The organism is Paraburkholderia sp. BR10141, assembly GCF_056155635.1.
In genome coordinates this window covers 388,109-444,729 of sequence record NZ_JBMIQH010000001.1, presented here as the reverse complement: position 1 = coordinate 444,729, position 56,621 = coordinate 388,109, and the positions used below count along the sequence as shown (strand labels likewise).

Below are 56,621 nucleotides of genomic sequence, written 5' to 3'. Positions count from 1 at the left end.
TTTCGATGCCTTCCACCTTGCGGTACTCCTGGCGGTACACGAGCGTCATCGCAGGATCGATGCCCACCAGCGGCACACCCGATCTGGCAAGCGCGGTCAGTTGCGCCGCATTGCGCTGCGCTGCCCGGCGAAACTGCGGCAGAAACCCCTGCACGTGCAACGGCTTGCCGTTCGGCAGATAAGGCGCGACGAAGACCTTGAACCCGAGCCGCGCGGCGAGTTCCAGAAACGCGGCGGCGACCGGCGTTTCAAAGTAGCGCGTGAACGCGTCCTGCACCACGATCACGCTGCGCTGGCGCTCGGCAACGGCGAGCTTCGAGAGGCGTTCGGCGGTTGCGACCTCCGCTCCCGAGCGGCGCAGCGCGCCACGCCATGACACCGGGCTCAACAACGGGCTATCGACAAGGCCAAGACAGCGCGCAAGCAACGACTTGACGGGACCCGCGCCTATCACCGCGTTGTAGACGGGTCTCGCTCCAGGCACCGCCGCTACGCGCGGCACCGTGAATTCGAGCGCGCCGATCAAATAGTCGCGCAGCGGCCGCAAATAGCGCGTGTGATACAGCTCCAGAAAGCGGGCGCGAAACTCGGGCACGCTCACTTTCACGGGGCACTGCCCCACGCATGACTTGCACGAGAGGCAACCCGCCATGGCGTCATACACCTCATGCGAGAAGTCTTGTTCGCCCTGGCGTTTGCGCAGGCTATTGATCATGCGCACCGGCAACGCCGCCGCGGTTGGCACAGCCGTGAGATCCGCTCCGGCATCCTGTTGCCGACGCAGCCATTCACGCATCAGCGAAGCCCGGCCCTTCGGCGAATGCACGCGCTCGCGTGTGGCTTTCCACGACGGACACATGGCGTCGTTCGGGTCGAAGTTGTAGCAGGCGCCGTTGCCGTTGCAGTGAACGGCGTCGGCATTGGCCTGCCAGACGCGCTCGTCTATGCGCCGGTCCAGTTCGCCGCGCAGCGTCGTCGCGTCGATCTTCAACAGCGCCGCACTCGCCCCCGCCGGCGTGGCGATCTTGCCGGGATTGAGCTGATTGTGCGTATCGAATGCCGCCTTGAGACGCTGCAGAGCAGGATACAAAGGCCCGAAATACTCCGGCACGTACTCCGAGCGCACGCCCTTGCCATGCTCGCCCCACAGCAGGCCGCCATACTTCATCGTCAAGGCGGTCACCGCATCCGAAATGGGGCGCACGAGTGCGGCCTCGTCGGGATTGCGCATGTCGAGTGCAGGGCGCACATGGAGCACGCCGGCATCGACGTGGCCGAACATGCCGTAACGCAAACCAAAACCATCTAGCAGTGCCCGAAACTCCGCAATATAGTCGGCGAGATTTTCGGGCGGCACGGCCGTGTCTTCCACGAAGGGCTGCGGGCGGCTCGCGCCGCGGGCGTTGCCCAGCAGGCCCACCGCACGCTTGCGCATCGTATAGACGCGCTGGATCGCCGCCTCGCCCTCGGCGATCGTATGTCCCAGGCGCTTGACGCTCGCGTCGGCGCCCAGGTGCTCGGCGAACGCGGCCACGCGCGCGCGCAATTCGTCCGCATCGTCGCCGCTGAATTCGACCATGTTGATACCGCTCGCCCCGCCTTCGACGCCTTCGTCGTCGGGGAAGAATTCGGCCACGCTTTGCCAGACGCTATCTTCGCGCGCCAGCCGCAGCACCGTGGAGTCCACGGTTTCGATCGAGAGAGGACGATGGGCCATCAACGCGCGTGCGTCGCGCAGGGCGTCCATGAAACTCTCGTAGCGGATATTGACGAGCGCGGCGTGCGTCGGAACCGGCAGCACGTTCAGCGTCGCCTCGACGATAAAGCCGAGCGTGCCTTCCGAGCCGCACAGCACGCTATTGATGTCGAAGCGCTCTTCGCCGTCACGCAAATGGGCGAGGTCGTAACCCGTCAGGCAGCGGTTCAGCTTGGGAAAGCGCTCGCGTATCAGGTCAGCTTCGCGCTCGCTGATGTCTCGCGCGATGCGGAACACTTCGCCGACCTTGTCTTTGCGCGCACAGAGCGCCACGAGCGTGGCCTCATCGACCGGCGCGCTCGACAGGCGCTCACCGCCGACCAGGACCGTTTCCAGCGCGAGCACGTGGTCGCGCGTTTTCCCATAGGTGCAGCTGCCCTGCCCGCTCGCGTCCGTGCTGATCATGCCGCCGATGGTCGCGCGGTTCGACGTCGACAGTTCCGGCGCGAAAAAGAGTCCGTGCCGTTTCAGTTCGGCATTGAGCTGATCCTTGACGATACCCGCTTCCACTCTGGCCGTGCGCGCAACCGGATCGATGTCGAGGATCCGGTTCATATGGCGCGACATATCGACCACGATGCCTTCGGTCAGCGACTGCCCGTTCGTGCCCGTGCCGCCGCCGCGCGCCGCGACCGCCACGCCGCGAAACGCCTCGCGTCCGAGCAGGCTCGCGAGGCGTGCGACGTCATCCGCGTGGCGCGGAAACACCGCCGCTTGCGGATAGCGCTGATAGATCGAATTGTCCGTGGCCAGCACCGTGCGCGTCGCGTGAGTCGCATCCACCTCGCCTTCGAAACCCGACATCTCCAATTCATGCAAAAATTGACGGATCAGCGGATGGTTGAATTCGCCGATGGGAAGCGGGGCAATTGTCATATCGTTCTCGAAGTCTCGCCTTGGGGCGCACTATTCCCTTTCTGGCAGGGATTGTCGCGCCCCGCCCGGCACCGGGCAAACGTATATTCGTTGGGTTGATCATGAGGTTTATGAATGAATTTCCGCAAGCTCACGCCGTCCATGTCGCTGCTGCTCGCGTTCGAGGCATCCGCGCGACATGAGAGCTTCACGCGTGCCGCCGAGGAGCTGTCGCTCACGCAGAGCGCCGTGAGCCGCCAGGTTCAGGCGCTCGAAGCGATGCTCGATCTCGCGCTCTTCACGCGCGAGGGCAAGCGCATCATCCCGACGGACATCGGCCGCGCCTATATGGCCGAGATCTCGCACGCGCTCACGCTGATCCGCAGCGCGACGCTGCAGGCGCTCACCTCGAACGCGCCAAAAACGCAGTTGCGCGTGGCGACCCTGCCGACATTCGGCGCCAAGTGGCTGCTGCCGCGCCTGCACCGCTTCTATCAGGCGCACCCCGATCTGCAGATCGACCTCGACTCGCGCATCGAGGCCGCCGATTTTTCGACCCAGGACCTCGACGCTGCCATCGTGGTGGGCGACGGCCGCTGGCCTGGGGTGACGGCACACCGGCTCTACGCGGAAGAGCTGGTGCTGGTCGGCAACCTTGCCGCGTTGCCCCTCGCGCGAAAACCGAGGCGCAGGGCCGCCGCGCCAACCATCGAAACCCTCGAAGGACTCACGCTGCTGCGCGTGCGCAGCTTTCCCGACGCATGGCGCGAATGGTGCGCGCATTTCGGTTTGCCTCACGACGCGCTGCGGCCGGGCCCGAGTTTCGAACTGACCTCGCATCTGATCCAGGCAGTCGTGGCCGGTATCGGCGTAGGCCTCGTACCGCGCATGCTGGTGGAAGACGAATTGAAGGAAAGCCGGCTTTTCAGCCCATTCGAAGCGGTGCCGAGCTCACGCTCGTATTACCTCGTCTACCCGGAGCGTGCTCAGCGCCACCCCGTGCTGGTGGCGTTTCGCGACTGGCTGCTGGAGGAGCTTTCCGGGCTGCCGTGACGTCAAGGTTGCATCGGGGCCGCTGCATACGCGCGCCGATGCTGCTGGGCGGACGCTCGGCCGGGCGCACCGCCGACGTTTTCGACGCGCAAGTGTATGAGTTCAGCGACCGGCCTTCACCGCCGGTACGCCCGCGACCAGCGCCGCGCCGCTCGCTACCAGCAACGCCGCGAGCAGATACAGCGCGTTATCCATGCTGCCCGTATGCGTCTTGATGAGCCCGATTGCCCACGGGCTCACGATGCCGCTCGTAATGCCGATACTGCTGATGAGCGCGATGCCCGCGGCGGCGGCCTTGCCCGTGAGATACGCCGAAGGTACCGCCCAGAAGATCGGCAATGCGGCGAAGATCAGCACCGCTGCGATCGAAAGAATCGCCATCATCGCGGCGAAGCTCGCGAGGTGCAGCGTGAGCAGCGCCAAGGCAATGCCGCCGCCTACTGTGCACGCCGCGAAGTGCCAGCGCCGTTCGCCATGCCGGTCCGAGCGGCGCGCGATCCCCATGAGGCCCACCGCGCCCACCGCATTCGGAATGACGGTGTAGAGGCTGATCGCCAGCACGTCATGCACCCCGAAGTCGCGAATCATGAGCGGCATCCAGAAGTTCAGCGTGAGCGACGCACAGGTCAGCGAGAAATAGATGAACGCGAACAGATAGACGCGCGGGTTGCGCAGCGCCGCCCCGAACGAACGCGTGGAATGCGCGTGATCGCCGTCGCCGTCGCGTTGCGCGAGGAGGTGGGCCTTTTCTGCATCGGTCAGCCAGCGCGCCTTCTCAGGCCCGTCCACGAGCCAGAACGCAGCCATGAGGCCGAGCAGCACGGCCGGCAGCCCTTCGATCAGGAACATCCAGCGCCAGCCGGCAAATCCCGCCACGCCGGCCATGTCGCGCATGATCCAGCCCGAGATGAGGCCGCCCAGCACGCCCGCCACCGCCACGCCCGCGAAGAAGATCGAAAACACGGCCGCGCGGCGCCGCGCCGGATACCAGTACGTGAGATAGAGCACGATGCCGGGAAAGAAGCCCGCCTCGAATACCCCCAGCAAAAAGCGCAGCGCATAGAACTGCGCGGGGCTCGACACGAACATCATGCTGGTGGAGGCAATGCCCCACAGCAGCATGATGCGCATGAACGTGCGACGCGCGCCGAAGCGCGCAAGCAGCATGTTGCTCGGCACTTCGCACAGCACGTAGCCCACGTAGAACACGGCGGCGCCGAGGCCGTACATCGCGTCGCTGAAGCCGAGATCGTGCTTCATCTGCAACTGCGCGAAGCCGATGTTGATGCGGTCGAGGAACGAGACGACGTAGCAAACGAACAGGAACGGAATGACGCGCGCGGAGACCTTGCGATAGAGCGCGTCTTCTTGCTGCGAGGAATGCTGCGCGGACGTAGCGTACGCGCGCGCGGCTTCGGACCGGCGGTCCGGGGCAATCGATTGGGGCATCTGCCTGTCTCCAAACATGACTCCGGTTCACCTGGGCGGGCCCGGGCAGACCGTTGATGCGCGGCGTCTTGCGCGCCTTGCGCGGCTCGCCCGGACACGTGGTTCGCGAATTTCCAGGCAGTGACGCCGATCATAGGTGGGGCAGGTTTAATTTGTCAATGGCGAATCGGTTCGTTTTACGCTAATGCTGGTTTGTCTTTACATGACACGGTTGATGGCGCATCGGCTCACGCTTTCGTCACACAAAAGCCGGTTCGAAACGCAATATGCGCGCGCCAATAAAAAAGCGGCACACCGCGAGGTGTGCCGCTTCGTTACCGCGAGGGCTTGCGTGTCTTAGTGCTTCAGGAAATCGATCACCATGCGGTTGAAGGCTTCCGCATGCTCCCATTGCGCCCAGTGGCCGCACCGATTGAACACGTGCAGTTGCGCGTTCTGCATGCCCGCGAGCAAACGCAAGCCGATGTCCATCGGCACGAAACGGTCGTCGCGGCCCCAGATCACGAGCGTGGGCGCGGCGATTTCGCCAAGGCGCGGGCCGTAGTCGCTGAACTGCTTCGGGAAGGCCGCGAGGCTCTTTACGAAGTTTTCCAGGTGGTCGCGGCGCGCGAGCATGTTGTCGAGGCGCGTTTGCATCAGCTCGTCGGTGAGCGCGCTCGCGTCGTACACGAACACGTTCATCATGCGCTTGAGGTTCTCGATCGTCGGATCGCGATAGAGACCTTGCAGCAGCTTGATGCCTTCGGTGGGCATCGGCATGAAGCTGCTCGGGCCGCCGGTGCCGCCGCCCATCAGCACGAGCTTGCCCACGCGTTGCGGGTTCGCCAGTGCGAACGCAACGGCGCTATGGCCGCCCATCGAATTGCCGAGAATATGCACGCGCTCGATGTCGAGCACGTCGAGCAGGCCCTTGAGCACGCGGCCGTTCAGATCCGAGCGCGAGCTCGTGCAGACGATCGGGTCGCTCTTGCTCCAGCCCGGGCAGTCCATCAGGATCACGCGGTAGCCGGCCGCGACGAGCGGCTCGACGTTGCGGTTGAAGTTGGCCCAGCCGCTCGCGCCCGGGCCCGAGCCGTGCAGCATCACGACGGTTTCGGCGCCAGCGCCTGCGTCGTTGTAGTGAATCTGGAACTCGACCTCACCGTCCTTCACGCGCGCGAACCTGCTCGTCGAGGCTTCGGTGATTGCTTGTGGCGTATCCGTCATGATGACCATCCTTTAAAACGTATTAACCCATGCGGAAGAAGGCGCATGCCTTCTCCCCTTCACATTCATGCGCCCTGTGCGCCCAACGCGCTGCGCTGCCTGAAAGCACCCACCACGCTGAGCGCGGCAAGCGCCGCGATCACGACGAGCGGAATGCTCGAGCCCACCAGCATCGACGGGCTCTGGCCGAGTGCAAACAGCTGACCCGCCACGAGCGGCCCGAGAATCGACCCCAGACGCCCCACGGCCACTGCCGCGCCCACACCCGTGCCGCGCACTTCAGTGGGGTACGCATGGCCCGCGAGTGCGTACAGCACCGACTGGCCGCCCACGATAAAAAAGCCGCACAGCAGGCCGCCTACGGCCGTCGAGCTTGCGCCGCCCGCGCTTGCGAGCACCGTGAGCGCCACCACGATGCCGATGTACATGCCGATCACCGTGCCGCGGCGGCCGAAGCGATCCATGATCGTTGCGATCGCAACGGCGCCGATGCCACCGCCGATGTTGAACAGCATCAGCACGAGATTCGACTGCACGCGCGTGAGGCCGCGTGCGAGCACCATCGAGGGCAGCCAGTTCATCAGGAAGTACAGCACGATCAAGGTGCCGAGGTAGCTGATCCACAGCGCGATGGTGGTACGCGCGCGGCCTTCTTGCCAGAGCGCTTGGGACACTCTCGGCGCGCCTTCCTGCACGACCTTCGAAGCCTGCGCGGCGACGAACTGCTGCGACTCGCGCAGGAACACGCCAAGCAGCGGCACCATCACGATCGGGCCGAGACCGCCAACGTAGAACACATGGCGCCAGCTTGCGTCGCCCGTGCCGAGCATGCCGATGACGGCGGCAATCGCCGCGCCGAACGGCATGCCGCAGTACATCGCGCCCACGGCGGTGCTGCGCTGCCGCTCGCCCGCTGCCTCCGCGCACAGCGCAATCAGGTTCGGCATGGCCGCACCGAGACCGAGACCCGTGAGCAGACGCGCGACGAGCAGGCTCTCGAAATTCCACACCATGGTCGTGGCGAGCGAGAAAAGCCCGAACAGCGCCACCGACCACATGAGCACGCGCTTGCGGCCAAAGCGGTCGGCAAGGCGCCCGCCCAGCGCCGCGCCCGGCAGCAGGCCGATCGCGCCCGCGCTGAACGCCCAGCCCATTTGCGCGACGGCGAGATGAAACTCTTTCGCCATGCGCGGCCCGGCTACGCCCGCCGATTGCAGGTCCAACCCTTCGAGCAGCGCAATCGCCAGACACAGGGCGATGGTTGCCTTGCTGCTCGTTCCGCTTCCTCCAGCACTACTGTTTCGCGACGTCATAAAAAGTCTCCATAGGTATATGCGAGCCACTCTTTCCGGCGGCTATAAGTGGCAACGCCGCGCACCACCCGAAGGCGATGCGCGGCGTGCTTGATCAGGACTGCAATGCTTGCTGGCGCTTCTTCAGATCGAGCGCCACGTCGACGATCATGTCTTCCTGGCCGCCCACCATCCGGCGCTTGCCCAGTTCGACGAGAATATCCACCGTCTTCAGGTCGTACTTCTTCGCGGCCACTTCCGAGTGGCGCAGGAAGCTCGAATACACGCCTGCATAGCCGAGCGCGAGCGTTTCGCGGTCCACGCGAACCGGGCGGTCCTGCAGCGGGCGCACGATGTCGTCGGCGGCATCCATCAGCGTGTAGAGGTCGGTGCCGTGGTTCCAGCCCATGCGTTCAGCAGCGCCAATGAACACTTCGAGCGGCGCGTTGCCTGCACCCGCGCCCATACCGGCGAGCGACGCATCGACACGGTCGCAGCCTTCCTCCACCGCCACGATCGAGTTCGCCACGCCCAGCGAGAGATTGTGGTGCGCGTGCATGCCCGTCTGCGTTTCGGCTTTGAGCACGGCCTTCACTGCGCGGAAACGGTCTCGCACGTCGTTCATCGTGAGTGCGCCGCCCGAATCCACCACGTAGATGCAGGTCGCGCCGTAGCTTTCCATCTTCTTCGCTTCGACGGCGAGGTTTTCCGGCGTGGTCATATGGCTCATCATCAGGAAGCCAACCGTGTCCATTCCCAGTTCGCGCGCGTATTCGATGTGCTGCTTCGAAATGTCGGCTTCCGTGCAGTGCGTGGCCACGCGCACGATGCGCGCGCCCGCGTTGTACGCGGCCTTCAGGTCGTGAATCGTGCCGATGCCGGGCAGCAGCAGCGTGGCGATCTGCGCGTGCGTGACGACGTCGGCCACCGCCTCGATCCATTCCAGGTCGCTGTGCGCGCCGAAGCCGTAGTTGAAGCTGGAGCCTTGCAGGCCGTCGCCGTGCGCGACTTCGATGCTGTCCACTTTCGCCTTGTCCAGCGCGCGGGCGATGTCCTGCACGTTCTGGATCGAGTACTGATGGCGGATGGCGTGGCTGCCGTCGCGCAGCGTCACGTCGGAGATATAGAGTTTCTTGCTCACGGTCTTATCCCTCCACGCTCAGAAGCGTCTGCGCCATGCGTTCGGCTGTGGCGAGCGCGGCGGAAGTCATAATGTCGAGATTGCCTGCGTAAGCGGGCAGATAGTGCGCGGCGCCTTCCACTTCGAGGAACACCGAGGTCTTCAGACCGCTGAACCTGCCGAGGCCCGGAATATTCAGGGGCGCGTTCGCGGGAATCTCGTCGAACTGCACCTTCTGCTTCAGGCGATAGCCCGGCACGTACGCGTGCACTTTCGCGACCATCTCTTCGATGGACTGCTCGACCTTCTCGCGGTCGGCCATCTCGGAGAGCGTATAAACGGTGTCGCGCATCATGACGGGCGGCTCGGCCGGATTCAGCACGATGATGGCCTTGCCCTTCGCCGCGCCCCCAACCACTTCGATCGCCTTCGACGTCGTCTCGGTGAATTCGTCGATGTTGGCCCGCGTGCCGGGGCCCGCCGACTTGCTGCTGATCGAGGCGACGATTTCCGCGTAGTGGACCTTCGCGACGCGCGACACGGCCGCAACCATCGGAATCGTGGCCTGGCCGCCGCACGTCACCATGTTGACGTTCGTCGCTTCGATGTGTGCGTCGAGGTTCACGACCGGCACGCAGTACGGGCCGATGGCGGCGGGCGTAAGGTCGATCATGCGGATCGACGGCTTGAACGTGCGCAGCAGCGCGTCGTTCTTCACATGCGCGCCGGCGGAAGTCGCATCGAACACGAAGTCGATGTCGTTGAACACCGGCAGGCGCGTAAGGCCTTCGACACCTTCATGCGTGGTCGCGACGCCAAGCCGCGCGGCGCGCGCGAGACCATCGGAGTTCGGGTCGATGCCGACCATCGCCGCCATCTCCAGATGCTTGCTGTTGCGCATGATCTTGATCATCAGATCCGTGCCTATGTTGCCGGAGCCGATGATCGCAACCTTGAGTTTTTCGGAAGCCATATGAATTCCTGTATCAGGCGGAAAAAGTCGCGCGAACGCTGCCGAGGCCTTCGATCTGCGCGGTGTACGTGCCGGGTTCCTTCACGGCGACCATGGGTCCGAGTGCACCCGTAAGCACCACGTCGCCCGCACGCAGCGGCGTGCCGAGCTGCACCATGCGGTCGGCGAGCCACACGGCGGCGTTGAGCGGGTTGCCGAGACAGGCGGCGCCGTTGCCGCGCGAGAGCACTTCGCCGTCGCGCGAGAGTTCCATCGCGCACCCTGTCAAGTCGATCTGCGAGAGCGGCACCGGGCGGCTGCCCACCACGAAGCGCGCGCTCGAGGCGTTGTCGGCCACCGTATCGACGAAGCGGATGTCCCAGTTCTGGATGCGGCTGTCCACCACCTCGATGGCTGCGAGCGCATAGGCGCTGGCGCGCAGGATATCGACGAAGGTGTGCTTTTCGAACGTGAGGTCGTGCTCCAGCACGAGCGCGATTTCCGCTTCCACCTTCGGCTGGATCAGTTGCGAGAGCGGAATCGCTTGCGCGTCGCCGTAAGCCATCGACGCGAACAGCGCGCCGAAGTCAGGCTGATCGACACCCAGCTGCTTTTGCACCGCAAGCGACGTGAGACCGATCTTGCGGCCCACGATGCGCTCGCCGGTCGCCACGCGCAGATCGACGTTGGCTTGCTGGACGGCGTAGGCGGTGGCGATATCGTCCAGGGCGATCTCGCCGCGCACCGGCTCGATCACCTTGCGCGAGGCTTCGGCTTCGTAGAGGCGCGCGGCCAGGGCCGCGACGAGTTTCGGTTCTGACATGTTGATTTTCCGGAGTCCGTACTGTCCTATCAAGCCGCGTCGGGCATGGCATGCATGGTGGCGAAACCCGCAATCCACTCGGGAATTTCGCGGTAGTAGTCGAGCGAAGCGCGATACGGGCCGTAAGCGGCCAGCACGCCGAATGCCGCGACCCACGTGCGAATCTCGTGCGCCGACTTGCCGCCGTCACGCGTGATAGCCGCGTTCGTCATGCCGTCCACGGAAGTCAACTCGCCCGATGCAAGGCGCGCGAGGAACGCGCGGTCCCATTCGGGATTGAGCGGATGCAGATGGCTGTCGCCCGCCGTGAACGATTTCGCCGCGGCCACGGTGCGCGCCTGACGTGCCGCGCGCGAATCCGCCGAGGGATTGCGGCCCGCGATCAAACGTTCGGCCACTTCCGGTGTCGCGCCGAACAGCTCCGGCACCGGCGGCTCGTGCGAAATGCCGCCCGAGCCCACGACGAGCACGCGCGTGTCGCTTCGCGAGAAGAAGCGGCCAATCGCGTCGCCGAGCAGTCGTGCGCGGCGCAGCGTCGCCATGGGCGGCGCCACGGAGTTGATGAACACCGGAATCACCGGATAACGGTCGAGAGCGCCCGTGAGCACTTCCAGCGCCTGCGCGCAGCCGTGATCGACCTGCATGCGGTACGAGAGCGCCACGTCGATATCGGCGGCGAGCACGCTTTCGGCGAGCTTGTGCGCAAGTGCTTCGGGCACCGGCAGCGTTCCGGCCATGCTCCTGAAGTCGCCGATCGCATCCGCGCGCGCGCCGATGCAGAACGGCGGCATCACGTCGTAGAAGAAACCGTTGAAGTGATCCGGTGCGAACGCAACGATCACGTCCGGGTTGAAGGCTTCCACGCGTTCGCGCGCGGCGCGGCCGACCCGTTCGACTTCCGCCACCACGTCAGGCAGCGGATCGAAATAGCCATGCAACGGCGTATGCGACAGACATTCGAGGTGAATCGGCATGCTCATGCTCCTGCTGTGCGCGCAACGGCCACGCCGCGCACGGGACGGTTTTGCGGGGCAGCGGCGCTCGCCCCATGCAAGGCGGCTTCGGCCATGCCGAGCTTGCCCGCGAGTTCGACGATCGCGTCCGAGACCTGTTGCGGCGTGCAGACGGCCGCGACGAAGCGGTCCGGGCGCAACAGCACGACAGATTCGGGCAGACGGCTGAACCACTCTTTAAGGCGGCCCTGCACGTCACCGAGCGCGAGCACGCCCTCGGGCACGTCTTCGGCGTATTCGAGTTGCACGTCGGGCTTCGCGAAGATAAAGCGGGCGCCCAGGCGCTCCCACAATGCGCGGGCTTGCGGCGTGAGGCCGAAGGTCGGGTCCGCGCCCCAGGCCAGCACGGCGAAGCCGTTGCCGATCGCGTCGTCGAGGCGCACCACGCGGCCATCGGCGAGACGCACGCGCGGCTGGATGAACATGCGGCCCACGGGCGACGCCGCGAGCGGATCGCGGCCATACGCGAGGCGGCCGATCAGCGAGTCGCGCTTCTGACTCATCAGTCCGAGCAGGCGGCCCGGCGCCGAGTTGCCCGAGCGCTCCAGCAGGCTGGCGAACCAGCCGCCCGTCTTTTGCGGCGGCGGCAGCAGCACGATGCCCGCTTCGTAGCGCGGCATCGGCTTGAAGCGCATTTCCACGAAGTAACGCTTCACCGAAGGGAACACATTCATGTAGCGCACGAACGTGTCGCGAAAGCGCGCGCCAAAGCGCGTGGTGGGGGCGAAGATATCGCCCGCCACTTCGGAGAGGTGGATCATCGAACGCGCGTGGGCGCGGCGCTCCACGGTATAGCTGTCGAGCAGGCGGCCATCAGCCTGGCCCTTCGCGACCATCGCGAGCTTCCAGCCCAGGTTGTTCGCGTCGCGAATGCCGCTGTTGTAACCTTGGCCCTGCCACACCGGCATGATGTGCGCCGCGTCGCCCGCGAGCAGCACGCGGTCCACGCGGAACGTTTCGGCGAGACGCGCGTTGTGCGTGTACACACGCTTGCGGATGTAGTCGACCTTGTCGGGGTCCGCCACCACCTTGCGGATCAGCGCGGCCATGTTCTCGGGCTTCGAGAGTTCTTCTTCCGTCTCGCCCGGCATCACCATGAATTCGAAGCGGCGAATGCCGTGCGGCAGCGCAGCCGACACATACGGGCGCTGATGATCGCAATGCATATAGATATGCGGCGAGCCGATGGGGTCGTTGCGCACGTCCACCACGATCCATTGATTCGGCTTCGTCCGGCCTTCGAAGGGCACGTTCAGCGCACGGCGCACGAAGCTGTTGCCGCCGTCTGCGCCCACCAGGTACGCTGCGCGGATCGTGCGGCGCTCGCCGTTCGCGTCGCTCACGTCGATCGTCACGCCCTGCGTGTCCTGCTCGAATGCGTTGACCGTGTGGCCGAACAACACATCCACGTGCTCGAAGCGCGCGAGCCCTTCATACAGCACGCGATCGGCGAGCGGCTGAATGAACGCGTTGCGGCGCGGCCAGCCGAATTCGTCGGTGCGCGGCTCGATCGAGGCGAAGCAATGGCCGTCTTTCGTGACGAAGCGCATCCAGTGGTCGGGCGTGGTATGCGGCAGCAGCGCATCGGCAAGGCCAATGGACTGGAACACGCGCAATGCTTCGTCATCCAGACCAATGGCGCGCGGGTAGTCGATGATCTGGTCGAGCTTCTCGACGAGCGTGACACGCACGCCTTGCAGGCCGAGAATATTGGCGATCATGAGGCCGACCGGACCCGCGCCGATGATGGCGACGTCGGTGGCAATCTGGCGAGGGCGGACGGTATCCGCCTCGTGGGCGAGGGGGGTGTTCATGTGTCTCCTTCTCGCGCGGCTTATGGAGCCGCTGCGGATGCTGACAGGTGGTGCCTGAAAACGGATCACCCGGGTAAACGTTTTGTCACAGTGCGGTGAATGGAAGCGAGTCTAGGTTCCGCCCGATGCGCGCTCAACATTTTTAGAGAAATGTGCATAGAATGCACACACTTGATTTTTAAGGCGTTTTTGATGACGAAGTATGCAAACGTGCGGGGACTGGCGCGCGGCCTTCAGGTCCTCCAGGCGCTCAACGCCATGGAGAACGGGCGCGCCACGAGCCAGCAGTTGAGCGAGGCAACGGGCCTGCATCGCACGACGGTGAGGCGCCTGCTGGAAACCCTGGTAGAGGAAAAGTTCGTGCGCCGCAGCGCTTCCGACGACAGCTTTCGTCTGACGATGAACGTGCGCGGCCTGAGCGAAGGCTTCACCGACGACGAGCTCATCGCGACCATCGCGCCGCCGATCATGGCGCAAATGCTCCAGCGCACCGTGTGGCCATCGGATCTCACGACGCCCGACGGCGACTCCATGGTGATCCGCGAGACCACGCACCGCTTCAGCCCGCTTTCGTTTCACCGCGCGATGGTGGGCCGCCGCCTGCCGATCCTGCTCACGGCGGCTGGCCGCGTGTACTTTGCGATGTGTCCCGAGGCCGAGCGCGAAGACATCCTGGAACTGTTACGCGCGGGGGCGGGCGGCGAGCAGCAGCAAAAACTCGCCGGCGACGCGGCCTATATCCGCAATCTCGTGCGCCAAACGCGCGCCGACGGCTTCGGCTCGAACCACGGCGACTGGGCCGACCAGCGCAAGATCGGTGCGCTCGCAACGGCCATCGAGGCGCATGGGCGCGTGCTCGCGAGCCTGAACGTGATCTACCTGGAGCAGGCCATCAATCCGGCAGAGGCCGTGCGCCGCTTCGTGCCCGAGTTGCAGCGCGCCGCGCAGGAAATGGTGACGGCGCTCGAGGCGCAGGAGGACCACACGAAGCGTTAAGCTTCGTTCTCGCGCACGAGTTCGAACAGCGCTTCAAGCTCCGCAGCATGCGGTTCCTTGCGCGACACCATCAGCAAGTCAATGGTGGGCGGCTCGCCTTCCAGCGGGCGCGTGCAGATCGCGCTGCTCGTGAGCGACGAGACATACGCGGGCAGGAGCGCATAGCCTAGCCCCATCCCCACGAGATTCAGATTGAGCAGAATATTGGTCGCGACCTGAGCCACCTTGCGCTCGATTCCGTGCGCCTCGCAATACGCCTCGACCACACTGTGCACCTGCCCCGAGAACTGCGGATGCGTGCTGATGAACGGCTCGCCGCTCAGCTGCGCCGGTGCGATGCGCGCTTGCTTCGCGAGCGGATGGCCGCTCGGCAGCACCACCACGAGCGGCTCGGTGAGCACGACTTCGCTGCGCAATTCAGGCGACAAAACGGGCCGCCGCATGAACGCCACGTCGATATCGCCGCGCAGCAGCGCGTCTTCCTGCTCGGCCGTCGGCAGGCTGCGCAACTCGACATTGACCTCGGGAAAGCGCAATCGCAAACGCGGCAAAATCACCGGGAAAACCCGGATCTCCGCGGCGGGCACGAAACCGATCGTCACCGTCACGCGCCCCTGCCCCACCTGGCGTGCACGCGCCACTGCCCGGTCGGCCTGCGCCACCACGAGACGCGCCTCGGCGAGAAACACCTTGCCCGCGTCCGTCAATTCCACCTTGCGGCGCGTGCGCTCGAAGAGCGGCGTGCCCACTTCGTCTTCCAGATTGCGGATCTGCTGGCTCAGCGATGGCTGCGCCGTATGCAGGCGCTGCGCCGCGCGCGTGAAGCTCAGCTCGTCGGCAACGGCAATGAAGTAGCGCAGGTGTCTCAGTTCCATGCTCGATTTATCGTTTTGAAGTCTTAGTGGCAACAAACAAAATATTTCACATCGGCAAAGCGAGCAACGATCATCCGTCTGCGTTCTCCGCCAAAAGGGGAATGCTGCCACGGAGGAGACTCGCATGTCCGCAATCATCGACATCGATGCACTCGTCGACGCGCAAAATGGTCGCGTCACGTCGTCGATCTATACCGACCCCGACATTTACGCGCTCGAACTCGAGCGCATTTTCGGCCGCTGTTGGCTCTTTCTCGCCCACGTCAGTCAAATACCGAAAGCCGGCGACTTTTTCAATACCTACATGGGCGAAGACCCCATCGTCGTGGTGCGCCAGAAGGACGGCTCGATCAAGGCCTTCCTCAATCAGTGCCGCCATCGCTCGATGCGCGTGAGCCACGCCGATTGCGGCAACACGCGCGCGTTCACGTGTCCGTATCACGGCTGGTCGTACGGCGTGGACGGCGCGCTCATCGACGTGCCGCTCGAATCGCGCGCCTATCCGCAGGGCCTGTGCAAGGAGCAATGGGGCTTGCAGGAAGTCACGCGCGTGGCCGTGTACAAGGGCCTCGTGTTCGGCAACTGGGACGCGAAGGCGCCCGACCTCGAAACCTATATGGGCGACATCGCCTGGTATCTCGACGGCGTGCTCGACCGACGCGAAGGCGGGACCGAAATCGTGGGCGGCGTGCACAAGTGGGTGATCGACTGCAACTGGAAATTCCCGGCCGAGCAGTTTGCGAGCGATCAGTATCACGCGCTCTTCACACACGCGTCCGCCATTGAAGTGCTCGGCGCGAAGGAAGGCGCGGCCGACAAGGCGCTGGGCGCGGGTCAAACGGCGCGCCCCGTGTGGGAGACCGCGAAAGACGCGCTGCAGTATGGCCAGGCGGGCCATGGCAGCGGCTTCTTCTTCACCGAGCAGCCCGACGCGAACGTGTGGGTGGACGGCGAAGTCTCGCAGTACTTCCGCGACACCTATGCCGAAGCCGAAGCGCGCCTGGGCAAGGTGCGCGCAATGCGTCTGGCGGGCCACAACAACATGTTCCCGACGCTTTCGTGGCTCAACGGCACGGCCACGCTGCGCGTCTGGCACCCGCGTGGGCCGAACCAGGTGGAAGTGTGGGCGTTCTGTATTGCCGACAAGGCAGCGTCCGATGAAGTCAAGGCCGCCTTCGAGCGCAGCGCGACGCGCGCGTTCGGGCCCGCAGGCTTTCTCGAACAGGACGACTCGGAGAACTGGGCCGAAGTGCAGAAGGTGCTGCGCGGCAGCCGCGCGCGCAAAACGAAGCTATGCCTCGAAATGGGCCTCGGCAACGAGCGCGTACGTGAAGACGGCATACCTGGCATGACGAACTACATTTTTTCGGAGACGGCGGCGCGCGGCATGTACCGGCGCTGGGCAGACCTGCTGATTTCCGAAACGTGGGACGAAGTGAACGAGCGCACCGCGCGCTACGAAGCGGAGGTGCTCAAATGAGCGAAGTCGCCGAACCGGTTTTCACGCCCACGCGCGTGGGTCTCGAACTGCATCACGAAATCGAGCAATTCCTCTTTGACGAAGCGGCGCTGCTCGACGGCTGGCGCTTTCGCGCATGGCTCGACCTCATGGCGAAGGACATTCGCTACACCATGCGCACGACCGTCAACGCGCAAACGCGCGACCGCCGGCGCGGCGTGCAGCCGCCCACCACGTGGATCTTCAACGACACGCATTTCCAGCTCGAGCGCCGCGTGGCGCGTCTCGAAACCGGCATGGCGTGGGCGGAAGAACCGCCTTCGCGCACCCGCCATCTCGTGACGAACCTGCGAGCGTTCACCACCGAAACGCCCGGCGAATACGAGGCACACGTGAACTACGCGCTCTACCGCTCGCAGAAGGAACGCGACGAGACGTTCTACGTGGGCCGCCGCATCGACCGCGTGCGCCGCGTGGAGGGCGCGCCAGGCTGGCAGGTGTCCAACCGTGAAATCACGCTGGACCAGGCGGTGCTCACTTCCCATAACCTGAGTGTGCTTTTCTGATCATGGCCCGTATTTTTGTCTGCCAGGACGACGCGTTGTCCGATGGCGAAGCGATCAAGGTGGACGGCCCGTCCGCCGCGATCGCCGTATTCAAGGTGAACGGCGAGCTTTTCGCGCTGAACGACCGTTGCTCGCACGGCAATGCTTCGATGTCCGAAGGGTATATCGAGGACGATGGCACCGTCGAATGTCCGCTGCATGCCGCACGCTTTTGTCTGAAGACCGGCACGGCCCTGTGCCAGCCTGCGACCGAAGCGCTCGAGACGTTCCCTGTCACGTGCGTTGACGGCGCGGTTTTCGTCGACGTTCCGGAGGCCGCGTAATGGGTTGGCTCGATAACGAAGTCGCGCTGATCACGGGCGGCGGCTCGGGACTCGGCCTTGCACTCGTCGAACGCTTTCTCGAAGAAGGCGCGCGCGTGGCGGTGCTCGAACGTTCGGCAGAGAAAGTCGCGGCGCTGCAAGCGCGCTTCAGTGCGCAAAACGTCGTCGCCGTGCAGGGCGACGTGACCTCGTACGCCGACAACGAGCGCGCCGTGAGCGCCGCCGTCGAAGCGTTCGGCAAGCTCGACATCTTCATCGGCAACGCAGCGATCTGGGATCATGCTTCGAGCCTCGTCGATCTCTCGCCGGCGCAGCTCGACAGCGGTTATGAAGAGCTTTTTTCGATCAATGTGAAGGGCTATCTGCTCGGCGCGAAAGCGGCGGCTCGCGCGCTCATCGCGAGCGAAGGCAGCATGATCTTCACGCTCTCGAACTCTTCGTTCTATCCGGGCGGCGGCGGTCCCTTGTACACGGCGAGCAAGCATGCGGCCGTGGGCATCATCCGCCAGCTGGCCTACGAACTCGCGCCCAAGGTGCGTGTGAACGGCGTCGGCCCTTGCGGTATGGCGAGCGATTTGCGCGGCCCCGCTTCGCTCGGCCAGCAGGACTTGCGCATCATGGATTCGCGTTCGCCCGAAGCGATTGCGGGGATCCTGCCGCTGCAGTTCTTCCCGCAGCCTGCGGATTTCACCGGGCCCTACGTGATGCTCGCTTCGCGCGCGAACAATCGCGTGCTGAGCGGCGTGATGATCAATGCGGACGCCGGCCTCGGCATTCGCGGCATCCGTCACGCAGCGGGCGGCCTGCATCTGTAACGGGAAACAGATCATGAACGTCTCGACTATCGTCATCGTCGGTGCGGGCCAGGCGGGCGCGCTCGCCGCCGCCGAATTGCGCCAGCAAGGCTATGCGGGCCGCGTCGTACTGATCGGCGAGGAAGCGCACGCGCCTTATGAACGGCCGCCGCTTTCGAAGGACGTGCTGCTGCAACCGCAAACCGCGCGCTGTGCGATTCACAGCGAAGGCTACTACGTGGAGCAGAACATCGAGTTGAAGCTCGGCGTGGCCGTGACCGCGCTCGACGCACAGGCGCGCATCGTCACGCTCGCGAACGGCGAATCGATCGCCTTCGACGAACTGCTGCTCGCCACGGGCGCGCGCGTGCGGCGCTTGCCGATGCTCGACGCGCTGGGCGAGAACGTCTACACGCTGCGCACGCTGGAGGACGCGCAACGCCTTATAGCCGTGCTTCAAGCGCGCAAGCGCGTGCTGCTGGTGGGCGCGGGCGTGATCGGTCTCGAACTCGCTTCGAGCGCGGTCGATCTCGGCGCGGAAGTCACCGTGATCGAACAGGCGCCGCGTGCGATGGCGCGTTGCGCTCCGCCGCTGCTCACCGAGCATCTGTGCGACGTGCATCGCGCGCGGGGGGTGACACTGCATCTGGGCTCGCCGCTCGCGTCAGCCACTCGCGAGAACGGCGAACTCGTGCTGACGCTCGAAAGCGGCACGCGCATTACCGGCGACGCGGTGATCTACGGCATCGGCGTCGAACCCGAAACCATGCTCGCTCGCAAAGCAGGCCTGCAAATCGACAACGGCATCGTGATCGACGCGCGGTGTCGCAGCTCGCACGCGCACATCTACGCAGCCGGCGACGCCGCCAGCCAGTGGGACGAGGCAAGCGGCCACCACCAGCGCCGCGAAACGTGGGAGAACGCGAACCGTCAGGCGCAAACGGCGGCGCGCGCGATGCTCGGCCTCGAACCCGAAGCCTGGGAAGCGGCCTGGTTCTGGACCGATCAATGCGGCCTCAACATCCAGTTCGCGGGCGACATGACTGCGCCTGAATGGCTCACGCGTGGTTCGCTGCAAGCGCCGCCCTGCGTTCTGTTCGGCCTCGACGGCGAAGGCGCGCTGGTTGGCGCGATCACCGTGAATCAGGGTCGCGACATGCGCAGCGCCAAAGCGCTGATCGGCAAGCGCGCGCGCATCGCCCGCGAAACGCTCGCCGATCCCACGCATAACCTGCGCAATTTGACGCGCGAATTCGCCTAGGCGCACACCCAAAAACACGGCGTTTCACCCGATTCGAGAAAAGCGCTTGCAAGCGCGCGCGAGTGTCTCTATAATTCGCGCCTCGACAGGCTCGTAGCTCAGTTGGTTAGAGCACCACCTTGACATGGTGGGGGTCGTTGGTTCGAATCCAATCGAGCCTACCAACGAACATGCAGTAAAGAAGCTGTACCTTGCAGCATCTTGTGAATGACGCATTCCCTCGCGGGTCTGCGTCATTTTCTTTTGGTGCGCGCTAATCACACACGCAGCTATCCATAGCGCACTAACGCTCGCATAGCTTCGCAGAAATCGTCAGTTCTTCTCGCGGCGCAAGCCTGCTTGAATGGACGTTCCACGTCCAGCCGAGGAGACTTTCGATGTCCGACGTTCACACGCAGCGCCCCGCCGTTTCCGTTCCGTCTGCGCATCTGCATTCCTCCACGCAGCAACACGCCGGTACCACGCTAGACCTCCATCAGGTCGCGGGCCGCATCGGCGCGCGCATCGACGGTGTGCGTCTTCATGCCGATCTCGACAGCGCCACGTTCGACGCGATCAATGCCGCCCTGCTGCGCCACAAGGTGCTGTTCTTCCGTGGCCAGCAGCATCTCGACGATACCGCGCAGGAAGCCTTCGCGCGGCGCTTCGGCGAAACGGTCGCGCACCCCACGGTGCCCTCGGTGGAAGGCGGCAGCCTGCTGGAACTCGATTCGCTGCACGGCGCGCGCGCCAACTCGTGGCACACCGACGTCACCTTCGTCGACGCCTACCCGAAAGTCTCGATCCTGCGCGCCGTGGTGATTCCGCCATTTGGCGGCGACACGGTGTGGGCCAATACGGCCACCGCTTACGCGCAACTGCCCGAGCCGCTGCGCGCGCTGGCCGATACGCTCTGGGCGCTCCACACCAACGCCTACGACTACGCGTCCACGCACACGAACGCGGACAGCGCGCAGCTCAAGCGTTACCGCGAAGTCTTCACGTCGAAGGTGTACGAAACCGAACATCCCGTGGTGCGCGTGCATCCGGAAACGGGCGAACGCACGCTCGTGCTCGGCCACTTCGTGCAGCGGCTCAAAGGTCTCTCGTCGTCCGATTCGGCGCATCTGCTGCAGGTGTTCCACGAGCACGTCACGCGGCTCGAAAACACGGTGCGCTGGAACTGGCAGGAAGGCGACGTCGCGATCTGGGACAACCGCGCCACGCAACACTATGCGATCAACGACTACGGCGACGCGCGCCGCGTCGTCCGGCGCGCGACCGTGCGCGGCGAAGTGCCGGTGAGCATCGACGGACGCACGAGCGTGGTCGTGCGCGAGGAAGGCGCGACGCTGCAGTAGCGCCTCGTTGGCGAATCAGCGAGCCAGATCAGCGGCCCGGCGCGAAGGCGTCGCCGTCGATCGGCAACTCGCGCTCCGCCAGCAGATCGGCGAGCAGCTGTGCGCTGCCGAGCGCGAGCGTGAAGCCGAGCGCGCCGTGCCCCGTGTTGAGCCACAGGTTGCGAAAGTGCGTGGCGCCGATCACCGGCTTGCTGTCCGGCGTGGCGGGACGCATGCCGGTCCACGTCTGCATGGCGTCGTAGTCGCCCGCGTCGGGGAAGGTTTCGCGCGCCTGGCGAGTGAGCAGCGCGATGCGGGCGTCGTCGGCGTGCGGGTTCATGCCTGTGAGATCGACCATGCCTGCAATGCGCAGTCGCTCGCCAAGCGGAGCGTAGACGACCTTGTGATGCGCATCCGTGACCGAGACGCGCGGCGCGCCCTGCGCATTCGCATTGGGGAGCGTGAGGCTGTAGCCCTTGAGCGGATACACGGGCACGTGCACGCCGAGCGAGGCGAGCATCGGCTGGCTCTGAAAACCCAGGCACACCACGAAAGCGTCGGCTTCGATGTCGCCCTGCGAGGTCTGCGCGGCGACCACCCGCAGCCCTTTCGTTCGCAGTCCGGAAAACTCGGTGGCCAGTTGCAGGTTGACGCCGTCGCGCTGTGCCGCGTGTGCAAGGCCACGCGTGAACTGATCGCAGTCGGCGGCCTCTTCGCCTGGCGTGTGAATGCCGCCCACGATCTCCGCGCCGATATGCGCGAGCGCGGGTTCGAGCGCGACGCACGCCGCGCCGTCGAGCGCGTGTTGCACGCAGCCCAGCGTCGATTGGTAATGCGCCTGGCGGCGCGCAAGCGCAAACCCTTGCTCGTCGCGATACACCACGAGCTTGCCGTTGCGCACGTAGTCGAATGACAGCGCTTCGCGCTCGACCACCTCGTGCATGAGTCGCTGGCTCAAAAAGCCGAGGCCGAGCAATTCGGCCGTGGTCGCGCGACTGCGTGCGCGCGTGCACGCACGCAGGAACGCGGCGCACCAGCGCCACTGGTGCGGATCGAGCCGCGGCACGAAACGCAGTGCGGCGTCGCGCGAGAAGAGCCATTGCGGCAGCTTGGGCAGCACGGAGGGGTCCGCGAGCGGCGCGACGTAGCTGTAACTGAGCTGGCCGCCATTGGCGTGGCTCGTTTCGCGCGCCACATCGGCATGGCGCTCGACCAGCGTGACTTCGTGCCCATCGCGAGCGAGCGCGTATGCCGTGCTTACGCCAATCACCCCACCGCCTAAAACGCAAACTCGCATGATCCCTTGTTCTCTTTCGCTGACGACCAAACCCTGACTGCCTATGCCGCCAGTCTCGCCGGGAACGATGGGGAACTCAATTGCGAATTGCGCGCGGGGTATAACCTCAGGTTAAAGCGGCCGGAGGTTGTCCTTGCAACGGCAAGGACAACCCGCCACGGCTGGCTCAGGCCAGCGCCGGCGTACTCCCGCGGGCCGCGCGCGCGTCCGCCGCAGCGGCTTGCGCCGGACGCGTACCGGCCTGCCCCGCGCCGCCCAGATTGAACACCGCTACGGCCTCGCGCAGCAGATCGGCCTGCGATTCGAGCGACTGCGCGGCCGCCGCCGCTTCCTCCACGAGCGCCGCGTTACGCTGCGTGACCTCGTCGATCTGCGCAATCGCGCGGTTCACCTGTTCGATGCCGTCGCTCTGCTCGTGCGTCGCGGTTTCGATCTCGCTCATGATCCCGCTCACGCGCGCCACCGCACTGCGCGCCTCCTCCATGGTGCGGCGCGCGTCTTCCACGAGGCGCGCGCCCGCGCCGACGGTCGCCGCCGAGGCCGCGATCAGCTCCTTGATCTCCTTGGCCGCCGTGCCCGAGCGCTGCGCGAGGCTGCGCACCTCGCTCGCCACGACCGCGAAACCGCGGCCCTGCTCGCCCGCGCGCGCCGCCTCCACCGCCGCATTGAGCGCGAGGATGTTGGTCTGGAACGCGATGCCCTCGATGATGCCGGTGATCTCCTCCACCTTCTGAGACGAGGCCGTGATGTCGTTCATCGTCGCGTTCACGCGGGCCACCACGTCGGCGCCGCGCGTGACCGTTTCGAGCGCGGTCTGGGCGAGCCCGCTCGCTTCCTTCGCGCCGTCCGTGTTCTGGCGCACCGCCGCCGAAAGCTCCTCGATGCTCGCCGCCGTTTCTTCGAGCGCCGCCGCCTGCTGCGCCGTGCGATCCGAGAGATCGACGTTGCCCGACGCGATCTGCTTCGCGCCCTGGGTGATTTCGTGCGTGCTGCCGCGCACGCGCGAGACGGTGCCCACGAGGCCGTCGCGCATGGTCTGCAGCGCGCCCAGCAGCTGGCCCATTTCGTTCTTCGAGCGCACCCGCACGTCCACCGTGAGGTCGCCCGCGGCGATGCGCTCGAAATGGCGGATCGCATGGTTCACCGGCTTGACCACGGCGGCGGCGAGCCCCACGCGCGCGAACACGCCAATCGCCACGCCCACCACGCCGATCACGCCGAACACGATGAGCGACAGGCGAAAGCGCTGCGCGGCGGTATCGGCGTCGTGCTGCTGGCGCGTGGCCTGCCAGGTCTCGAGCGCGTCGATCGCCTTCGCGTAGGCGCCATAGTAGCGGTCGGCGGTTTCGCCCTGGATCGTGCGGAAGGTGTTGAAATCGTTGTCGACGAGCGACTTGTACTCGGGCTCGAGCGCTTGCGAGACGAGCGCCTCGCGCGCGCTGCTGACGGCCTGGGCGAGGCGCGCCTCTTCGGGGTCGTCGAACGGGCCGGCGCTGTAGCGCGCGAATTCCTTGTTCGAATTCACGAGCACCTCGTGCGCCTTGTCGAGCAAGCCGTCCGTGGCCTTGCCGACGCTGAAGAGCGTCTCGTAGCCACCGAGCGCGAGGCGCACCTGAAGCAGGCGCTCCGAACTGCTCTTGAGGGCGTCGAGCGACTGCGCGCCGCGCTGGGCGTCGTGCAGACTGTCGTTGGTGATCTTGAGCGCGCCATACGACACGCCGATCACCGTCAGCAGAAACGCGACGAAGATACCGATGACGAGCGTTAGCCCACGGCGAATGGTGATATTTCCCAGCATGAGGTCTCCGTTGCGTTTCTTTTATCTTCCAGCCAGTGCGACTTTGCGCGGCCCACGCGTCTTCGCACCTCGTCTCGCCTAACGGCAGACGGCGCGCGGCGCTGCATAGGGGAAATCCATGATGGGCGCAGGGCTTCGCGGGATTTGGCGCAGGTTCGTCCCAATGTCTGGGAAAGCCCCGTCTGGACGGGGTTTGTGGCGATGTCTCATGGCCCAACGCGAGTCGCGAAAAGCCGGCCCGGGGGCTCGGCCAGACCGATTTGCGATTCGTGCTATCGTTTTGCTTTCATCGATTGATTTTCCTGGCGGCTTTCCGGGCTGCCCTCGCTCCCATGTCCGACCTCTCCACGCCGCTCGCGCGCGCGCCGCGCCGACTCGACTCCATCAATCCCAGGCCGCTAGGCATCGCGCTGTTGCTCGTCGCGCTCGGCGCGGTGTATCTCGCGCAGACCGTGAGCGGGCGTCAGGCGGCGCTCTACGTGGTCGGCGCGCTGCTCGGCATGACGCTCTATCACGCGGCGTTCGGCTTCACCTCGGCATGGCGCGTATTCATCGCCGATGGGCGGGGCGCCGGCCTGCGCGCGCAGATGGTCATGCTCGCCATCGGCGTGCTGCTGTTCTTCCCCGCGCTCGCGGCAGGTTCGCTCTTCGGCCATCCGGTCACGGGCCTCGTTTCGCCCGCGGGCACATCGGTCATCGTCGGCGCGTTCATGTTCGGTGTCGGCATGCAGCTGGGGGGAGGCTGTGCCTCGGGCACGCTCTACACCGTGGGTGGCGGCAGCACGCGCATGGTCGTGACGCTTATCGCCTTTATCGTGGGCTCCGTGGTCGCCACGGCGCACATGCCGTTCTGGACGTCGATGCCGCAATTGAAGCCGTTCTCGCTCGTGAACGCGTTCGGCGCCGCGCCGGCCATTGCGCTCAACCTCGTCGTGTTTGCGCTCATCGCCGCGCTCACCGTGCTCGTAGAAAAGCGCCGCCACGGCCGCCTCGTCAACGAACCGCGCGCGCCGCACAGCTCCCCGTGGCTGCATGGCCCGTGGCCGCTGCTCGCCGGCGCGGTCGCGCTCGCGATCCTGAATTTCGCGACGCTCGCGCTCTCGGGCCGCCCCTGGGGCGTGACCTCGGCATTCGCGCTGTGGGGCGCGAAGGGCTTCGCCACGCTCGGCATCGACGTGGCGAGCTGGAAGTACTGGATGGCCGGCCCGAACGCCGCCGCGCTCGCCGCCCCGGCAAGCCACGACGTCACCACGGTCATGGACATCGGCATCGTGCTCGGTGCAATGGCAGCGGCTTCGCTCGCGGGCCGCTACGCGCCGGTGTGGCGCATTCCGCTGCGCTCGCTCGTGGCGGCCGTGATCGGTGGGCTGCTGCTTGGCTATGGTGCGCGCCTCGCCTACGGCTGCAATATCGGCGCGTATTTCAGCGGCATCGTCTCGGGCAGCCTGCACGGCTGGCTGTGGCTCGTGTGCGCGTTCGCGGGCAATGTGCTCGGCACGAAGCTGCGCCCGTGGTTCGGCCTCGAAGTCGAGCGTGTGAAGAATACGGGCTGCTGAGTGACGTACGCGGTGACGTACGCGGCGGCGCCAGTTCGAGCCGCGCAGAAATGACGAAGGGCAAGGCTTGAGCGCCTTGCCCTTTTTTACATGATCCGGCGCTTTTTACCGGTGCGCGCCTTGTCAGATATTCAGACGCGTGACCTTGGTGCCCGCCAGCGAGACGTCGGCCATCAGGCCCGCGTTGGTCAGCACGAAGGCTTCGACCGGGTGCGTGGCCGTGTTGGTGTCGACGACACCGTTCGCGCCCACGGTCACGAGCGCGACCGAAGCGTCGGCCCCCGCCGCCCAACCGTCCGTCGCGCGGAATTTGTCGAGTGCGTCCTGCGTCATGAAGGCGAAGATGAGCGCCTTCGACTGAGCGCCGGCCTGCAGGCCGAACGAGCCCGACACGGTGCTGTAGTAGCCGACCGTGGCGCCGCCCACGCGCAACGCACCCTCGCCATATTGCGCGCCGACGATGAAGCCGGCCTGCAGCACTTCGGGGAACACCAGCACGCCGCGCGACTTCGCGAGGAGTTCGTGCGAGCCTTTCACGGTCGAATACAGCCGCGAGAGGGTGCCGTCCACAGACGCGTCGATCGACTGCCGCTTGGACATGTTCTGCGACGCCGTGGAATTCGAATTCGTCGTGGTGGTGCAGCCCGCGAGCGTGAGACCGCCCGAGGCAAGGGTCACCGCCGCCGTCAGCATGAAGTTGCGTCGTTGCATTTGGTTATCTCCACACGAATGAGAGTGCGGGAAAGATTGAGCAAGCTACATGCCCGACCTCTCCGCTTCCGTTGGCCAAAGCCCGCATCGGGCGACAGCCACGTCGCCGTGGCTTGATTGTGCCCGAATTCCGTGTGAGGCGTCCGTTGGAGAACAAACCTGGACATCATGCCCACCGACGGATCGCGGATCGCCAATCAGGGTTTAGTGGCCTGCCAGGACGAGTCGGGATCGAATGCCTTGATCGCCGCTGCCGTATGCGCGCCGTTCGGCCCGAGGTTCTTCTGATAAAGCTGGCCGTCCTGGTTGATGATGAAGCTCATCACACCGGTTTTGCCGTACTGCGCCGGCCAGGCCACGAGCGCAAAACCGCCGCTCAGATCCCCGTTGTCGAGATAGCTGCGCGCGCCGCCACTGGCGTGCGGTCCCTGCGCGGTGAGAATGCGAAAGTGATAGCCGTGATACCCCTCGCTCGGCGTGATCTTCGCGTTGCCCGGCATGGCTGCCGCGAGCGGCCCAAGCGGACTTTCGGTCTCGCCCGATTCGGCCGGCCAGTACAAACCGTCGTGCGTGCCCGGCGTGCTCACGAGGCGCTGCGCATAGTGCTGCGTGAGCTTGCGATAGTCGTTCTGCGCGTCGACGTAGGCGAGCGAGGTGAGCATGGCAGCACGCTCGTTGCGGCCGATGCGGCGCGTGAGAATTTCGCTCGCGCCTTCACGCGGGTCGAAGTGCCAGCCCTTGCCCGACTGCACGATGGGGATGGGCAGCGTCCAGCCGCTGTCGCCCACCTCGACGTGAGCGCTCGCCTTGCCGGCAACCGGCGTGGCGTCGGGTACGACGCGATGACCCTTCGCCCAGGCGCCAAGGTAGTCGTCGATATCGTCCTGACCGATGTTTTGCGTGGGGATGAACTCGGTGAAATCGTTGCCGAGCACATGCTTCATGGCGCCCTGGTCGTTGGTCGCGAGTGCATCGGTGAACGCGTTCGCCGCGGCTTCGGGCGTGGAGAAGACGGCCTGTGCGTAGACGGCGGCGCCGCCGAACTGGGCGGGCAGCAGTGCGGGCGCGCCAAAGAGGGCGAGTGCCGTACCGAGCGCGAGCGCGTAGTCGCGTGGCAGGCGGCGTGCGGAAATGCGGATCATTGCGAGGCTCCTCATGATATTCAACGTTATCGACGACCGAAGTGACGTCCGCCACCTCCGCCGCCACCGCCGAACCCGCCGCCACCACCATGGAAGCCGCCCCCGCCACCGCCTCCGCCGCCGTTGAAGCCGCCATGGCTCTGGAGCGCTTCACGGCTTTGCTGGCCGCGTTGTTGTTCGAGGCGCGCATTGGAGCCATCGCCCGCACCGCGTAACGCGTTGTCGCGATTCATGCTCTGTGCACGGTTGTTGAGATCGTTCGCGCGGTTCGCGTTCTGCGCGCTGTTCTGCCCGCGGTTATTCAGCTCGTTGCCGCGGTTGGCGTTTTGCGCGCCATTCTGGGCGCGGTTGTTGAGCCCGTTGCCGCCGCTGGCATTCGGCCGGCCGCCTTCCTGGATGCCCTGGAGTCTTTGCTGGGCATTGCCGCTCATGTTCTGGCCGGTGCGGTTCTGCAGGGTCTCCATAGCCTGCGAGCGCGACTGGTCGTAGCCCCGGTACTGGTTGCGCTGGCCGTTCAGGTTCGCGTTGTTGTAGTTCTGGCGGCGCTCGACATTGGCGTTGCGATTCCAGTTCGCCGTGCCGTTGTTCGAGTTGATGCGGTTGTTGACGTTGATGTTGTTGTAGCGATTGACGTTGATGTTCACGTCGTGGTTGTTCCAGTTGAAGCCGCCCCACAACGAATTCGCGACCGCGATGCCGGCACCGAACGCGAGCCCGCCGACGAACCCCGACGCAATGGCGTAGCCCGGAGGCGGTGGCATATACACGGGCGGATAGGCCGGATACGGCCATACGCCAAAAACCACCGTGGGGTTATAGGTCGGCACGTACACCACCTGCGGATTCGCAGGCTCGATCACGATGGTCTGCGTGGTCGAAGTGCTCGAGGCCGGCTGGACCACGACCTTTTGCTGCTCATTGGACTTGAGGTTGCCCGCCTTCTGCGCCTGCACGCGCAGGCGCTGCACCGAGTCCATCACGTCGTTGGGCTGCGCGAGAAACGCCTTGCCGATCTGCTGGACCCAGTCGGGCTTCGAAGCCATGGTTTCGAGCACCTGCGGGAACGCTACGAGCGATTGCACGCTCGGGTCCCACGGCTGCGAGGCGACGGCCTTCACTGCGTCGTCGCCCTTGAGGTTCGGGTTGGACTTTGTCCACGCGGCGGCAGCGGACACGTCTTGCGGGAACGTGGCGGCCATGAGGACCTGCGCGAGCAACGCGTCGGGATAGAGCGCGATGGGCGCGGTGAGGGAATCGAGCTGCTGATTCGAAAGATGCGCCGCGTTCTGCGCAAGCGCGGCAGTGGGCCCGAGCGGCCCCACGAAGAGCGGCGCGCCCGCGAGTGTGGCACACACGAGCCAGGCAAGACGCTGGCTTGCACCGGATGTTTTCACGTTATGGTCCTCCCGGTTACGAGCAATGGTTCTGATACGCGCAGGGATCGAACATTCGCAAACCTCAAGCGATCCTTACTGTCTCGACGCCGCGACGGCGTGGCTACAAAAAATAAAGGCGCGAGACTCGCAGTGTCAACCGAAGATCTGTTGCAACACGGCGATTAAGCGACGTGCATCAACGAGAAGGAAACTATGTTGGGCGTAACAATATCGTGAATACGAATTAGACCGCGCTGGAGTGCGATTGCGACTCGCCGGCATTCAAGTGCATACGTACGAAACCCACGTGTTCGCGCAACACGTAAAACGCATCGGCGAACGCGAGCGGCATGCGCAGCGTATTGAGGGATCGCTCGATCTCGTCGAGTTCTTCGATCAGCGCGCGCCGCTGTTCTTCGTTCGTATGCATGCGCGCGTCGCGCTCGATGGCGATGAGCGCGCCATAGTAGCGATAAATGCGCGAGCGCACGCGCCAGCGATACAGCGCCGGTATCGTGCGCAACGCGGGAATCACGAGCACGGCCAACGGCAGCAGCAGCACGAGCAGACGGTCCGTCACGCTCGCGAGCCAGAACGGCAGCGCGCGATAGAGAAAGCTCTTGCCCGACTTGTAGTAGCGCGTGGCGTCCTCGCTCACGCGAAAGTCGTGCACCGCCGGGCTCGGAAACTGGCCCTCGCGCTGCAGGATGCCGGGCGCGCCGTTCACCTCGCCTGCCGCTTCGATGAGCAGATCGGACAGCGCGGGATGCAGCGTATCGCGCGCGACGAGTTCGACGGTCGGGCCGATCAGATGCACCGTTTCGCGTGGCTGGCGCCTGCGCAGATCGAGCACGCCGGGCGGCAGGTCGACGTTCTCCAGATACGGAAAGAGCCGCGTATAAGCGGCCGCTTCATCGAAGCTCATCACCGAGATGCCGGGAATATCGAGCAAACGCAGCATGAGCGCGCGCGTGGTCGAGTCGCCGCTCAGCATCGCGGCCTCCACGCGGCCGGAGACGAGCGCCGTGGCCGCATCCATGCCGTCGAGCGGCAGGAACGTGGAGTCGCCGCCAGGATCGATGCCGTTCGCGGAGAGCAGCTTGAGCGCCAGCTCGCGCGTGCCGCTGCCCACGCGGCCAATGGCGATGCGCTGGCCGTCGAGTTCGGAGAGCCGTGTGAGGCCCGAGCCGCGATAGAAAACGACGATAGGCAAATAGGCCACGCTGCCGAGCGACATCAGCGAGCGTGTGTCGATACCGTCGGCAACACCGCCCTGCACGAACGCGAGATCCACATGCTGCTTCGGATCGAGCAGGCGCTGCAGGTTCTGCACCGAGCCGTCCGATTCGAGGATGTTGAGCGTCACGCCGTTGCGCGCGAGGATCGCGCGGTAGGCTTGGGCCATCTGCATGAAGGAGCTGTCGGCGGGGCCCGCGCTGATCGTGATCGCGCGCGGCGGCGCGGGATCGACGAGCCAGAAGACGAGGCCGACGACCATCGCGCAGAACAGGGCCACGGGCAGCGTAGTCAACGCGATATCGCGCCAGGCTGGATGCGCGTGGTCACGCAGAAAGTTGGGCGGCGGTCGATATCGTCTCATGAGAACCCGGCGGCAGAGCGTCAGACTCCTGGAATTCTCATGATGCCATTTTCGCGCCAGATCTGATTGCTGGCGTGGCCGCCTTCCCTCAAGGGCTTACGAAACGCGTGCGCGCGTAACTGGTGTGTCAGCCCGACGCAGCCTTCGTCAGGGCAAACAGCTCGGTGCGCAGCGCCTTCGCGCGGTCGCGCTTCATGTGCTGCTCGAACTCGGCCTGCGCGTCGAGCCACAACGCATGCGCCTTGTCGTAGCGACGCAAGCCCGCAGCCGAGAGCCGGTAGACCAGCGTGCGGGTGTCGTGCTCGGCCGCCGCCGTGAGCACGAGGCCGTCGCGCTGCAACGGCTTGAGCGCCCGCACGAGCGTCGTGCGGTCCATCACGAGGTCGTCGGAGAGTTCGGCGGCCGTGGCGTCGGGCCGGCCCGCGAGGCGAGAGAGGATGGTGAACTGCGCGGCCGTCACGTCGGCCTGCGAGAGGTGCCGCTCGTAAAGCTGCGTGACGAAACGCGCGGCCTGCCGCAGCGCAAAACAGTTGCATTCCTCGCGTGTGATCCGCTTCGTCATCGTGTTCCCCGCCTGTTTCCCAGTTCGTATCTCAGCCCCACGCGCCTCACGTGGCCCGGCCATCATACTTTCTCGAGCGCGAGCGCGATACCCTGGCCTCCGCCGATACAAAGCGTCACGACGCCGCGACGCAGCCCGTCGCGCTGCATCGACCATGCGAGGCGCGTGGTGAGAATCGCACCCGTCGCGCCGATGGGGTGGCCGTGCGCGATTGCGCCGCCTTCCACGTTCACGATGTCCTCGGGAATGCCGAGTTGCTTCATGACCGCGAGCGGCACCGCCGCGAATGCCTCGTTGATCTCGAAGCGTTCGACGTCGGCCAGCGACCAGCCGGCGCGCCCCAACGCGAGTTGCACGGCGGGCACGGGGCCAAGGCCGAACATGCCCGGCTCCACCGCCGCGACGCCCCACGCCACGAGCTTGACCATCGGCGAGAGCCCCTCGGCTTCGGCAAAGCCGCGCTCGGCCACGAGCATGGCGCTCGCCGCGCTGTTCAGGCCGGGCGCGTTGCCCGCCGTGATCGTGCCGTCCGGTCGAAACGCGGGACGCAGTTTCGCGAGCCCTTCGCGCGTCGTGTCGGGGCGCGGCGCTTCGTCGGTATCGATGCGCTCCATGCCCTTCTTGCCCTTGATCTCCACCGCGACGATTTCTTCCTTGAAGCGCCCCGCCGCTTGCGCGGCAGCAAAGCGTTGCTGCGAACGCGCGGCCCAGTTGTCCTGTTCAGCACGCGTGAGCCCGGCCCGCGTCACGAGGTCTTCCGTATGCCAGCCCGAATGCTGGCCCGAAAACGCATCGACGAGGCCGTCGCGCAGCATGCTGTCGTGAATCTCGGCGTTGCCCATGCGATAGCCCCACCGCCCGCCGTCCAGCAAGTACGGCGCGCGGTCCATGTTCTCCATGCCGCCCGCGAGCGCGACGTCGGCAAGACCCAGCATCACTTCCTGCGCGGCGCTCGCAACGGCTTGCGCACCGGAGCCGCATACGCGGTTCACCGTGAGCGCGGGCACCTGAACCGGCACGCCGCCGCCAAGCTCGGCCTGACGCGCGGGATTCATCTTGTTGCCCGCCTGGACCACGTTGCCGAGCACCACGGAGCCGAGCCGCGCCGGGTCGAGCTTCGCGCGCGCGAGCGTTTCGCGCACCGCCGCCGCGCCTAGCTCCGTAGCCGGCACGCCCTTGAACGCACCGTTGAATCCGCCAATTGCCGTACGCACCGGCTGGCACAAAACGATCTCGCGTGTACTCATGGTCGACTCTCCTTTCATATGCGCTGTTCCACTACCATTCTATGTATGCATATGCACACTATCAAACGATTTTGTGGAACAAGCGCTCGCGTGCGCTGGCACGATTGATGTCGTGTCCAGCGCACGCGGGGTGGTAAAACCGTTGCCGCTACGTTACGGTGCGGCCGGGAAATCGAGCGTCGTATCGTTGACGCGGTTCACGAGGTTCGTGAACGTGATCGACGTCACGGCGAGCGCGATTTCCACGATCTGGCGTTCGGTATAACCGGCTTCGCGAATCGCGCTAACTTCCGCTTCGGGCACCGTGCCGTGCGTCTTCACCAACAGGCGGACGAAGTGCACGAGCGCGTCACGCTTCGCGTCGCCGGTGGCTTCGCCTGCGCGGACCGCCTTCATCGTTTCCGGCGCGAGCCCGGCGAACTTGCCCGCCAGCGTGTGCGCGGCGAGACAGTAATCACAACCCGCCACTTCGCTCACCGCGAGCTTGATCGCTTCGATGTCGGGCTTCGACAGCGTGCCGGCGGAGATCACGGCCTCCATGTTGAGCAGCGCGCCGAGCGCTTCGGGGCTATGCGTGCCGATGGTGGCGTAGGCGTTGGGCACCTTTCCCACGGCCTTGCGGATCTTTGCAAAGATTTCAGCGGCGGCGCCGGTGGCGGCTTCGGGCTTGATGGCGGAAAGACGGGACATGTTTTGCTCCTTTAACGTTGCGGGTCGCGAGCGGATGTCTGTGTCGCGCTGCCATCGTCGATGGCATGGATGCAGTGTAGTCGCGCACCGTCGCGCTTTTAATGCCAGAATGGCGCGACTTCATGCTCGATCGTCTCACTCGCCCACCATGGATCTGCTGAGCCGCCTTCTCGCGCTGATGCCCGTTGCCGGCCGCCTCGACGTGCGCTGCCATTTCGGCGCGCCCTGGCGCATCGACGATCCCGCTGCGAAGGAGCGTGAAATCCGCTATCACGTGCTGCTTGCGGGGCGCGCCATCGTCGAGGATGCGCACGGCGCGCCCGTCGCGCTCCATGCGGGCGACATCGTGCTGTTTCCCTCGGGCAGCGCGCACGTGCTGCACGACGGCAGCGGCACGGCGCCCGCCGTAGTTGCCAGGCGGATGGAAAACGGCGTGAGCATCGAAACGAATGTGGGCGATGGCGCCATCGCCGACGTCCTGTGCGGCCGCTTCCTGCTGCCTGCCGTGCCGCAGCGCCTGCTGCGAGAGAATCTGCCGGCGCGCCTCGTCGTGCATAGCGCGCGCGACGGCACGGAAGCCCCCGAACGTCTCGTGCGCCTGATCGCGCTGTTGCGCGACGAAGCGTATGAGGCGGCGCCGGGCAGCGAGTCGCTCGTGAACCATCTTTCGGGCGCGCTGTTCGGGCTCACACTGCGCTACGCCAGCGCCGGAGACGCCCCGCCGCGCGGCCTGCTCGCGCTCGCGCAGCGGCCGCGCCTGCAACCCGCCATCGACGCCATGTTCGAAGCGCCCGGCAAGTCCTGGACGCTGCCCGAGCTTGCCGAGCTTTGCCACATGTCGCGCGCGACCTTCGCGCGGCACTTCGACGAGGCCATCGGCCGCTCGGCCGCCGACGTGCTGACCGATATCCGCATGACACTCGCGGGCCGCATGCTCGCGCAGAGCAACGACAGCGTGGCGGAGATCGGCGAATTCGTCGGCTACCAGTCGGACGCCGCGTTCCAGCGCGGCTTCAAGCGCCACGTGGGCATGACGCCGGCGCAGTGGCGCTCGCTGGCGCGCGAGGCGGCTTCGGGCGCTTGAGCGCAAAGTCATGGCTTCTGGCCGTGCCGTTTAGCCGCCATGCGCCGGCGTTTCCTGCGCGAGCACCACGTCGCCGCTCTGGCTCCAGCCGCCGCCCAGCGACCGGTAGAGCGCCACCGCCGCTTGCGCGCGCTCGCGCTGCGCGTCGTTGAGCAGGTCCTGATCGGCGAGCAAGGTTTGCTGCGCGCTCAGCACATCGAGAAAGTCCGTGGCGCCGCCCTTGTAGAGCTGGTTAGCGAGCTTGAGCGATTGCGCCGACGAAGCCAGCGCGTCGTTCAACTGCTGCGTCTGGCTCGCCGTGCTCACGAGATCGCTGCGGCTGTCTTCCACTTCGCGCAGAGCCTGCAGCATGGTCTCCTGCAGATTCAGTTGCGACTCGCGCATGCGGCTCTCGCTCTGGTCGATGTCGGCCGTGATGCGCCCCGCGTTGAAGATCGGACTCGTCGCGCCGATCGCCGCACTAAAGAGGTTATCCGTGAGCGTGGGCATGCCGAGGTAGGACGCCGCGAGAATGCCGTCCGTGAGATTGAGCGTGAACTTCGGATAACGCTCGGCGCGCGCCACGCCCACTTCCGCCGCGCGCTGCTGCACGGTGGCGTAGGCGGCCTGCACGTCGGGGCGGCGCAGCAGCGCCTCGGAAGGCAGCATCTGCGGCACGCTCGCGGGCACGCCGGGAATGGGCGCCGTTTGCGCGAGCGCGAGCTGCGCCACCGACTCCGGCGTGCGTCCCGTGTACACCGCGATCAGGTTCAACTGATGATCGATGCTCGCCTGCGCCCGCGGAATGCGCGCCTGCAGTTCGCTTAGCTGCGTTTGTGCGCGTGCCACGTCCAGTTGCGTGGAAAGGCCGTATTTCAGGCGGTCTTGCGTGAGCAGCAAGGTGTGTTTGCGAATCTCCAGGTTATCCTGAAGGATCTTCAACTCTGCCTGTGCATAGCGCAGATCGACGTACGCCGAGGCCGTATTCGCCGCCAGCGCGAGACGCACGGCATCGAGCGCATGCTTCTGGCCCACGAGGTTCGCTTGCGCCGCGAGCAGGTCGAGCCGCTCGCCGCCGAACACGTCGGGCGACCAGCTCAGCGCGAGGCCCGCGCCTGCCTGCTTCACATAGCCGAGCGGCGGCGGCGTGTTCTGCCGCGTATAAGCGCCATGCGCGGTGAAGTCCAGTTGCGGCAGCAGCGCCGCGTGCTTTTGCGTCGTGATCGATTGCGCCTGCTTCACGCGTTCGGCGGCGGCCTGCAAATCGAGATTGCCTTCGAGCACCGTGGCGAGCAGCGTATCGAGCGTCGGGTCGCCGAATTGCGCCCACCAGGCGCGCGCTTCGATAGCGTCCTGCGGCGCGTCGATCCGCCATGCCACCGGCGCCGTTTCGTGCACCGTGGCGGGCAGGTCGGGATGCTGCGCGGGCTGCACCGCGCACGCGGCGAGCACGGCGGCGGAAAGCAGCGAGAGTACGAGGCGCATGGGAGTCGATGAGCGTTCAGGGGTTTTCATGGGGCACCTCAATGGGCGTCGGGCGGCGGGCCACCCAGCGAAATCGGCTTGGAGAACGCCACGCTCGCAATGGCGACCAGGAAGCAAAGCGAGAGCACGAAGAACGTATCGGAGAACGTCATCACGAGCGCTTCGCGCAGAACCAGTGCGTGCAGTTGCGCGAGGCCCGCTTCGGCGGCATCGAGTGCATTGCCCGCCACGGACGACCAGTACGCGGTACGGCCCGCCAGCAGCAGCTGCACCTGCGGTGCGCCGCCGGTCACGCTCTCGTTCAGGCGCAGATAGTGAAAGTTGAGCCGGTCGTTGAGCATCGTCGCGCTCACGGCAATGCCGATCGCGCCGCCCAGGTTGCGCATGAGATTGAAGAGACCGCTGGCCGACTTGAGCCGCGAAGGCGGCAGCGATCCGAGCGACATCGTGACGATAGGCGGAATGGCGAACTGCTGGCCAATGCCGCGCAGCGCCTGCGGCACCAGGAACTGCTGCCAGCCCCAGTCGTGCGTGAGCGGCACATACAGGTAGCAGCCAAACCCGAAGCAGATCAGCCCGAACAGCATCAGCGCGCGCATGCTGAAATAGCGCGTGGCGAAGGCGTAGACGCCCAGCGCGAGCAACTGGAACACGCCCACCGAAAGCAGCGACAAGCCGATCTGCAGTGAACTGTAGCCGCGCACTTCCGCGAGAAAGAGCGGCGTGAGATAAACGGCCACGAAAATGCCGATGCCCGTAACAAACGAAAGCAGACTGCCAATGCCGAAGTTGCGTACGAGCAGCGCGCGCAGGTCGACGATGGGGTCCTTCGCCGTGAGCGCGTGAACGATGAAGAGAAAGCCGCAGATCGCGGATATCCACGTACAGGCAACGATCACGTCGTCGCCGAACCAGTTCTTGCGCGGGCCTTCTTCGAGCACGTATTCGAGGCAGCCGAGAAAGCCGCACATGAGCACGATACCCAGATAGTCGCCCCGCTTGAGCAGCGAAAGATCGGGCTTGTCGATGTTCACGTACTTCGGGACGAGCGCAGCCACCGCAATACCCGGCACGAGGTTCAGATAGAACAGCCAATGCCACGACCATTGATCGGTGATCCAGCCGCCGATCACGGGCCCGAGCGTGGGCGCGAGCGAGGCGAGCGCGCCAATGGTCGTGGAGGCGACGAGACGCTGCTTGCCGGGAAAGAGCACGAAGGCCGTGGTGAACACGGTGGGGATCATCGCCGCGCCGAGTGCGCCTTGCAGGCCGCGGAACACGATCATCGAGTTGATGTCCCAGGCGAGGCCGCACAGCATGCTCGTGATGGTGAAGCCCACCGCGGAGGCCACGAAAAGCCAGCGCGTGGAGAACACCTTCGAGAGCCAGCCCGACATGGGGATCACCATGATCTCGGCAATCAGATAAGCCGTCTGCACCCATGACAGCTCGTCCTGGCTCGCGGAAAGACCGCCGCCGATGTCGCGCAACGACGAAGCGACGATCTGGATGTCGAGCGTGGCCATGAAGAAGCCGATGCACATCAGCGCGAACGCGAAGGCGCGTTGCGCCATCGGCTGCAGATGGGGAGCGAGTGTCGGGTCGGCGCTGGTCGTGGCGTTCATCGTCGTAGCCTCTTCAATGCGCTTGCGTGAGATGCACTTTCACGGTCGCCGAAAGACCGGGCCGCAGCGCGGCTTGCAGGTCCGCCGGCGCATTCGCGTCGACGCGGATGCGCACCGGCACGCGCTGCACGATCTTCGTGAAGTTGCCCGTGGCGTTCTCGGGCGGCAGCACGCTGAAGGTCGCACCGGTGGCGGGCGCGAGGCTCTCCACGGTGCCGTGCAGCGTGCCGCTGGCCGCGTCGAGCGTCACGTCGGCACGGTCCCCTGCGTGCATCTTCTTCAACTGGTCTTCCTTGAAGTTCGCGTCCACCCACAGGCCCGTGGCAGGCACCACGGTCAGCAGCGGCGCGCCCATGTTGGCAAGCGTGCCCACCCGCGCCGTGCGATTGCCGATGTAGCCATCCACGGGCGCGGTCAAGGTCGTGTATTCGACGTTCAGTTGCGCGAGGCGCTGGTTGGCCTCGGCCGTTGCGACACGCGCCTGGGCGTCGTTAATTTGCGCGGCCAGCACGTCGAGCTGGCGTTGCGCCGCCAGTACCGCCGCGCCGCTTTGCGCAACCGACGCCTGGGCCTTCGCGTAGTCGGAATCCGCGCGCTCGACCAGCTGGTTCGAGACTGCGTCGTCCTTCACCAGTTCGCGGTAGCGCGTCTGGTCCTGACCGCTGCGCGTGAGTTCCGCATTCGAGGCGCGCACTTCGGCCTGGTGCTGGTTGATCACCGCTTCCTGCAACGTGCGCCTCGCCTGCAACTCGTCGACCGCGGCGCGCGCGCTCGCCAGCTCCGCGTTGGCCTGGGCGAGCTTCGCGTCATAGTCGCGCGAATCGAGACGCAGCAGCACCTGGCCTGCGTGCACGCGCTGGTTGTCCTGCACGGGAATCTCGGCGACGAAGCCGCTCACGCGCGGCGCCATCACGGTGACATTGCCGCCGACGTAGGCGTCGTCGGTGGTCTCGACGAAGCGCAGCACAAAGAACCAATAGCCGGCGGCAGCCGCCAGCACGAGAGCGACCGCGCCCAGCGCGAGACGCATGCGCGAGATGCGCGTACGCTCTCTCGCTTGCGTGGGCTCGACCACGACGGAAGTGGAAGGACTCGACATGACGTTTACCTGTGCATATACACTACTAAAGATGAAAAAAACGCCGCGATGGGAACAAGCGCGACGCAACCCACAAATCCAACCGAAAACGTTAAACCGCCCGTGTGATGCGAAACAGCTCGCGCCGCAGCCACGCGGCGCGTCGTGCGCCAAAACGGCGCTCGAATTCGTCCTGCGCCGCGCGCCAGTGGTCGTGCGCCGCTTCGAGGCGCGTGCGGCCCGCTTGCGTGAGCGCGAGACGGCGGCGTCGTTCGCCGCCGTCCGGCGCATCGGCCACGAGCGCGCCTCGCAGGAGCGGCCGCAAGGCGCGCACGAGCGTGGTGCGCTCCATCACCATCGAGCGCCCGAGTTCCGCCATCGTGAGACTCGACGCACGGCCCAGCGCGCCGAGAATGCTGAACTGCGTGGGCGTGAGTCCTGCCGCGCTCAAGTGCCGCTCGTAAAGCTGCGACAGATGCCGCGCGGCCTGGCGTACGGCAAAACAATCGTCGTGCTCGGGTGACTGGTAAATGTGCATATGCACAGAGTAGGCGGCAATCAGGCCCCGAACAAGCCTTACGCACGGCATCACATTATGGCCGCGGCGACAATAATCGCGGCCATTCTTTCAATTAGCCTTCACCTCCAGGGCCGCGTCGTGCGTCACGTCATCGAAAAACGCCGTGGCGTGGTCGATGAACGCGCGCACCTTCGCCGGCAGCAGCGTGCGCGTGGTATAGGCGAGGCGAATCTCGATCTGCATGTCGACGAGCGGGAAGTCGTCGAGTACCGTCACGAGCTTGCCCGCCTCCAGTTCCTCCCCCACGAGCGCGGTGGGGAGAATACCGATGCCGAAGCCTTGCAGCACCATCGCGCGGTTGAACTCGGGGTTGTTCGAGGCGATTTCGTGGTGCAACGGCACGACGACTTCCTCGTCGCCCACGCGAAACGCGATCGCGGGCTTGCGCATGGAAGGCGGCATCGGCACGAACACGTGATCGGAGAGGTCGGCAGGATGCTTCGGCGTGCCACGCGCTGCGAGATACGCGGGCGTCGTGACGAGCGCGAGCGGAATGCGCTCGAGCAGGCGCGTGACGGTCGATTCGTTGTTGAGCATGAACGGCAGCACGAGCCCGAGATCGTAGCCGTCCGCGATCAGGTCGACGGGGCGCTCGGTGAGGATCACGTCGAGCGTCACCTTGGGATGCGCGCGCTTGAAGCTGGCGATAAGCGGCACGAGGCGATTGACCGTGGCCGTGGTGTGCGCGACCAGGCGCAGCACGCCGCTCGCTTCGCGCGTTTGCACGGTGGCGTCGGCCTCCAGCGCATCGAGATCGTCGAGCACGCGGCAGCAGCCTTCGTAGAAGCGCTCGGCCGCCTCGGTGAGCGACACCGCGCGCGTGCTGCGATGAAAGAGCCGGCTGCCAAGGCGCTTTTCGAGGCGCGCGATGGCGCGCGAGACGACAGGCGTGGTGAGGCTGTGCATGTCCGCGGCGCGCGTGAAGCTGCGCGCCTCGACGACGGAGCGGAAGATCCGCAGGCTGTCGATGTAATCCATGGTCGTGAGGGGGATGGTGTTGGCGTAGCTTAATGCGTTTCAGTCGCCCTCGCCGAACACCTCCGCACAAAACGCCCGCCCCTCGTCCGACAAACTCGCCGTGCCGCTCCCATCTTCGGCCTGCGTCGTCACCACGAGGCCGCCGTCTACGAGCGCCGTCAATTGTCTGCGCAATCCGCTCATCGGCACGCCGGCCTGCTTCGAGAGTTTCGCGAGCGACCATGCGCGCCCCTGGCGCTCGTGTTTCTCGCATTCCGCGCGCCACAACTGCTCGAGCACGGCAATCAGCACCGGGTCGACGCCCAACTCGTCAGCGTCGGCGTCTTCGCGTTCTTTATCTGCGTTCATCGTCTGTCTCCTCATGCCATCTTCGCAGCCATTTCGCCTAGCGTCTTCAGCGCGGCTTCGGTCTGCGCGTTCCATGGGTAGCTGTAGTTCAGCCGGATGTAGTGGTGATACTCGTTGCGCATCGAGAACATGTAGCCTGGCCCGATGGTGATGCCCTGCGCGAGCGCCGCCTGATAGAGCCGCATCGAATCGACGCGCGGCGGCAGTTCCACCCACAGCACGTAGCCGCCTTGCGGCTCCGAGGTGCGCGTGCCCGCTGGAAAGAAGCGCTCGACCATCGCCCGCATGAGCCGCGCCTGTTGCCGGTAGAAGCGCCGCACGCGGCGCAGATGCCGGTCGTAGCCATCGTGGCGCAAGTAGTCGGCGAGCGCCACCTGGGGAACCGAGGGTGTCGTGAGCGTGTTGAGGAACTTGAGCTTTTCGACCTGCGCGCGGTAGCGCCCCGGCAGCGCCCAGCCGATGCGGTACGAGGCGGAAAGGCTCTTCGAAAACGAGGCGCAATGCAGCACGAGGCCGCGCATGTCGAACTGCTTGAGCGTGGAAGGACGCGTCTGCCCGAAGTACAGCTCCTGATAGACGTCGTTCTCGATCACGGGCAAGTCGTGCGCCTCGGCAAGCGCCACGAGCCGCGCCTTGTTTGCGTCGGGCATGCGAAAGCCCAAAGGATTCTGGAAGTTCGGCATCACCATGCAGGCCGCGACCTTCTGGCGCGCCAGCACGCGCTCCAGCGCGTCGAGGTCGATGCCGGTATCCGCGTGCGTGCTCACTTCGATCGCGCGCATGCCCAGACGCTCGATGGCGTGCAGCATGGCGTAGTAGGTGGGCGATTCGACGGCCACCGTGTCGCCCGGCCTGGCCACGGCTTGCAGGCTCAGGTTGATCGCCTCGGTCGCGCCCACGGTGATGACGATTTCCTCGGGGTCGACGCTCACGCCGTTTTCGGCATAGCGCCGCGCGATCTGGCGGATCAGTTCGGGGTTGCCGGGCGGCAGGTCGTCGATGAGGTTCCAGCTCGCATGGCGGCGCGCAATGGCGTTGGCGTACTGGTTGATGCGCCGCCAGGGGAACAGCGCCGGGTCCGGGTACGGCGAGCCGAGCGGTACGGCGTCCTGCGCGCCGATGCTGCGCAGCGTGGAAAGCACGAGCCGGCTCACATCCACGTTGGCGGGCACGGGTTGCCTCGGCGCGCTGGCGCGGCGCGGCTTGCCCGGCGAGGCGGCGTCCTTGCCCTGTGCGCCCTGTGCGCCCTGTACGCCCGCCGCGCCGCGCCCTTGCGGTGCGCCCACGCGCGCACGCACGAAATACCCCGATTGCGGCCGCGACTCGATCACGCTGCGGCTTTCCAGCAGCGCGTAGGCGCGCAGCACCGTCTTGATGCTCACGCCGTGCTGCTGGCTCGCGCGCCGCACGGAGAGAATGCGCTCGCCGGGGCCGAACACGCCGCGGCGCACGGCGGCTTCGATATCGTCGGCGAGTTGCTCGTAGCGGGTCACGTTCGGGTTGCGTTCGATCAAGCGAAAGGGGGAGGCCACGCGCGCGAGGCCGATCCCGGCAAGTCTATGACAAAACACCGCAACTGTATCCCTTGCTTTTTGGTTTTTCTGTGATCTCCGGGAGCACAGGAACACAGTAGCCTTGAGTCATCGGGCAGACCGCCCTGGAAAACGAAAAGCCAACCGCATCATGAAGAAGCCGCAAGGTCGCATCGAGCCGTATCATCATCCCGCCGCCGGCTGGGGCGCGCTCAAGCAGGTCGCCATCAACCTGATCAAGGAAAAGGTGACGGGCGGCAATTACCGCACGCTGCTCAAGCAGAACCAGCCCGACGGCTTCGACTGCCCCGGCTGCGCGTGGCCCGACCGCGAGCACGCTTCCACGTTCGAATTCTGCGAGAACGGCGTGAAGGCCGTGGCGGCGGAGGCGACCAGCAAGCGCGTGACGCCGCAGTTTTTCCAGGAGCACACCGTTAGTGAACTGATGGCGCAGTCCGACTACGAACTGGAGCAGCACGGCCGCCTGACCGATCCGCTCGTCTACGACGCGCTCCAGGACCGCTACGTGCCGATCGAGTGGGAGGACGCGTTCAAGCTGATCGCGAAGCACCTCAACGCGCTCGACGACCCGAACCGCGCCGCGTTCTACACCTCGGGCCGCGCGAGCAACGAGGCCGCGTTCCTCTACCAGCTCTTCGTGCGCATGTACGGCACGAACAATTTCCCCGACTGCTCGAACATGTGCCACGAGGCCACGAGCCGCGGCCTGCCGGGCACGGTGGGCATCGGCAAGGGCACGGTCACGCTCGACGACTTCGAGCACGCCGACACCCTGCTCATCTTCGGCCAGAACCCGGCAACGAACCATCCGCGCATGCTCGGCGAGTTGCGCGAATGCGCGAAGCGCGGCGCGACCATCGTCTCGATCAATCCGCTGAAGGAGCGCGGCCTGGAGCGTTTCGCGAGCCCGCAGCACACGCTCGACATGCTCTCGCCCAAGGGCGTGCAGATCAGCTCGGTGTTCATCCGTCCGCGCGTGGGCGGCGACTTCGCGCTCATCAAGGGCGTGGCCAAGCGCGTGATCGAACTCGACGACGAAGCGCTCGCGCAAGGCACGGAGCGCGTGCTCGACGTCGATTTCATCGCCGAACACTGCGTGGGCTTCGACGCATTCGCCGCCGACCTGCGCGCCGAATCGTGGAACACGATCGTCGCCGAAGCGGGCGTGCCGATCGACGAGGTGCTCAAGCTCGCCGACATCTACGTGAAGGGCAAAGCCGTCATCTCGACATGGGGCATGGGCCTCACGCAGCACAAGAATTCGGTGGCGACGATCCAGTTGCTTTCGAACCTCATGATGATGCGCGGCAATATCGGCCGCCGCGGCGCGGGCCTATGCCCCGTGCGAGGCCATTCGAACGTGCAGGGCGACCGCACGGTGGGCATCGAGGAAAAACCCACGCAGGCGTTCCTCGACCGTCTCGGCAAGGCCTACGACTTCGAGCCGCCGCGCGAGCACGGCTACGACGTCGTGGAAACGATTCACGCGATGCTCGAAGGCCACGTGAAGGTGTTCATCGGCCTGGGCGGCAACTTCTCGATCGCCACGCCCGACACGCCGCGCACGTGGGAGGCCATGCGCGCGTGCGCGCTCACGGTGCACGTGACGACGAAGCTCAACCGCAGCCACCTCGTTCACGGCCGCGACGCGCTCATTCTGCCCACGCTCGGCCGCACCGAGATCGACCTGCAGAACGGCGTGCCGCAAGGCGTGAGCGTCGAGGACTCGATGAGCATGGTGCACATCTCCTACGGCATGAACCGGCCCGCTTCGACGAACCTGCTTTCGGAAATCGCGATCGTCGCGCGCATGGCGCACGCCACGCTCGGCAGCGACAAGGTGGACTGGCTCGACCTCGCCGCCGACTACGCGAAGATCCGCGACGGCATCGAAAAAGTGTTCGACGGCTTCGAGAACTACAACGAACGCCTGAAGCACCCGGGCGGCTTCCACCTGGGTGTGGCCTCGCGCGAGCGCGTGTGGAAAACGCCGAGCGCCAAGGCACAGTTCGTCGTGCACGCCATCGCGCTCGATACGCCCATTCATCGCGCGCGCGCCGAGCACGGTCCGCGCCTCATGACGCTCATGACCACGCGCTCGCACGATCAGTACAACACGACGATCTACGGTCTCGACGACCGCTATCGCGGCGTGTACGGCCTGCGCCGCGTGCTGTTCGCGAACCGCGAAGACATGACGATGCTCGGCTTCGAGCCGGGCCAGCACGTGGACATCACGAGCGTGTGGGACGACGGCGTCGAGCGCCACGTCGAGGACTTCATGCTGGTGGAGTACGACATTCCACGCGGCTGCCTCGGCGCGTACTATCCCGAGACCAATCCGCTCGTGCCGCTTTCGTCCATCGCCGATGGCGCGGGCACGCCGACTTCGAAGTCGATTCCGGTGCTGCTGACCCCGGCGAAGGCTATCGATCACGCCATCGCGGCGTGATGTCTGATCCGAAGGCCCCGGCAATCGCGCCGGGGCCTTTTTGCATGCGCGGCGCTTAGCTTGCGAGCTTGCGGAACGTTTCCAGCACCGCTTCGCCCTTGAAAGGCTTCACGATCCAGCCACGCACGCCGGCCGCCTTGCCGCGCTCCTTCATGGCCGGGCTGCTTTCCGTGGTCAGCATGACCACGTTCACGGCCGTATTCGCGAGTTCGCTGCGAATCTTCTCGACCATCGTGAGGCCGTCCATGTTCGGCATGTTCACGTCGCTCACCACGAGCTTCACGCCGGGGTTCGAGCGCAGCTTCGCCAGGCCGTCCTTGCCGTCCACGGCCGTGTCCACGTCCAGACCGTTCTTGCGCAGAAAGCCGGCCACTTCGTCGCGCACCGTGCTCGAATCGTCCACCACCAGAATCTTTGCCATGCTGTCCCTCTCTGTTGCGCCGCGTTGGGCGCGCATTTGATCAAAATAATTCGAGTTCGCCGCTGGCCTGCTCTTCGACGGCAGCGGCGGCGGCCTGAGCGGCCGTCTCGTCAAACCTTTCGCGCGACCAGCCGAGGCTGAACACGAACCGCTGGTCGATCACCACTTCGCGGCCCGTATCCGGGCACGTGAGCCGGTACTTGATGCACAGCTGCGGGTTGTCGGAGCCAAACGACAGATAGCGCCGCCGATGATTGATGAGCAGCGGCACCTGCACCTGCGCGCGGCCCCAACCCGCCTCGCCGGCTGCGTGTGCGTTACCCAGATAACGGTTACGGAACGCACCCCACACGAGATTCGTGAGTTCGGCGAGCACGCCGTTCACGTCGCGGAAGTCGCTCGCTTCATCGCGGCCCGCGCGCGGCGGCAGCAGTTCGATCAGCGGCGCCTCCTCGGTCTGCATGAGAAGCCAGCCACGGCACCATGCGGTCTCGATCGGAATCAGCGTCAACACCTCGCCGAAGATGATGCGGTCGCGCACGATGCTCGGCGTGTCCCAGTTCACCTCGAGTCCGGCAAAGAGGCCACGCAGGCGCCCGAGCGTCATGTCGGTGATGCCGTCCACGAGCGGGTCCGGATAGTCGTGCGAGAACACGTGCGCTTCGAGCGCCGCGATCAACGTTTCGGGATCGCTTTCGTGCCAGCTCGCGCACGGCAGGCGGCGCAACGGCTCGGGCAACGCATCGCTGTGCCCGTTCGCTGCGCGGCGCAGAACGACGGGCAGTTCGGGGCGTTCTGCTTCCAGCGCAACGGCCACCGCCGCCGCGGCTTCGAGCGAGCCGCCGAAGTCCTCGCCGAGCAGCACGCCGCCCAGGTCGTAGTGCGTCTTCAGCGCCGCAGAGAGCGCATCGCGTCGCACCGACACGCACACGCAATCGTGTGCGGCTGCGGTTTGCGCGATCGCCTCGGCGCGCGCCGTATCGCTTTCCAGCAGCAACAGCTTGCTGACTGGCTTGTTCGTGTTCATGTGTCCTTTCTCTACCTTCAAAACAACTCGAGTTCGCCCGCGCTGTCGTGCACTTCGACTGCAGCGGTGCTCGCCACGAAATCGAGCGGCGCCTGCGTGCAGACGCACAGCGTGGCGCCAAGCCGGACGTCGTGATCGATCGTGAGCGCGTACGACTGCACGTAATCCGGCTTCAGCTCGCGCAGATACGGCAGACATCCACTGCTGAGCGCATAGGGCGTGGACATGCCGAGGTCGGGGAAATGCTCGACCAGCCGCTGGTTCATGGCCCCGCAGCACAGATTGCCGAACTCCATGAAGCACTCGGTGAGCGCACGCGCGGCGTCGCCCACGTAGTAGCGCCGCGTGCGCTCGTCATCTTCGAAGTGCAGCAGCAACAGCAGGCGGAACTGCATCGACGAAATCGTCAGCACGACCAGGTGATCGCCCTGGGGCGCGTCGCCCGCACGAGGCTCGAATTCGCAGCTGTGCTGCGCGTCGGTCACGAGACGCATGCGCGCCGCCGCGAAAAAAATCCGCTCGATGCTGTCCTTCGCGTGCGTGCCGATCATGCGTGCGCCCCGGCGCGCGTCGCTTCGAGCTGGTGATGCAGCTGCTGCGTCGACGCTTCCACGCTCGCGAGCGTCGCCGCGATCATCTTGCCGCCCGCCTGAATGTCCTGGAACGTCGCGGCCGTGATGAGGTCGTTGCGGTTCAGGCTGTCGCGGTAGCTCTTCGAGAGTTCCTGCGAACGCGTGGCGAGCGAGCGCACTTCACCCGCCACGATCGAGAAGCCACGGCCGGCCGCGCCCGCGCGCGCCGCTTCGATCGAAGCGTTGAGCGAGACGATGAGCACATGGCTCACGATCGACGACAGCTCCTGGTTCTTCTTGTGCATGTCGTTGTTCTGCGCCATCAGCGAGATCATCTGCTCGTGCCAGCGCTCGAACGTCGACGACATGAGCTTCAGGCGCGCAGCCTCGCTCGCGATGCGCGCCGCGTGCTGCATGGCGTCGTCACGCTGTGCGCGCTCGCTGGCGAGCGCCGCTTCGAGTGCGTCGGCCACGGACCTGCGCTGCGCGAGTTCCGCGCGCAGCGACTCGATCTGCGCAGTCAGCGACTCGTGTTTGCGTGCGGCGTCTTCCTGCTGCGCCGTGTGGTGCGCTTGAGCCTGTGCAAGCGCGGCTGCGTGCGCGGCATCCTGCGCGCGCGCTGCCTCACGTGCGTGCGTTTGCGCACGCTTGCCCCACAGGGCAGCCGCGCCGGCCGCCAGCGCGATAAGCGCTGCACCTTCGATCAAATACGGTAAGACCACTTCCACCCCCGCCATGCGCTAGCCCGCCAGCGCTTCCTCTTGCTTTGCCTGTGTTGCATTCGCCACCTTGACGGCCCACTCCTGCGGCAAACGCACGACGGTCTGGAAATGCCGGTAATCGGCGCCCGCGCGATCATCGGTGAAACGCAGTTCGATGGCGCCACCCTCGCGTTCGAGGAAATCGCGCACCGCATCCATGCCCACGCCGCGGCCGGAGACTTCGGTCACGCTCGTCGCCGTCGAAAAGCCGGGGCGGAAAATGAACGCCGCGATCACGTCGTCGCTCACCGCTTCATAGGCCTGCAGCCAGCCGCGCTCAACCGCAATGCCGCGAATGCGCGCGAGCGCAAGGCCGCGGCCGTCGTCGGCGAGCGTCAGTTGCAGCGCACCGTCGTGCACGTTCACGTCGATGTCGATGTGACCCGACTCGTCCTTGCCGATGGCGCGGCGCTGCGCCGGCATTTCAATGCCGTGGTCGAGCGAGTTGCGCAGCAGGTGCATGAACACGTTCTTCACCGTGCCGGCGGCCTCGCTGCGCAGGCGATAGCCGTTGTCCGCGATCCGCACCACCGGTTCCACCTTGCCGAGTTCCTGGGCGAGCGAGGGCAGCGAGCCGGTCACGCCCGCGAGCGCATCGGCCACGCGCTCGGTGCCGATGGCGCGCAGCGTAGCGCGCAGTTCGGCGCGCATCGCACGCAGGGCCGGCAGGTCGTTGTCGTCAGTGCGATCGACGATGCGCAGCGTCTCTTCGATCGCTTCGCGCGTGACCGTGAGGCTCGCCGCGCCGTTTTGCGCGCCAGCCGCACGCGGGCCGCGCCCGAGGCTCACTTCGTTGATGCTCGAATAGTGCTCGAGCGCCGTCTTCACGCGCTCCAGATCGGCGATCAGCGCCTGCTGGTCCCACGCGTGGCTCGTGTCCTCGCGGCGCAACGCGTCATAGCGCTGCTCGACTTCGTGCACCACGCCCGTGAGATGCTGCAGGCTGTACGTGCGCGCATTGCCCTTGATCGTATGCATGTTGCGGAACAGCGCGGCAATCGCGCTCGTGTCCGCGCAGTCGTGCTGGCGAATGATGTGCTCGTTCTCGTGAATGAAGCTCGTCGAGCTTTCCACGAAGTGATGGAACTTCTCTTCGCTCACCGCGAGAATTTCGCCGATCATTTCGAGGCGGCGCTTCTGCTCGCCCGCTTCGGCCGCGAGTTCGCGCAACTCCGTCACGTCGCGCACGCACAGCATGAGGCGCACGACCACGTCGTTTTCGTCGGTGATGGCCGACCAGCTCAGGTCGAGCACCTTCGCACGGCCATCGGGCAGCGTGCGCGTGATTTCGTTCACGAGCAGATGCTGATTGAAGGCGAAGTTCACGTCGTCTTCGCCAAGGCAAGCGTGCACGGCGGCGTCGATTTGCGCGAGGGTGTCGGCGTCGAGATCCGTGTGCGAGAACACGAGGTCCATCAGCGAGCGGCCCGCAATCTCGTTCGTTTCGAAGATTGCTTCTAGATACGCCGAATATTCGTTGTGGATCGTCGCGCCTTCGACGACCGTGAGAATGCCCTGCTGCATGTTCTGCAGCATCGCCTGAATGTCGGCGGTCTTGCGCTTGAGCTGCGCGGAGCTTTGCTGGATCTTCTCGATCATGCCGTTGAAGGCGACGATTGAATGACCGATTTCGTCCATGCGGCCCACGGGCACGCGGCGCGTGAAGTCCTGGCTGGACGCGATCTCGCTCATCATGGCTTGCATGCGCGAAAGCGGCCGCGTGATCTGGCGGTAGAGCAGCGCGCCGATGAGCGTGAGCAGCAGCACCGCGCCGCCCGTCACGCCTGCGATCGCGCTCGTCGTGGTGTCGAGCGTGCCGTTGAGCGTGCGGATCGCGTCGTCCTTCTGGCGGTTCTTTTCCACGCGCATCGTCGTCACGATACCTTCGAGTTCGTCGCGGTACTGCGCGACGTTCGCGAAGAGATAGGCCTGCGCGAGGTCGTTCTTGCCGCTCGCCTTCATCTTCGCGGTGTCGTCGATCGCGGAGAAGTAGTTCGCGAGGCTTTCCTGCGCCTGCGAAACGAGGCCTTCCTGCGCGTGGCTCGCGGCGCCCTTGCGCTGCACGTCGAGCGCGGCGCGCAACGCGGCTTCCTTGTCCTTGAGTTCGTTTTGCGCGAGCGACGCGACCGTGGCGTCGGGTGCGTAGACGAGCGTCATGGTCGCGAGTTGCACGTCTTTCACGAGCGACACGAGGTCGGATGAAGCGAGAGCGCTCGGCACGACGCCCTGGGTAACCTGGCGGACGTCGGTGGCGCTGCGGCGGGCCTGCAAGGCCGCGTAGCCGCCGATGGCGGACAGCGCGACGAACATCAGGACGATGAGTAGCGTGATGCGGTGACGAATGGTCATGTCGAAATCCCCGGGCCTTCGTCGCGCCGGCTGCGCTATGGTTGCGCAGCTCGGGACACGTCGGCCAATTATTCGCGGTGGATTATCGACGTTCAGGTATGACGAAATGATGACTACGCATAATTCGCCCGAGCGCACTGTGCGTTACGCCACACTTGACGTTCGCTCTGCGTTGCGCATTGTCCGGCCACGCCGCGGCGCTCAGTCGGGAACGGCCGGGTCGTCGAGAAAGAGCACCATCAGTTCGTCGTCGGCGTACTCGCCGTCGAGGTACAGGCCGCGGGGCTCGACTCCGTAGCGCACGAAGCCGCACGAGCGGTAGAACGCCTGGGCGCGGGGGTTCAGCACGCTCACCACCAGTTGCACCTGGAGCAAGCCTAGCGCACGAGCGTGAGCGATGACGCCCTCCATCAATTGCCTCGCAATGCCCGCGCCTCGCCATGCAGGATCGACAAAGACGCCCCAAATGAGCCCCTTGTGTGCCAGCTTGCGGCGCGGCTCGCGCATGAGGCCGGTGATGCCGACTAGCGTGTCGTCCACGAATGCGCCGAATACGACCTGGTTCTCCGTGGCACGCACCCGGGCGCGGCTTTCTTCGGGCGTGCGCTTCGATTCCTCTTCATAGGTCGGGACGATGCCGGCGGGATTATTTCTGGTCGCGTACAAACGCATGGCGTGAAACGCCTCGGCGTCCTGCTCGGTCAGCGGGCGAATCGCTGTATGCGTTGGCTTCGTCGGCTTCGTTTCGTTCATGTGCAGCGCCTGGCATGGAAAGGGAATGACCCCTGCGATTCGAACTAGCCTATCACGTCCCGCCTGCCTGCTCGCGTTGCGCTAAGATGGACCACCTGCGTCGCTCGATGCGCGCAGCATCACTCCGGGGTCTCCCATGCCGCAAGCCACGACGTCCGACGCACAACCTTACTTCTGGCGCGACGCTGACCTGCCGTTCATCGAGGTGCGCGCGATCGCCGACGGCCGCAAGGTCCGCTACGGCCGTCACGCACACGGCACGTTCTCGATCGGCGCGGTCACGGGCGGGCGCAGCACCTACCTGAACGGGAGCACGCTCTCGCATATCAGCGCGGGCGCGGTGGTGGTCATCAACCCGGAAGTCGTGCACGCCTGCAACCCGGCCGCCGACGAGCCCTGGGCCTACCGCATGTTCTATCTCGACACGGCGTGGCTCGCGAATCTGCAGCACGACCTGGGCTTCGGCGCGCACGAGGCCTTTCGCCCGTTCGAACAGACTTTGAGCTGGGAGCGCGATTTGTTCGACGGGCTCAACGCGCTCTACGAGCTGCTCGTCGATACGAATGAGTCGGCACTGCGCAAGGAATGCGCCGTCGTAGCGTATTTCTCGAGGCTCCAGCAGTCCCTGAATCCGGCGCCGGTCAGCGCACGCGAACCGAACGAGCGCCTCGCGCGCGCAGCAGAATTCATCGATGGCAACTACACGCGCACGCTCAAGCTCGAAGAAATCTGCGCCGCCGCCGATCTTTCGCCCTCGTACCTCATTCGCGCGTTTCGCGAGCAATACGGCATGACGCCGCACGCGTATGTCGTGAACCGGCGTATCGAGTTCAGCCGCGCGCAACTGCGTCAAGGGCACGCCATTGCCGATGTTGCGGCGCAAGCGGGTTTTGCCGATCAGGCGCATCTGCAGCGCGCGTTCCGCCAGTTCGTTGCCGCAACGCCGGGCCAGTATCGCGGCTAACGTCGCCGCCGCGCGCTCAGGCAAGCACGAGCCAAACCGCACTGCCCGCCAGCAACAACGCCATCGCGCGGTTCACGAAACGCACGCGCGACGGTTCGCGCAAAGCCTGGCGCAGAGACGCACCCGCCCACGCCCAGCACGCAATCGACACGTAGCACACGACGAAATAGATCGCGGCGAACTGCCAGACGAGCGCATTTTCGCCGGAAGCCGCATATAAGCCCATGCCCGCCACCGAGGCGAGCCACGCCTTGGGATTGAGCCATTGCATCGTGGCGCCCACCATCAGCGAGGGACCGCGCGCCGCGTTCGGAGAGTCGATGCGGCCGTCGTCGGTCGCGAGCCGGTAGGCGACGTACAGTAGAAAAGCCACGCCCGCCCATTCGAGCGCGCGCGTGAGAAACGGCAGGCGCGCCAGCAGCTCCTGCATGCCGAGACCGATCAGCAGCAGCAGCAACGTGAAGCCCACGGTCGCGCCGGTGACGTGGCGCAGGCTCGCGCGCAGCCCGTAGCGCGCGCCCGCGCTCAGCGCAACGATATTGACGGGTCCAGGGGTGATGGAAGTGGCCAGCGCGAAGGCGGCCATCGACAAGGCAGTGCTCACGGTTTTCCTCGCTACGCTCATGGGCGATCAATATGCGTCGAGGGTAGACGCGCGCGCCGCCGGCGTATTGAAGAAAATTGCCCTCCCGGCGAGCGCGGCACCGCGCCGAACCCGCGCTATCATTGCGCCGCACCGACGACTCCCATTCCGGAACTGCAACGTGAAAAAGATCCTCATCATCGGCATCGGCGCGGGCGATCCGAAGTACCTGACCGTGCAGGCAATCGAAGCGCTCAACGCAGCCGACGTGTTCTTCGTGATGGACAAGGGCGCGGCCAAGGACAAGCTCGTCGCGCTGCGCAAGGAAATCTGCGCTCGCTTCATCAAGGACCACGACTATCGCATCGTGGAGGCCACGAGCCCCGAGCGGCGCCGCGACGAAGGTCTCGATTACAAGGCCGCCGTGGACGAGCTCAACCGCGACAAACAGCGCGTATTCGAGCGCCTGATCGAAGAGGAATTGACCGACGGCCAATGCGGCGCGTTTCTCGTCTGGGGCGACCCGTCGCTCTACGACAGCACGATCCGCATTCTCGATTCGATCCTGGCCGATGGCCGGCTCGCGTTCGACTTCGAAGTGATCCCCGGCATCAGCAGCGTGCAGGCGCTCGCGGCGAAGCACCGCGTGCCGCTCAACTTCATCGGCAAGCCGGTGAGCATCACGACGGGAAGGCGGCTCGCGGAGGGCGGTTTTCCGCACGACGTGGACAGCGCGGTGGTCATGCTCGACGCGCAGAACGCGTACGCGCAGATCGCGGGCGAAGCACTCGATATCTACTGGGGCGCCTATGTCGGCACCCCGGACGAGATCCTGATGGCGGGCCGGCTGGAAGACGTGAAAGACGAGATCGTCCGTGTTCGTGGCCAGGCGCGCGAAGCGAACGGATGGATCATGGACACGTACTTGCTGCGCAAGCGCGGCGTGAAAGACTGAAAGAAGAACGGGGCGCGAACATCGACGTTCGCGCCCGTTGCCGGGTTCACACGTTGAGGCTTACGCCAGGCCCACGCATACCGCCACGATAATCGAGCCGAACAACAGCACGGCACCCACCGTCTTGCGCTTATTGAGCTCCGTCCACAGCAGCACGCCCGTAAGCGAAAGCAGAATGAGCGCCCCGGCGAAGCTGTCGATGAACAGCACCCAGCCGACGCTCATCCCCGTTCCCTTGTGAAGGTTCGTGATCGTCGAGACGAGCGAGTTGTCGTTGCGCTTGAGCGTGAGCTTGTCGTTGCCCAGCCAGTACTCGACCATCACGCTCTCGCCGGGCGATGTGAACATGATCTGCCAGTGCTCGGGCTGCACGACCTGGCGATCGCCCCAGGCCACGTTGTGCTCGGGCTCCTTCTGCACGCGGCCCATGCGCGCGGGCAGTTTCAGATCCGGTTGCGAGCGCAACCATTTCACCATCTCGCGCGGCGTTTCGGGCGCGGGGTCGGGCACGGCAATCTGCACCGTCGAGACTTGCGGCGCGCCCGGCGAAATGCGCAGCGGCTCGGCGCGATGGTTGAGCACGAATCCCGTTGCGCCGAACAGCAGGCCGAGCGCAGCGCCCCACAGGCCCACCCAGCCGTGCACCTTGCGCAACCACTTGATGAAGGTCGCACGGCGCGAGCGCTTCGCGCGCTCGTCGCGCCGTTCGGCGTCGAGACGTGCGCGCGGCGTTGCCGGCGCGTCGATCTCGGCGGTATCGGAAAAGCTCATGTTTCACTCCAGAGTCGCAACGTACAGCAGGAAGGCCACTCCCGCCCACTCGAGCGCGCGCGTGAGAAACGGCAGGCGCGCCAGCAGTTCCTGCATGCCGAGACCGATCAACAGCAGCAGCAATGTGAAGCCAGGTTCGCCGCCGTCGCATTCGTCGGCGACGAGAGAAAGAGCGTGCAGGAAACGTCGGCGCGCAGTTTTCACGGCGTTGGGCAGCACACGCACTGCACCATCCACGGGACTGCCGGACGTCATGCCGCCTTCGCAGCGGTTCAAGAGCAGCGCATAGACCTGGTTGGGGCTGGGGAGGGCTCCACGGTAATGAGAATCGATATCATTCCATATTTTGTATTTTCTTTCAAATGGAATTGGCTTTCAGCGACACCGCTGGCGACATCGATTTTCTTCATGCTGGAAAAGCTCGGCGCAGTCGTCGGGACTTCGAACCTTCACATCTACGCGGCCATGCGTGGCGGCCGCGCGCTTGCGGCCGCCGCATTGAAAACCTGCGATCAGTCGAGCGCGCGATCGTTCGGATGCGCAAACAGCGCCCGATTCTCGTTGGACAACGGATAGTTCAGGTTCATCCCCTTGGGCGGCACGGGCTGCGTGAACCACTTCGTGTACAGCCGCTGCGCTTCACCCGAAGTCTGCATGCGAGCGATCACGCCATCGGCCAGTTTCTTGAAGACGGGATCGTCCTTGCGCACCATGCAGCCATAAACCTCCGAGAGCGGCGGCGTACCGGTGATCACGTAGTCCTGCTGGTCCGCCTCCTTGGCCCGCGCCCCGTACAACAGCGGCTCGTCCATCACGAACGCGACCGCGCGCCCCGTCTTCACGTTGAGAAACGACTCCGCGTGGTCCTTGGCGGCGATGAGTTGCATGCCCATCTTCTTGTCGTTGTTCATCTCGCGCAGCAGCCGGTCCTCCGACGTGCCCGCCGTGGTCACGACCGTCTTGCCTGCGAGATCGGGGAAATCCTTGATGCCGGAATCCTTTTTCGCAATCAGGCGCACGCCGTACTGAAAGAAGCTGTTCGTGAACGCGACCTGGTTGTCGCGATCCTTCGTGTGCATGGTCGAACCGCACTCGATATCGATCGTGCCGTTCTGCACGAGCGTAATGCGGTTCTGCGAAGTGATCGGAATTTCCTTGACCGTGAGCTTGTCGAGCTTCAGCTCCTTTTTCACCTCGTCGACGATCTTCAGCGCGATGTCCTGCGCATAGCCGATCGTGTGTTGCTCGCTGTCGTAGTAGGAGAACGGCACTGACGATTCCCGCACGCCCAGGGCAATCACGCCTGTATCGCGGATTTTTTTCAGAGTAGCGCTCGTGGCGTCCTGCGCCTGAGCCGGCCCGAGATACGTGCATCCCATGACGACTGCTGCGAGCGTTGCAACTTTTTTCATTTAGTCTCCTCCGGATGGTCCGTCGGCGCTTCGTGCGCCGCACCCGAGTATTCATGCCTTGCAGCGAGGCGGCAATTGAAATCGGTTACGACGACATAACTCAAGGTTAAGTCGCCGGTGAGGCGCGTCGTTCGAAGCGCGCCGTCGAGGCCGGTTTCGTTGGCAACACGAACCGTTCCGCACGCCATGACTTGTCCACACATTTTGTTGGCAGCCCTGTGCGTAACCGTTGGAAGACCGCATCAAGTCCTTGATGTGCTTCGGTTAACCCACGGCGGTCCCAATCGCGGCAACACCGTCTCGCAGCGCCTCGAAACGCACCCGTCTTTTCCACAGATTTTGTTGGCAGCCCTGTGCACAACTTCTGGACAGCGAACCTAAGTCCCTGATCGCAAACGTCAATGCGCCAGGCGACAGAGAAGTTGCACGTTTTGGAGGCACTGGACTTGTCCACAGTTAACGGGGAAAAGTCTGTGCATACACCCCCCAACATCCGCGCCAATCCATTGATAGCACAACGGATTTTCTCGCTGCGCGCGGATCAGACCAGACCTGCCTCACGCGTGCATACCCCTAAAGTTTGTAAGGGAAATGCCGTTATGCCTCGCTGTGTTGTTGGGTCTCAAGCGGCCCCATCGAAGGAATCTCATGCGCAACAATCAACCCGTCACGCAGCAGGAATTCGACTATCCCGCTTCGCAGATGCTCGTCTCGGCCACCGATCTCAAGGGCCGCATTCAGTACTGCAATCCTGCGTTCGTCGCGGTGTCGGGCTTTACGAAAGAAGAGCTGATCGGCAAGGCACATAACATCATTCGTCATCCCGACATGCCGGCCGAAGCGTTCGCCGACTTGTGGGAGACCGTTCGCGATGGCCGTCCCTGGACCGCGATCGTCAAGAACCGCCGCAAGTCGGGCGACCACTACTGGGTGCGCGCGAACGTAACGCCCGTCTCCGAGCAGGGCACGGTGGTCGGTTATCTGAGCGTGCGCGTGAAGCCCACGCGCGAGGAAATCCGCACGGCAGAAGCCTTCTACACGCAAATGCGCGAGGGCCGTCTGCAAGGCGTGCGGCTGCGCCACGGCTCAGTGGTGCGCACAGGCCTCGTGGGCGCATTGCAGTCAGTCCTGCGCGTGCCCATCGCCACGCGTATCGCCTTCGGCTATGGCGCCGTGCCCGCCGTGTTCGCCGCGGCCGGCTTCGCGGCCTGGCAGGGCCTGCCGCCGCTGCCGTTCTGGGGTGCATTCGGCGCGGCCTGCCTGTGTGCGTTCGGCGCCTGGCGTCTGACCACGCGCCACCTCGGCGCACCGCTCGCGCAGATGACCACGGCCTCCACGCGCATGGCGGCGGGCGACCTCACGGCCACGCTCGCGGTCGCCACGAACGACGATCTCGGCGACGTGCTCCAGGCGCTCAATCAGCTGCAGGCCAATCTCACGGCGATCGTGTTCGACGTGCGCTCGCAGATCGACGGCATGCTCGACGCCGCGCACGAAATCTCGAGCGGCAATCTCGATCTCTCGCGCCGCACCGAAATGCAGGCGGCATCGCTCGAAGAAACCGCGGCCACGATGGATCAGCTCACGACCACCGTGCAGGCCAACGCCGAAGCCAGCGCCCGCGCGCTCGATCTCGCACGCGACGCGCAGTCCGCCGCCGCCGAGGGCGGCTCGATCGCCGCGCAGATGGAGCGCACGATGACGGGCATCACCGACGCATCGCGCCGGATCAGCGACATCACCGGCGTGATCGACGGCATCGCGTTCCAGACCAACATCCTCGCGCTCAACGCCGCTGTCGAAGCCGCGCGCGCGGGCGAGGCCGGCCGCTCGTTCGCCGTGGTGGCGGGCGAGGTGCGCATGCTCGCGCAGCGCTGCGCGGCATCGGCCAAGGAGATCAAGCAGGTCGTGGACGCAAGCGTCAACGAGATCGCCGAGGGCACGCGTCTCGTCGGCAACACGACGGCGCAGATGCGCTCGATCGAC

The 56,621-nt window shown here is 65.4% G+C and carries 49 protein-coding genes, 1 tRNA gene and 1 pseudogene (2 of these 51 running past the window's edge); 15 read left to right on the top strand and 36 right to left on the bottom strand.

What is annotated here, in order from left to right; translation table 11 throughout:
* A protein-coding gene (ydiJ, locus tag ACOJB8_RS02105) for a D-2-hydroxyglutarate dehydrogenase YdiJ (RefSeq protein ID WP_475010845.1) crosses the window boundary here: on the bottom strand, nt 1-2,632 show its 5' portion. It extends 419 nt beyond the left edge of the window; 2,632 of the gene's 3,051 nt are visible here — the first part of the coding sequence; it begins with the start codon at nt 2,630-2,632; its stop codon lies beyond the left edge, outside the window.
* 114 nt (nt 2,633-2,746) lie between these two features.
* On the opposite strand from ydiJ, the gene ACOJB8_RS02100 reads away from it, so the two are divergent.
* Nucleotides 2,747-3,664, top strand: a complete 918-nt coding sequence (locus ACOJB8_RS02100; RefSeq protein WP_475010842.1) for a LysR substrate-binding domain-containing protein — start codon at nt 2,747-2,749, stop codon at nt 3,662-3,664.
* Between the two features lie 102 nt (nt 3,665-3,766).
* Here the strand turns inward: ACOJB8_RS02100 and ACOJB8_RS02095 are convergent, their stop codons facing one another.
* The 8 genes from ACOJB8_RS02095 to ACOJB8_RS02060 all read right to left on the bottom strand — a co-directional run bounded on the left by ACOJB8_RS02095 (nt 3,767) and on the right by ACOJB8_RS02060 (nt 13,333).
* Nucleotides 3,767-5,113 carry an MFS transporter gene (locus ACOJB8_RS02095; RefSeq protein ID WP_475010839.1) on the bottom strand — a complete coding sequence of 449 codons (1,347 nt, stop codon included), beginning with the start codon at nt 5,111-5,113 and terminating at the stop codon, nt 3,767-3,769.
* A gap of 336 nt (nt 5,114-5,449) precedes the next feature.
* Entirely contained in the window at nt 5,450-6,319 is an 870-nt protein-coding gene (locus tag ACOJB8_RS02090; protein WP_475010838.1) for an alpha/beta fold hydrolase, read from the bottom strand.
* A 65-nt stretch (nt 6,320-6,384) separates the two neighbouring features.
* The gene (mhpT, locus tag ACOJB8_RS02085; protein WP_475010836.1) at nt 6,385-7,632 is read right to left on the bottom strand and encodes a 3-(3-hydroxy-phenyl)propionate transporter MhpT; all 1,248 of its coding nucleotides are present in this window, start codon (nt 7,630-7,632) and stop codon (nt 6,385-6,387) included.
* Nucleotides 7,633-7,726: 94 nt separating this feature from the next.
* On the bottom strand, nt 7,727-8,752 hold the full coding sequence (dmpG, locus tag ACOJB8_RS02080) for a 4-hydroxy-2-oxovalerate aldolase (protein ID WP_475010835.1): 1,026 nt from the start codon (nt 8,750-8,752) through the stop codon (nt 7,727-7,729).
* Between the two features lie 4 nt (nt 8,753-8,756).
* A complete protein-coding gene (locus ACOJB8_RS02075; RefSeq protein WP_475010831.1) occupies nt 8,757-9,704 on the bottom strand; it encodes an acetaldehyde dehydrogenase (acetylating) in 948 nt (315 codons plus the stop codon).
* 13 nt (nt 9,705-9,717) lie between these two features.
* A complete protein-coding gene (gene mhpD, locus ACOJB8_RS02070) occupies nt 9,718-10,506 on the bottom strand; it encodes a 2-keto-4-pentenoate hydratase (protein ID WP_069261469.1) in 789 nt (262 codons plus the stop codon).
* A gap of 29 nt (nt 10,507-10,535) precedes the next feature.
* Nucleotides 10,536-11,480, bottom strand: coding sequence for a 3-carboxyethylcatechol 2,3-dioxygenase (locus ACOJB8_RS02065; RefSeq protein ID WP_475010827.1), 945 nt, complete (start codon nt 11,478-11,480; stop codon nt 10,536-10,538).
* Nucleotides 11,481-11,482: 2 nt separating this feature from the next.
* On the bottom strand, nt 11,483-13,333 hold the full coding sequence (locus tag ACOJB8_RS02060; RefSeq protein WP_475010823.1) for a bifunctional 3-(3-hydroxy-phenyl)propionate/3-hydroxycinnamic acid hydroxylase: 1,851 nt from the start codon (nt 13,331-13,333) through the stop codon (nt 11,483-11,485).
* 192 nt (nt 13,334-13,525) lie between these two features.
* Here ACOJB8_RS02060 and ACOJB8_RS02055 point away from each other — a divergent pair, with 192 nt between their 5' ends.
* Nucleotides 13,526-14,329, top strand: coding sequence for a DNA-binding transcriptional regulator (locus tag ACOJB8_RS02055; RefSeq protein ID WP_069261472.1), 804 nt, complete (start codon nt 13,526-13,528; stop codon nt 14,327-14,329).
* Here the strand turns inward: ACOJB8_RS02055 and hcaR are convergent.
* A complete protein-coding gene (gene hcaR / locus ACOJB8_RS02050; protein WP_069261473.1) occupies nt 14,326-15,204 on the bottom strand; it encodes a DNA-binding transcriptional regulator HcaR in 879 nt (292 codons plus the stop codon). The genes ACOJB8_RS02055 and hcaR overlap by 4 nt on opposite strands.
* A gap of 124 nt (nt 15,205-15,328) precedes the next feature.
* Between hcaR and hcaE the strand changes: the two genes are divergently transcribed.
* The 7 genes from hcaE (at nt 15,329) to ACOJB8_RS02015 (ending at nt 20,947) form a co-directional block, all read left to right on the top strand.
* Nucleotides 15,329-16,684 (top strand): 3-phenylpropionate/cinnamic acid dioxygenase subunit alpha, encoded by a 1,356-nt coding sequence (gene hcaE, locus ACOJB8_RS02045; protein WP_475010820.1) that lies wholly within the window; start codon nt 15,329-15,331, stop codon nt 16,682-16,684.
* On the top strand, nt 16,681-17,229 hold the full coding sequence (gene hcaF / locus ACOJB8_RS02040) for a 3-phenylpropionate/cinnamic acid dioxygenase subunit beta (protein ID WP_342946900.1): 549 nt from the start codon (nt 16,681-16,683) through the stop codon (nt 17,227-17,229). Before hcaE ends, hcaF begins: the two co-directional genes overlap by 4 nt.
* A gap of 2 nt (nt 17,230-17,231) precedes the next feature.
* Complete coding sequence (gene hcaC / locus ACOJB8_RS02035) at nt 17,232-17,552, top strand: 3-phenylpropionate/cinnamic acid dioxygenase ferredoxin subunit (protein ID WP_406951576.1); 321 nt, start codon at nt 17,232-17,234, stop codon at nt 17,550-17,552.
* On the top strand, nt 17,552-18,367 hold the full coding sequence (hcaB, locus tag ACOJB8_RS02030) for a 3-phenylpropionate-dihydrodiol/cinnamic acid-dihydrodiol dehydrogenase (RefSeq protein WP_368682405.1): 816 nt from the start codon (nt 17,552-17,554) through the stop codon (nt 18,365-18,367). The genes hcaC and hcaB overlap by 1 nt, the downstream gene beginning before the upstream one ends.
* Before the next feature lie 13 nt (nt 18,368-18,380).
* Complete coding sequence (hcaD, locus tag ACOJB8_RS02025) at nt 18,381-19,607, top strand: 3-phenylpropionate/cinnamic acid dioxygenase ferredoxin--NAD(+) reductase subunit (RefSeq protein ID WP_475010813.1); 1,227 nt, start codon at nt 18,381-18,383, stop codon at nt 19,605-19,607.
* Nucleotides 19,608-19,694: 87 nt separating this feature from the next.
* Nucleotides 19,695-19,771: transfer RNA gene (locus ACOJB8_RS02020), tRNA-Val, on the top strand.
* A gap of 213 nt (nt 19,772-19,984) precedes the next feature.
* On the top strand, nt 19,985-20,947 hold the full coding sequence (locus tag ACOJB8_RS02015) for a TauD/TfdA dioxygenase family protein (protein ID WP_368682407.1): 963 nt from the start codon (nt 19,985-19,987) through the stop codon (nt 20,945-20,947).
* 28 nt (nt 20,948-20,975) lie between these two features.
* On the opposite strand, the gene ACOJB8_RS02010 is transcribed toward ACOJB8_RS02015, so the two are convergent.
* Together ACOJB8_RS02010 and ACOJB8_RS02005 are read right to left on the bottom strand one after the other, a co-directional pair.
* A complete protein-coding gene (locus ACOJB8_RS02010; protein ID WP_368682408.1) occupies nt 20,976-22,223 on the bottom strand; it encodes a D-amino acid dehydrogenase in 1,248 nt (415 codons plus the stop codon).
* 166 nt (nt 22,224-22,389) lie between these two features.
* A complete protein-coding gene (locus ACOJB8_RS02005; protein ID WP_475010809.1) occupies nt 22,390-24,021 on the bottom strand; it encodes a methyl-accepting chemotaxis protein in 1,632 nt (543 codons plus the stop codon).
* Between the two features lie 332 nt (nt 24,022-24,353).
* Between ACOJB8_RS02005 and ACOJB8_RS02000 the strand changes: the two genes are divergently transcribed.
* Complete coding sequence (locus ACOJB8_RS02000; protein WP_368728847.1) at nt 24,354-25,577, top strand: YeeE/YedE family protein; 1,224 nt, start codon at nt 24,354-24,356, stop codon at nt 25,575-25,577.
* 123 nt (nt 25,578-25,700) lie between these two features.
* On the opposite strand, the gene ACOJB8_RS01995 is transcribed toward ACOJB8_RS02000, so the two are convergent.
* From ACOJB8_RS01995 to ACOJB8_RS01965, 7 genes are all read right to left on the bottom strand, one after another.
* Nucleotides 25,701-26,288: a BPSL1445 family SYLF domain-containing lipoprotein gene (locus tag ACOJB8_RS01995; protein WP_069261483.1), complete on the bottom strand. Its 588-nt coding sequence runs from the start codon at nt 26,286-26,288 to the stop codon at nt 25,701-25,703.
* Nucleotides 26,289-26,485: 197 nt separating this feature from the next.
* Nucleotides 26,486-27,430 (bottom strand): DUF2950 domain-containing protein, encoded by a 945-nt coding sequence (locus ACOJB8_RS01990; RefSeq protein ID WP_342946892.1) that lies wholly within the window; start codon nt 27,428-27,430, stop codon nt 26,486-26,488.
* Nucleotides 27,431-27,456: 26 nt separating this feature from the next.
* The gene (locus ACOJB8_RS01985) at nt 27,457-28,824 is read right to left on the bottom strand and encodes a DUF3300 domain-containing protein (protein ID WP_342946891.1); all 1,368 of its coding nucleotides are present in this window, start codon (nt 28,822-28,824) and stop codon (nt 27,457-27,459) included.
* A gap of 226 nt (nt 28,825-29,050) precedes the next feature.
* Entirely contained in the window at nt 29,051-30,406 is a 1,356-nt protein-coding gene (locus ACOJB8_RS01980) for a TAXI family TRAP transporter solute-binding subunit (RefSeq protein WP_368682413.1), read from the bottom strand.
* 127 nt (nt 30,407-30,533) lie between these two features.
* A complete protein-coding gene (locus tag ACOJB8_RS01975) occupies nt 30,534-30,968 on the bottom strand; it encodes a MarR family winged helix-turn-helix transcriptional regulator (RefSeq protein WP_069261486.1) in 435 nt (144 codons plus the stop codon).
* A 62-nt stretch (nt 30,969-31,030) separates the two neighbouring features.
* Nucleotides 31,031-32,215 carry a thiolase family protein gene (locus ACOJB8_RS01970; RefSeq protein ID WP_406951582.1) on the bottom strand — a complete coding sequence of 395 codons (1,185 nt, stop codon included), beginning with the start codon at nt 32,213-32,215 and terminating at the stop codon, nt 31,031-31,033.
* Between the two features lie 153 nt (nt 32,216-32,368).
* The gene (locus ACOJB8_RS01965; RefSeq protein ID WP_069261488.1) at nt 32,369-32,905 is read right to left on the bottom strand and encodes a carboxymuconolactone decarboxylase family protein; all 537 of its coding nucleotides are present in this window, start codon (nt 32,903-32,905) and stop codon (nt 32,369-32,371) included.
* Between the two features lie 148 nt (nt 32,906-33,053).
* Here ACOJB8_RS01965 and ACOJB8_RS01960 point away from each other — a divergent pair, with 148 nt between their 5' ends.
* Nucleotides 33,054-33,989: an AraC family transcriptional regulator gene (locus tag ACOJB8_RS01960; RefSeq protein WP_342946888.1), complete on the top strand. Its 936-nt coding sequence runs from the start codon at nt 33,054-33,056 to the stop codon at nt 33,987-33,989.
* Nucleotides 33,990-34,019: 30 nt separating this feature from the next.
* Here the strand turns inward: ACOJB8_RS01960 and ACOJB8_RS01955 are convergent, their stop codons facing one another.
* The 7 genes from ACOJB8_RS01955 to ACOJB8_RS01925 all read right to left on the bottom strand — a co-directional run bounded on the left by ACOJB8_RS01955 (nt 34,020) and on the right by ACOJB8_RS01925 (nt 41,555).
* Nucleotides 34,020-35,453 carry an efflux transporter outer membrane subunit gene (locus ACOJB8_RS01955; protein WP_069261490.1) on the bottom strand — a complete coding sequence of 478 codons (1,434 nt, stop codon included), beginning with the start codon at nt 35,451-35,453 and terminating at the stop codon, nt 34,020-34,022.
* A gap of 38 nt (nt 35,454-35,491) precedes the next feature.
* Nucleotides 35,492-37,027, bottom strand: a complete 1,536-nt coding sequence (locus ACOJB8_RS01950) for a DHA2 family efflux MFS transporter permease subunit (RefSeq protein WP_141710551.1) — start codon at nt 37,025-37,027, stop codon at nt 35,492-35,494.
* A gap of 64 nt (nt 37,028-37,091) precedes the next feature.
* Entirely contained in the window at nt 37,092-38,177 is a 1,086-nt protein-coding gene (locus ACOJB8_RS01945) for an HlyD family secretion protein (protein ID WP_475010799.1), read from the bottom strand.
* Between the two features lie 91 nt (nt 38,178-38,268).
* Nucleotides 38,269-38,694 carry a MarR family winged helix-turn-helix transcriptional regulator gene (locus ACOJB8_RS01940; RefSeq protein ID WP_069261493.1) on the bottom strand — a complete coding sequence of 142 codons (426 nt, stop codon included), beginning with the start codon at nt 38,692-38,694 and terminating at the stop codon, nt 38,269-38,271.
* A gap of 90 nt (nt 38,695-38,784) precedes the next feature.
* A complete protein-coding gene (locus tag ACOJB8_RS01935) occupies nt 38,785-39,714 on the bottom strand; it encodes a LysR family transcriptional regulator (RefSeq protein ID WP_342946887.1) in 930 nt (309 codons plus the stop codon).
* A 39-nt stretch (nt 39,715-39,753) separates the two neighbouring features.
* Complete coding sequence (locus ACOJB8_RS01930) at nt 39,754-40,062, bottom strand: helix-turn-helix domain-containing protein (RefSeq protein ID WP_342946886.1); 309 nt, start codon at nt 40,060-40,062, stop codon at nt 39,754-39,756.
* Between the two features lie 11 nt (nt 40,063-40,073).
* Entirely contained in the window at nt 40,074-41,555 is a 1,482-nt protein-coding gene (locus ACOJB8_RS01925; protein WP_342947172.1) for an aminotransferase-like domain-containing protein, read from the bottom strand.
* 190 nt (nt 41,556-41,745) lie between these two features.
* Here ACOJB8_RS01925 and ACOJB8_RS01920 point away from each other — a divergent pair, with 190 nt between their 5' ends.
* Complete coding sequence (locus ACOJB8_RS01920; protein WP_342946885.1) at nt 41,746-44,067, top strand: FdhF/YdeP family oxidoreductase; 2,322 nt, start codon at nt 41,746-41,748, stop codon at nt 44,065-44,067.
* A 55-nt stretch (nt 44,068-44,122) separates the two neighbouring features.
* On the opposite strand, the gene ACOJB8_RS01915 is transcribed toward ACOJB8_RS01920, so the two are convergent.
* The 6 genes from ACOJB8_RS01915 to ACOJB8_RS01890 all read right to left on the bottom strand — a co-directional run bounded on the left by ACOJB8_RS01915 (nt 44,123) and on the right by ACOJB8_RS01890 (nt 49,950).
* A complete protein-coding gene (locus tag ACOJB8_RS01915) occupies nt 44,123-44,488 on the bottom strand; it encodes a response regulator (RefSeq protein ID WP_028229743.1) in 366 nt (121 codons plus the stop codon).
* A 40-nt stretch (nt 44,489-44,528) separates the two neighbouring features.
* Entirely contained in the window at nt 44,529-45,515 is a 987-nt protein-coding gene (locus ACOJB8_RS01910) for a chemotaxis protein CheX (RefSeq protein ID WP_475010792.1), read from the bottom strand.
* Nucleotides 45,516-45,532: 17 nt separating this feature from the next.
* On the bottom strand, nt 45,533-46,066 hold the full coding sequence (locus tag ACOJB8_RS01905) for a hypothetical protein (RefSeq protein ID WP_342946883.1): 534 nt from the start codon (nt 46,064-46,066) through the stop codon (nt 45,533-45,535).
* On the bottom strand, nt 46,063-46,824 hold the full coding sequence (locus ACOJB8_RS01900) for a methyl-accepting chemotaxis protein (RefSeq protein ID WP_342946882.1): 762 nt from the start codon (nt 46,822-46,824) through the stop codon (nt 46,063-46,065). Before ACOJB8_RS01900 ends, ACOJB8_RS01905 begins: the two co-directional genes overlap by 4 nt.
* Before the next feature lie 3 nt (nt 46,825-46,827).
* Nucleotides 46,828-49,197 carry a HAMP domain-containing protein gene (locus tag ACOJB8_RS01895; RefSeq protein WP_342946881.1) on the bottom strand — a complete coding sequence of 790 codons (2,370 nt, stop codon included), beginning with the start codon at nt 49,195-49,197 and terminating at the stop codon, nt 46,828-46,830.
* A 201-nt stretch (nt 49,198-49,398) separates the two neighbouring features.
* On the bottom strand, nt 49,399-49,950 hold the full coding sequence (locus ACOJB8_RS01890; RefSeq protein ID WP_342946880.1) for a GNAT family N-acetyltransferase: 552 nt from the start codon (nt 49,948-49,950) through the stop codon (nt 49,399-49,401).
* Between the two features lie 136 nt (nt 49,951-50,086).
* Here ACOJB8_RS01890 and ACOJB8_RS01885 point away from each other — a divergent pair, with 136 nt between their 5' ends.
* Nucleotides 50,087-50,914, top strand: a complete 828-nt coding sequence (locus tag ACOJB8_RS01885) for a helix-turn-helix transcriptional regulator (RefSeq protein ID WP_069261501.1) — start codon at nt 50,087-50,089, stop codon at nt 50,912-50,914.
* A gap of 16 nt (nt 50,915-50,930) precedes the next feature.
* On the opposite strand, the gene ACOJB8_RS01880 is transcribed toward ACOJB8_RS01885, so the two are convergent.
* On the bottom strand, nt 50,931-51,518 hold the full coding sequence (locus ACOJB8_RS01880; RefSeq protein WP_141710539.1) for a LysE family translocator: 588 nt from the start codon (nt 51,516-51,518) through the stop codon (nt 50,931-50,933).
* Nucleotides 51,519-51,678: 160 nt separating this feature from the next.
* Between ACOJB8_RS01880 and cobF the strand changes: the two genes are divergently transcribed.
* Nucleotides 51,679-52,452 (top strand): precorrin-6A synthase (deacetylating), encoded by a 774-nt coding sequence (cobF, locus tag ACOJB8_RS01875; RefSeq protein WP_069261857.1) that lies wholly within the window; start codon nt 51,679-51,681, stop codon nt 52,450-52,452.
* Nucleotides 52,453-52,512: 60 nt separating this feature from the next.
* On the opposite strand, the gene ACOJB8_RS01870 is transcribed toward cobF, so the two are convergent.
* The 3 genes and pseudogenes from ACOJB8_RS01870 to ACOJB8_RS01860 all read right to left on the bottom strand — a co-directional run bounded on the left by ACOJB8_RS01870 (nt 52,513) and on the right by ACOJB8_RS01860 (nt 54,635).
* Complete coding sequence (locus tag ACOJB8_RS01870; RefSeq protein WP_368616546.1) at nt 52,513-53,223, bottom strand: PepSY-associated TM helix domain-containing protein; 711 nt, start codon at nt 53,221-53,223, stop codon at nt 52,513-52,515.
* 135 nt (nt 53,224-53,358) lie between these two features.
* Nucleotides 53,359-53,478 (bottom strand): annotated as a pseudogene (locus ACOJB8_RS01865) (PKHD-type hydroxylase); the annotation flags it as partial.
* 257 nt (nt 53,479-53,735) lie between these two features.
* A complete protein-coding gene (locus ACOJB8_RS01860; RefSeq protein ID WP_475010784.1) occupies nt 53,736-54,635 on the bottom strand; it encodes a transporter substrate-binding domain-containing protein in 900 nt (299 codons plus the stop codon).
* 648 nt (nt 54,636-55,283) lie between these two features.
* Between ACOJB8_RS01860 and ACOJB8_RS01855 the strand changes: the two genes are divergently transcribed.
* Nucleotides 55,284-56,621, top strand: the 5' portion of a protein-coding gene (locus tag ACOJB8_RS01855) for a methyl-accepting chemotaxis protein (RefSeq protein WP_342946877.1). 312 nt of this gene lie beyond the right edge of the window; only the first 1,338 of its 1,650 coding nucleotides appear in the window; the start codon lies at nt 55,284-55,286; its stop codon lies beyond the right edge, outside the window.

Excerpts from the sequence above, each read along its gene's own strand:
- ACOJB8_RS01950 (WP_141710551.1), bottom strand. The coding sequence starts at position 37,027 with ATGGCGCAACGCGCCTTCGCGTTCGCGCTGATGTGCATCGGCTTCTTC.
- hcaB (WP_368682405.1), top strand. The coding sequence starts at position 17,552 with ATGGGTTGGCTCGATAACGAAGTCGCGCTGATCACGGGCGGCGGCTCG.
- ACOJB8_RS01955 (WP_069261490.1), bottom strand. The coding sequence starts at position 35,453 with ATGCGCCTCGTACTCTCGCTGCTTTCCGCCGCCGTGCTCGCCGCGTGC.
- ACOJB8_RS02100 (WP_475010842.1), top strand. The coding sequence starts at position 2,747 with ATGAATTTCCGCAAGCTCACGCCGTCCATGTCGCTGCTGCTCGCGTTC.
- ACOJB8_RS01890 (WP_342946880.1), bottom strand. The coding sequence starts at position 49,950 with ATGAACGAAACGAAGCCGACGAAGCCAACGCATACAGCGATTCGCCCG.
- ACOJB8_RS02065 (WP_475010827.1), bottom strand. The coding sequence starts at position 11,480 with ATGCCGATTCACCTCGAATGTCTGTCGCATACGCCGTTGCATGGCTAT.
- ACOJB8_RS02005 (WP_475010809.1), bottom strand. The coding sequence starts at position 24,021 with ATGCTGGGAAATATCACCATTCGCCGTGGGCTAACGCTCGTCATCGGT.
- ACOJB8_RS02000 (WP_368728847.1), top strand. The coding sequence starts at position 24,354 with ATGTCCGACCTCTCCACGCCGCTCGCGCGCGCGCCGCGCCGACTCGAC.
- hcaF (WP_342946900.1), top strand. The coding sequence starts at position 16,681 with ATGAGCGAAGTCGCCGAACCGGTTTTCACGCCCACGCGCGTGGGTCTC.
- ACOJB8_RS02015 (WP_368682407.1), top strand. The coding sequence starts at position 19,985 with ATGTCCGACGTTCACACGCAGCGCCCCGCCGTTTCCGTTCCGTCTGCG.
- hcaC (WP_406951576.1), top strand. The coding sequence starts at position 17,232 with ATGGCCCGTATTTTTGTCTGCCAGGACGACGCGTTGTCCGATGGCGAA.
- hcaD (WP_475010813.1), top strand. The coding sequence starts at position 18,381 with ATGAACGTCTCGACTATCGTCATCGTCGGTGCGGGCCAGGCGGGCGCG.
- hcaR (WP_069261473.1), bottom strand. The coding sequence starts at position 15,204 with ATGGAACTGAGACACCTGCGCTACTTCATTGCCGTTGCCGACGAGCTG.
- ACOJB8_RS02055 (WP_069261472.1), top strand. The coding sequence starts at position 13,526 with ATGACGAAGTATGCAAACGTGCGGGGACTGGCGCGCGGCCTTCAGGTC.
- ACOJB8_RS02090 (WP_475010838.1), bottom strand. The coding sequence starts at position 6,319 with ATGACGGATACGCCACAAGCAATCACCGAAGCCTCGACGAGCAGGTTC.
- ACOJB8_RS01980 (WP_368682413.1), bottom strand. The coding sequence starts at position 30,406 with ATGAGACGATATCGACCGCCGCCCAACTTTCTGCGTGACCACGCGCAT.
- ACOJB8_RS01995 (WP_069261483.1), bottom strand. The coding sequence starts at position 26,288 with ATGCAACGACGCAACTTCATGCTGACGGCGGCGGTGACCCTTGCCTCG.
- ACOJB8_RS01970 (WP_406951582.1), bottom strand. The coding sequence starts at position 32,215 with ATGAGTACACGCGAGATCGTTTTGTGCCAGCCGGTGCGTACGGCAATT.
- ACOJB8_RS02060 (WP_475010823.1), bottom strand. The coding sequence starts at position 13,333 with ATGAACACCCCCCTCGCCCACGAGGCGGATACCGTCCGCCCTCGCCAG.
- ACOJB8_RS01930 (WP_342946886.1), bottom strand. The coding sequence starts at position 40,062 with ATGAACGCAGATAAAGAACGCGAAGACGCCGACGCTGACGAGTTGGGC.
- ACOJB8_RS01900 (WP_342946882.1), bottom strand. The coding sequence starts at position 46,824 with ATGGCGGGGGTGGAAGTGGTCTTACCGTATTTGATCGAAGGTGCAGCG.
- ACOJB8_RS01895 (WP_342946881.1), bottom strand. The coding sequence starts at position 49,197 with ATGACCATTCGTCACCGCATCACGCTACTCATCGTCCTGATGTTCGTC.
- ACOJB8_RS01885 (WP_069261501.1), top strand. The coding sequence starts at position 50,087 with ATGCCGCAAGCCACGACGTCCGACGCACAACCTTACTTCTGGCGCGAC.
- ACOJB8_RS01960 (WP_342946888.1), top strand. The coding sequence starts at position 33,054 with ATGGATCTGCTGAGCCGCCTTCTCGCGCTGATGCCCGTTGCCGGCCGC.
- ACOJB8_RS01860 (WP_475010784.1), bottom strand. The coding sequence starts at position 54,635 with ATGAAAAAAGTTGCAACGCTCGCAGCAGTCGTCATGGGATGCACGTAT.
- ACOJB8_RS01920 (WP_342946885.1), top strand. The coding sequence starts at position 41,746 with ATGAAGAAGCCGCAAGGTCGCATCGAGCCGTATCATCATCCCGCCGCC.
- ACOJB8_RS02010 (WP_368682408.1), bottom strand. The coding sequence starts at position 22,223 with ATGCGAGTTTGCGTTTTAGGCGGTGGGGTGATTGGCGTAAGCACGGCA.
- ACOJB8_RS02095 (WP_475010839.1), bottom strand. The coding sequence starts at position 5,113 with ATGCCCCAATCGATTGCCCCGGACCGCCGGTCCGAAGCCGCGCGCGCG.
- mhpT (WP_475010836.1), bottom strand. The coding sequence starts at position 7,632 with ATGACGTCGCGAAACAGTAGTGCTGGAGGAAGCGGAACGAGCAGCAAG.
- ACOJB8_RS01905 (WP_342946883.1), bottom strand. The coding sequence starts at position 46,066 with ATGATCGGCACGCACGCGAAGGACAGCATCGAGCGGATTTTTTTCGCG.
- ACOJB8_RS01975 (WP_069261486.1), bottom strand. The coding sequence starts at position 30,968 with ATGACGAAGCGGATCACACGCGAGGAATGCAACTGTTTTGCGCTGCGG.
- ACOJB8_RS01940 (WP_069261493.1), bottom strand. The coding sequence starts at position 38,694 with ATGCACATTTACCAGTCACCCGAGCACGACGATTGTTTTGCCGTACGC.
- ACOJB8_RS01990 (WP_342946892.1), bottom strand. The coding sequence starts at position 27,430 with ATGATCCGCATTTCCGCACGCCGCCTGCCACGCGACTACGCGCTCGCG.
- ACOJB8_RS01870 (WP_368616546.1), bottom strand. The coding sequence starts at position 53,223 with ATGAGCTTTTCCGATACCGCCGAGATCGACGCGCCGGCAACGCCGCGC.
- hcaE (WP_475010820.1), top strand. The coding sequence starts at position 15,329 with ATGTCCGCAATCATCGACATCGATGCACTCGTCGACGCGCAAAATGGT.
- mhpD (WP_069261469.1), bottom strand. The coding sequence starts at position 10,506 with ATGTCAGAACCGAAACTCGTCGCGGCCCTGGCCGCGCGCCTCTACGAA.
- ACOJB8_RS01945 (WP_475010799.1), bottom strand. The coding sequence starts at position 38,177 with ATGTCGAGTCCTTCCACTTCCGTCGTGGTCGAGCCCACGCAAGCGAGA.
- ACOJB8_RS01935 (WP_342946887.1), bottom strand. The coding sequence starts at position 39,714 with ATGGATTACATCGACAGCCTGCGGATCTTCCGCTCCGTCGTCGAGGCG.
- ACOJB8_RS01965 (WP_069261488.1), bottom strand. The coding sequence starts at position 32,905 with ATGTCCCGTCTTTCCGCCATCAAGCCCGAAGCCGCCACCGGCGCCGCC.
- ACOJB8_RS01915 (WP_028229743.1), bottom strand. The coding sequence starts at position 44,488 with ATGGCAAAGATTCTGGTGGTGGACGATTCGAGCACGGTGCGCGACGAA.
- ACOJB8_RS02075 (WP_475010831.1), bottom strand. The coding sequence starts at position 9,704 with ATGGCTTCCGAAAAACTCAAGGTTGCGATCATCGGCTCCGGCAACATA.
- ACOJB8_RS01910 (WP_475010792.1), bottom strand. The coding sequence starts at position 45,515 with ATGAACACGAACAAGCCAGTCAGCAAGCTGTTGCTGCTGGAAAGCGAT.